At 70.2% G+C, this 56532-nt stretch carries 52 protein-coding genes (1 of these 52 only partly in view); 29 read left to right on the top strand and 23 right to left on the bottom strand.

Annotated features, from left to right (window positions below; translation table 11 throughout):
- The 3 genes from K4G64_RS04545 to K4G64_RS04535 all read right to left on the bottom strand — a co-directional run.
- Positions 1–145: the 5' portion of an amidase domain-containing protein gene (locus K4G64_RS04545; RefSeq protein ID WP_260460005.1), read on the bottom strand. The gene continues 1013 nt to the left of window position 1, outside the view; 145 of the gene's 1158 nt are visible here — the first part of the coding sequence; it begins with the start codon at positions 143–145; its stop codon lies off the left edge, out of view.
- A 122-nt stretch (positions 146–267) separates the two neighbouring features.
- Complete coding sequence (locus K4G64_RS04540) at positions 268–1566, bottom strand: hypothetical protein (protein WP_221754703.1); 1299 nt, start codon at positions 1564–1566, stop codon at positions 268–270.
- Between the two features lie 54 nt (positions 1567–1620).
- Entirely contained in the window at positions 1621–3777 is a 2157-nt protein-coding gene (locus tag K4G64_RS04535) for a transglycosylase domain-containing protein (RefSeq protein WP_221754744.1), read from the bottom strand.
- A 250-nt stretch (positions 3778–4027) separates the two neighbouring features.
- On the opposite strand from K4G64_RS04535, the gene K4G64_RS04530 reads away from it, so the two are divergent.
- On the top strand, positions 4028–4252 hold the full coding sequence (locus K4G64_RS04530; RefSeq protein WP_221754702.1) for a zinc ribbon domain-containing protein: 225 nt from the start codon (positions 4028–4030) through the stop codon (positions 4250–4252).
- Positions 4253–4309: 57 nt separating this feature from the next.
- Positions 4310–5092 (top strand): DedA family protein, encoded by a 783-nt coding sequence (locus K4G64_RS04525; RefSeq protein WP_221754701.1) that lies wholly within the window; start codon positions 4310–4312, stop codon positions 5090–5092.
- Here the strand turns inward: K4G64_RS04525 and K4G64_RS04520 are convergent.
- From K4G64_RS04520 to K4G64_RS04510, 3 genes are read right to left on the bottom strand one after another with little or no spacing between them, the layout of a single operon-like run.
- A complete protein-coding gene (locus tag K4G64_RS04520) occupies positions 5013–5822 on the bottom strand; it encodes an HAD family hydrolase (protein WP_221754700.1) in 810 nt (269 codons plus the stop codon). The genes K4G64_RS04525 and K4G64_RS04520 overlap by 80 nt on opposite strands.
- Positions 5822–8476, bottom strand: coding sequence for a phosphoribosyltransferase (locus K4G64_RS04515; protein ID WP_260460004.1), 2655 nt, complete (start codon positions 8474–8476; stop codon positions 5822–5824). Before K4G64_RS04515 ends, K4G64_RS04520 begins: the two co-directional genes overlap by 1 nt.
- Positions 8477–8496: 20 nt before the next feature.
- Positions 8497–9663: an HpcH/HpaI aldolase/citrate lyase family protein gene (locus K4G64_RS04510; RefSeq protein ID WP_221754699.1), complete on the bottom strand. Its 1167-nt coding sequence runs from the start codon at positions 9661–9663 to the stop codon at positions 8497–8499.
- A gap of 228 nt (positions 9664–9891) precedes the next feature.
- On the opposite strand from K4G64_RS04510, the gene K4G64_RS04505 reads away from it, so the two are divergent.
- Positions 9892–10797, top strand: a complete 906-nt coding sequence (locus tag K4G64_RS04505) for a TerD family protein (RefSeq protein WP_221754698.1) — start codon at positions 9892–9894, stop codon at positions 10795–10797.
- 28 nt (positions 10798–10825) lie between these two features.
- Here the strand turns inward: K4G64_RS04505 and K4G64_RS04500 are convergent, their stop codons facing one another.
- The 6 genes from K4G64_RS04500 to K4G64_RS04475 all read right to left on the bottom strand — a co-directional run bounded on the left by K4G64_RS04500 (position 10826) and on the right by K4G64_RS04475 (position 15398).
- Positions 10826–11560 (bottom strand): Tellurium resistance, encoded by a 735-nt coding sequence (locus K4G64_RS04500; RefSeq protein WP_221754697.1) that lies wholly within the window; start codon positions 11558–11560, stop codon positions 10826–10828.
- Positions 11561–11689: 129 nt separating this feature from the next.
- A complete protein-coding gene (locus K4G64_RS04495; protein ID WP_221754696.1) occupies positions 11690–12835 on the bottom strand; it encodes a DUF475 domain-containing protein in 1146 nt (381 codons plus the stop codon).
- A gap of 125 nt (positions 12836–12960) precedes the next feature.
- A complete protein-coding gene (locus K4G64_RS04490) occupies positions 12961–13536 on the bottom strand; it encodes a TerD family protein (RefSeq protein WP_184911790.1) in 576 nt (191 codons plus the stop codon).
- Positions 13537–13673: 137 nt separating this feature from the next.
- Positions 13674–14249, bottom strand: coding sequence for a TerD family protein (locus tag K4G64_RS04485; RefSeq protein ID WP_221754695.1), 576 nt, complete (start codon positions 14247–14249; stop codon positions 13674–13676).
- A gap of 146 nt (positions 14250–14395) precedes the next feature.
- Positions 14396–14854, bottom strand: a complete 459-nt coding sequence (locus K4G64_RS04480) for a peroxiredoxin (protein ID WP_221754694.1) — start codon at positions 14852–14854, stop codon at positions 14396–14398.
- 106 nt (positions 14855–14960) lie between these two features.
- Positions 14961–15398, bottom strand: a complete 438-nt coding sequence (locus K4G64_RS04475) for a DUF3052 domain-containing protein (RefSeq protein WP_031104104.1) — start codon at positions 15396–15398, stop codon at positions 14961–14963.
- A 417-nt stretch (positions 15399–15815) separates the two neighbouring features.
- Between K4G64_RS04475 and aceE the strand changes: the two genes are divergently transcribed.
- Entirely contained in the window at positions 15816–18563 is a 2748-nt protein-coding gene (aceE, locus tag K4G64_RS04470) for a pyruvate dehydrogenase (acetyl-transferring), homodimeric type (RefSeq protein ID WP_221754693.1), read from the top strand.
- A 70-nt stretch (positions 18564–18633) separates the two neighbouring features.
- The gene (locus tag K4G64_RS04465) at positions 18634–19383 is read left to right on the top strand and encodes a potassium channel family protein (RefSeq protein WP_260460003.1); all 750 of its coding nucleotides are present in this window, start codon (positions 18634–18636) and stop codon (positions 19381–19383) included.
- Positions 19384–19434: 51 nt separating this feature from the next.
- Here the strand turns inward: K4G64_RS04465 and K4G64_RS04460 are convergent, their stop codons facing one another.
- Positions 19435–19743, bottom strand: a complete 309-nt coding sequence (locus K4G64_RS04460; RefSeq protein ID WP_221754692.1) for a small hydrophobic protein — start codon at positions 19741–19743, stop codon at positions 19435–19437.
- A gap of 235 nt (positions 19744–19978) precedes the next feature.
- Positions 19979–21598: an MFS transporter gene (locus K4G64_RS04455; protein ID WP_221754691.1), complete on the bottom strand. Its 1620-nt coding sequence runs from the start codon at positions 21596–21598 to the stop codon at positions 19979–19981.
- A gap of 115 nt (positions 21599–21713) precedes the next feature.
- Between K4G64_RS04455 and K4G64_RS04450 the strand changes: the two genes are divergently transcribed.
- The 3 genes from K4G64_RS04450 to K4G64_RS04440 all read left to right on the top strand — a co-directional run bounded on the left by K4G64_RS04450 (position 21714) and on the right by K4G64_RS04440 (position 24549).
- On the top strand, positions 21714–22346 hold the full coding sequence (locus tag K4G64_RS04450; protein ID WP_260460002.1) for a TetR family transcriptional regulator: 633 nt from the start codon (positions 21714–21716) through the stop codon (positions 22344–22346).
- Positions 22347–22419: 73 nt separating this feature from the next.
- On the top strand, positions 22420–23628 hold the full coding sequence (locus K4G64_RS04445; protein WP_221754690.1) for an alpha/beta hydrolase family protein: 1209 nt from the start codon (positions 22420–22422) through the stop codon (positions 23626–23628).
- A 66-nt stretch (positions 23629–23694) separates the two neighbouring features.
- Complete coding sequence (locus K4G64_RS04440; RefSeq protein ID WP_221754740.1) at positions 23695–24549, top strand: DUF4429 domain-containing protein; 855 nt, start codon at positions 23695–23697, stop codon at positions 24547–24549.
- Positions 24550–24651: 102 nt separating this feature from the next.
- On the opposite strand, the gene K4G64_RS04435 is transcribed toward K4G64_RS04440, so the two are convergent.
- Positions 24652–25668, bottom strand: coding sequence for an aldo/keto reductase (locus K4G64_RS04435; RefSeq protein WP_221754689.1), 1017 nt, complete (start codon positions 25666–25668; stop codon positions 24652–24654).
- Positions 25665–26132: a MerR family transcriptional regulator gene (locus K4G64_RS04430; RefSeq protein ID WP_031104091.1), complete on the bottom strand. Its 468-nt coding sequence runs from the start codon at positions 26130–26132 to the stop codon at positions 25665–25667. Before K4G64_RS04430 ends, K4G64_RS04435 begins: the two co-directional genes overlap by 4 nt.
- 98 nt (positions 26133–26230) lie before the next feature.
- Between K4G64_RS04430 and K4G64_RS04425 the strand changes: the two genes are divergently transcribed.
- Positions 26231–26701, top strand: a complete 471-nt coding sequence (locus K4G64_RS04425) for a GNAT family N-acetyltransferase (RefSeq protein WP_221754688.1) — start codon at positions 26231–26233, stop codon at positions 26699–26701.
- Positions 26702–26719: 18 nt separating this feature from the next.
- The gene (locus K4G64_RS04420) at positions 26720–27535 is read left to right on the top strand and encodes a serine hydrolase (RefSeq protein ID WP_221754687.1); all 816 of its coding nucleotides are present in this window, start codon (positions 26720–26722) and stop codon (positions 27533–27535) included.
- A gap of 15 nt (positions 27536–27550) precedes the next feature.
- On the opposite strand, the gene K4G64_RS04415 is transcribed toward K4G64_RS04420, so the two are convergent.
- Complete coding sequence (locus K4G64_RS04415; protein ID WP_221754739.1) at positions 27551–28216, bottom strand: pirin family protein; 666 nt, start codon at positions 28214–28216, stop codon at positions 27551–27553.
- 62 nt (positions 28217–28278) lie between these two features.
- Between K4G64_RS04415 and fasR the strand changes: the two genes are divergently transcribed.
- From fasR to fabF, 5 genes are all read left to right on the top strand, one after another.
- Positions 28279–29484, top strand: a complete 1206-nt coding sequence (gene fasR, locus K4G64_RS04410) for a fatty acid biosynthesis transcriptional regulator FasR (protein WP_221754686.1) — start codon at positions 28279–28281, stop codon at positions 29482–29484.
- An 89-nt stretch (positions 29485–29573) separates the two neighbouring features.
- Positions 29574–30503 (top strand): ACP S-malonyltransferase, encoded by a 930-nt coding sequence (locus tag K4G64_RS04405; RefSeq protein ID WP_221754685.1) that lies wholly within the window; start codon positions 29574–29576, stop codon positions 30501–30503.
- A gap of 25 nt (positions 30504–30528) precedes the next feature.
- Positions 30529–31530 (top strand): ketoacyl-ACP synthase III, encoded by a 1002-nt coding sequence (locus K4G64_RS04400; RefSeq protein WP_221754684.1) that lies wholly within the window; start codon positions 30529–30531, stop codon positions 31528–31530.
- 81 nt (positions 31531–31611) lie between these two features.
- Positions 31612–31860 carry an acyl carrier protein gene (locus K4G64_RS04395; protein ID WP_003989952.1) on the top strand — a complete coding sequence of 83 codons (249 nt, stop codon included), beginning with the start codon at positions 31612–31614 and terminating at the stop codon, positions 31858–31860.
- A gap of 86 nt (positions 31861–31946) precedes the next feature.
- Positions 31947–33218 (top strand): beta-ketoacyl-ACP synthase II, encoded by a 1272-nt coding sequence (gene fabF, locus K4G64_RS04390; protein ID WP_221754683.1) that lies wholly within the window; start codon positions 31947–31949, stop codon positions 33216–33218.
- Between the two features lie 167 nt (positions 33219–33385).
- On the opposite strand, the gene K4G64_RS04385 is transcribed toward fabF, so the two are convergent.
- Positions 33386–33880 carry a DUF3145 domain-containing protein gene (locus K4G64_RS04385; RefSeq protein WP_031104082.1) on the bottom strand — a complete coding sequence of 165 codons (495 nt, stop codon included), beginning with the start codon at positions 33878–33880 and terminating at the stop codon, positions 33386–33388.
- Positions 33881–34139: 259 nt separating this feature from the next.
- Between K4G64_RS04385 and K4G64_RS04380 the strand changes: the two genes are divergently transcribed.
- Together K4G64_RS04380 and K4G64_RS04375 are read left to right on the top strand one after the other, a co-directional pair.
- On the top strand, positions 34140–35033 hold the full coding sequence (locus K4G64_RS04380) for an SGNH/GDSL hydrolase family protein (protein WP_221754682.1): 894 nt from the start codon (positions 34140–34142) through the stop codon (positions 35031–35033).
- 10 nt (positions 35034–35043) lie between these two features.
- Positions 35044–36015, top strand: a complete 972-nt coding sequence (locus K4G64_RS04375; RefSeq protein ID WP_221754681.1) for an aldose epimerase family protein — start codon at positions 35044–35046, stop codon at positions 36013–36015.
- 84 nt (positions 36016–36099) lie between these two features.
- Here the strand turns inward: K4G64_RS04375 and K4G64_RS04370 are convergent, their stop codons facing one another.
- The gene (locus tag K4G64_RS04370; RefSeq protein ID WP_374206359.1) at positions 36100–36375 is read right to left on the bottom strand and encodes a fibronectin type III-like domain-contianing protein; all 276 of its coding nucleotides are present in this window, start codon (positions 36373–36375) and stop codon (positions 36100–36102) included.
- Positions 36376–36453: 78 nt separating this feature from the next.
- On the opposite strand from K4G64_RS04370, the gene K4G64_RS04365 reads away from it, so the two are divergent.
- Positions 36454–37734, top strand: a complete 1281-nt coding sequence (locus tag K4G64_RS04365; protein WP_221754680.1) for a pyroglutamyl peptidase — start codon at positions 36454–36456, stop codon at positions 37732–37734.
- On the opposite strand, the gene K4G64_RS04360 is transcribed toward K4G64_RS04365, so the two are convergent.
- Positions 37685–38521: an EI24 domain-containing protein gene (locus K4G64_RS04360; protein ID WP_221754679.1), complete on the bottom strand. Its 837-nt coding sequence runs from the start codon at positions 38519–38521 to the stop codon at positions 37685–37687. The genes K4G64_RS04365 and K4G64_RS04360 overlap by 50 nt on opposite strands.
- A 143-nt stretch (positions 38522–38664) precedes the next feature.
- Between K4G64_RS04360 and K4G64_RS04355 the strand changes: the two genes are divergently transcribed.
- Positions 38665–41232, top strand: a complete 2568-nt coding sequence (locus K4G64_RS04355) for a M14 family zinc carboxypeptidase (protein ID WP_221754678.1) — start codon at positions 38665–38667, stop codon at positions 41230–41232.
- Positions 41229–42377 (top strand): serine hydrolase domain-containing protein, encoded by a 1149-nt coding sequence (locus K4G64_RS04350; protein WP_221754677.1) that lies wholly within the window; start codon positions 41229–41231, stop codon positions 42375–42377. Before K4G64_RS04355 ends, K4G64_RS04350 begins: the two co-directional genes overlap by 4 nt.
- 77 nt (positions 42378–42454) lie before the next feature.
- On the opposite strand, the gene K4G64_RS04345 is transcribed toward K4G64_RS04350, so the two are convergent.
- Together K4G64_RS04345 and K4G64_RS04340 are read right to left on the bottom strand one after the other, a co-directional pair.
- Entirely contained in the window at positions 42455–42874 is a 420-nt protein-coding gene (locus K4G64_RS04345; RefSeq protein ID WP_221754676.1) for an organic hydroperoxide resistance protein, read from the bottom strand.
- A 96-nt stretch (positions 42875–42970) separates the two neighbouring features.
- Positions 42971–43993: an NADP-dependent oxidoreductase gene (locus K4G64_RS04340; protein WP_221754675.1), complete on the bottom strand. Its 1023-nt coding sequence runs from the start codon at positions 43991–43993 to the stop codon at positions 42971–42973.
- A 102-nt stretch (positions 43994–44095) separates the two neighbouring features.
- Here K4G64_RS04340 and K4G64_RS04335 point away from each other — a divergent pair, with 102 nt between their 5' ends.
- Entirely contained in the window at positions 44096–44545 is a 450-nt protein-coding gene (locus K4G64_RS04335; RefSeq protein ID WP_221754674.1) for a MarR family winged helix-turn-helix transcriptional regulator, read from the top strand.
- Positions 44546–44872: 327 nt separating this feature from the next.
- Here K4G64_RS04335 and K4G64_RS04330 read toward each other — a convergent pair whose 3' ends face one another.
- Positions 44873–45787, bottom strand: a complete 915-nt coding sequence (locus tag K4G64_RS04330; protein ID WP_221754673.1) for a hypothetical protein — start codon at positions 45785–45787, stop codon at positions 44873–44875.
- A 266-nt stretch (positions 45788–46053) separates the two neighbouring features.
- On the opposite strand from K4G64_RS04330, the gene K4G64_RS04325 reads away from it, so the two are divergent.
- The 8 genes from K4G64_RS04325 to K4G64_RS04290 form a co-directional block, all read left to right on the top strand.
- Positions 46054–47217, top strand: coding sequence for a mandelate racemase/muconate lactonizing enzyme family protein (locus tag K4G64_RS04325; protein ID WP_221754672.1), 1164 nt, complete (start codon positions 46054–46056; stop codon positions 47215–47217).
- Complete coding sequence (locus tag K4G64_RS04320) at positions 47214–48218, top strand: zinc-binding dehydrogenase (protein ID WP_221754671.1); 1005 nt, start codon at positions 47214–47216, stop codon at positions 48216–48218. Before K4G64_RS04325 ends, K4G64_RS04320 begins: the two co-directional genes overlap by 4 nt.
- Positions 48219–48328: 110 nt before the next feature.
- Entirely contained in the window at positions 48329–49297 is a 969-nt protein-coding gene (locus K4G64_RS04315) for a hypothetical protein (RefSeq protein WP_221754670.1), read from the top strand.
- 139 nt (positions 49298–49436) lie between these two features.
- Complete coding sequence (gene chvE, locus K4G64_RS04310; RefSeq protein WP_374206358.1) at positions 49437–50549, top strand: multiple monosaccharide ABC transporter substrate-binding protein; 1113 nt, start codon at positions 49437–49439, stop codon at positions 50547–50549.
- Between the two features lie 46 nt (positions 50550–50595).
- Positions 50596–52146, top strand: a complete 1551-nt coding sequence (mmsA, locus tag K4G64_RS04305) for a multiple monosaccharide ABC transporter ATP-binding protein (RefSeq protein ID WP_221754668.1) — start codon at positions 50596–50598, stop codon at positions 52144–52146.
- Positions 52143–53387: a multiple monosaccharide ABC transporter permease gene (gene mmsB / locus K4G64_RS04300; protein WP_221754667.1), complete on the top strand. Its 1245-nt coding sequence runs from the start codon at positions 52143–52145 to the stop codon at positions 53385–53387. The genes mmsA and mmsB overlap by 4 nt, the downstream gene beginning before the upstream one ends.
- Before the next feature lie 58 nt (positions 53388–53445).
- A complete protein-coding gene (locus K4G64_RS04295) occupies positions 53446–54594 on the top strand; it encodes an aldose epimerase family protein (RefSeq protein WP_221754666.1) in 1149 nt (382 codons plus the stop codon).
- A gap of 162 nt (positions 54595–54756) precedes the next feature.
- A partial coding sequence (locus K4G64_RS04290; protein WP_221754665.1) for a histidinol-phosphate transaminase occupies positions 54757–56532 on the top strand: 1776 nt, incomplete at its 3' end.

Below are 56532 nucleotides of genomic sequence, written 5' to 3'. Positions count from 1 at the left end.
GGAAGGTGGCCTTGGTCCGCGCGTCCACCGTCGGGTCGTCGGTGACCGCCGCGCCGGCGCTCCAGTTGGGCAGCAGGGCGACTCCTGCAACGACGGAGGTCGCCGCGGCCCCGATTATCGTGACGCGACGTCGCGTCCCGCTCAATTTCCGTGATTTCACTGGTGTTTCCCCTCTTGCCCCGGCCAATCGGTTGCCGGGGTAGCAGATCTTTGCATGGAATATGCGACTGCTGTGAAGGGTGTTGCACCTGTTACTTTCGGACCTGATCACTTCACGACCGTGGACCAGTCGGGCGACTGTGCCGGGTCCAGGCCGCGCAGCCGCTGGAGGGTCCCGGGCTTCTGCACGTCGAGCCAGTCGGCCAGTTCCTTGAAGGACACGCACTTGACGTCCTTCTTCGTGCACATGTCCTTGACGACCTGGTCGACGGCCCGCATGTAGATGCCGCCGTTCCAGTCCTCGAAGTGGTTGCCGATGAACAGCGGGGCCCGGCTGCCGTAGTACACGCGGTTGAAGCCGGACATATAGGAGGCGACGGTCTCCTGCTCCCACTCGGGGTATTTCGCCGGGTCGCCCTCGGTCTCGCCCCCGGACTGGTTGTAGAGGAAGTTGAAGTCCATCGAGAGGCCCTGGTACTTACCGCCCTCGTACGGGAGCATCTGCAGCGGGAAGTCCCAGATGCCGTCCTTCTTGACGGGCCATATCTGGAAGTCGCCCGCGGAGCTGGCGTCGTAGCGCCACTTGTAGTCCTTCGCGGCCTTCAGCAGGTTCTTCTGGCCCTCCAGGCAGGGCGCGCGGCCGCCGGTGACCTCCTTCCGGATGTCGAACGGCAGCGGGTCGACGTCCTGGAAGCCGGTGTTGGTCTTCCACTTCTCGGTGAACGCGTAGAACTGGTCGATCTCGCTCTTCCACTCCGCGACGCTCCAGTCGCCGCCGCCCTTCTTGCCGCAGAAGTGGCCGTTGAAGTGGGTGCCGATCTCGTTGCCCCCCTGCCACGCCTTGCCGAGTTCCTCCACCGTGGTGCGGATGTGCTCGTCGGTGGCGAAGCTGATCGCCGCCGAGCCCTTGGCGTGCTGGGGCGGGGAGTAGAGGTCCTTCTTGCTCTTGGGCAGCAGGTAGATGCCCGTGAGGAAGAAGGTCATGTGGGCGTCGTACTGCGCGGCCAGTTCCCGGTAGTGCGAGAAGAGCGCGTCGTCGCCCTGCAGCGCGCCGTCCCAGGAGAAGACCACGAACTGGGGCGGCTTCTGCCCCGGCTTGAGCGGCACCGGCTTCAACTGCCCCTTCTGCGGGCCGGTGTAGGAGGTGGAGCCGTCCCCCAGGACCTTCGTCTTTCCGTCCCACCGCGGCTCCTGGTGCGGCTTCGGGGAGGTCCCCTTGCGGGCTCCGGAGGAGGCGGTCGGAGTGGTGGTGTCCGAGCCGGTCAGGGCCAGATAGCCCGCGACCAGGGAGGCGACGACGAGGAGCGCCGCAAGGGTCAGGACCCCCGGGGACGTGGTGCGGCGGGATGCGCGGGGTCGGCGGCGGGATGCGCGGGGTCGGCGGCGGCGGCCGGACGGTTGGTTCATGCGCGGCTCATTCTGCGAGGGGGGTGGGGGGCTGTGCGGTATCGGGCCCCGGGGTCAGCCGATGCCGCGGGCACCGGACCAGATGCGGTACGGGACGCTGTCGCCGGGGGAGCCCGCGATCCCGTCCAGAGGCAGGGGTTCGAGGCTCTTGCCGAGGTCGATGCGGTAGGCCACCACGGCCGTCGACACGGAGTTGGCCGTGCCGACGTACCAGGCGGCGGTGTCGTTCTGCGTGGTGCCGGCCTTGCCCGCCACCGTGGCGGTCGTGACCACCCCCGGGCGGGCGGTGCGGAAGGCGTCCGTGAGGGCGGACTGGACCGCCCCGGCCACACTCGCCTTCACCGCCCGGCGGGCCCCGGGCTTGGTGAGCGGGACCCTGGAGCCGTTGCGGGTGATCCGGGCCACCGAGTACGGCTCGACGTGCTTGCCCGCGGCGGCGAACGTGGCGTATCCGCTCGCCATGCGGATCGCGCTGGGCGTGGCGCTGCCCAGGGACATCGCGGGCACCTGCGGGCCGAAGCTGGAAGGGAGCAGACCCGCCCGCTGGGCGGTGTCCCGCACGGTGTCCAGACCGGTGTCCATGCCGAGCTGCATGAACGGTGTGTTCACCGACAGGGCGAGTGCCCGGCCCAGGGCGATCCGCCCGTAGGACTTCCCGCCGTCGTTGCGGGAGGTGACCTGTTTGCCACCGCGGTCCCAGTAGGGGCCCTCGGGTGTCCTGACGGCGATGCCGTCGTCCCCGTCGTACAGCGTCTGCGGGGTGACCTCGGTCGCGGCGCCGTCGCGGGTCGTGTGCACACCGTGCTCCAGGGCGGCGGCGTAGACGAACGGCAGGAAGGCCGAACCGGCGGGGACGGTGGTCGCGTTCGACTCGTTGTAGCCCTGCTCACGGTGGTCGGGGCCGCCGTGGACGGCGAGGATGCGCCCGTCGGTGGCCACCGAGGAGGCGCCGAAGTGCAGGGACTTCGCCTTGGCCGGGTCGTCCTTGCGCGCCTTCTTGCGGGCCTTGTCCACGGCGTCGGTGAGCGCGGTCTCCTGCTTGCGGTCGAAGGTCGTGTAGATCTGGTAGCCGCCGAGGTCGAACTCCTTGGCCGATATGTTCGCCGCCTTCTTTGCGTACCGGGCGGCCAGTTCCACGAGGTAGTCGCTCTGCTTGCCGGTGTCGAACCCCGGCGCCCGCTTCAGCGGCTCGGGGAACTTCTTGTATGCGGCCCGCTCCGCCTTCGGCAGGGTGCCTGTCTCGACCATGCGGTCGAGTATCCAGGACCAGCGCTCCACGGCCCGGGCGTGGTTGGCCTCGCTCAGCGTCGGGTCGTAAAGGCCCGCGCCCTTGAGGAGGGAGGCGAGGAAGGCGGCCTCGCTGACGTCGAGTTCGCTGACGTCCTTGCCGTAGTAGGCCTGGGCGGCGCGCTGGATGCCGTAGGTGCCGCGGCCGAACCAGCTCGTGTTGAGGTAGCCCTCGAGGATGTCGTCCTTGCTCATCTCGTTGTCGAGCTTGAGGGCGAGCATGGCCTCGGTGAACTTGCGTGAGACGGACTGGTCCTGGCTGAGGTAGACGTTCTTGACGTACTGCTGGGTGATGGTCGAGCCGCCCTGGGTGTTGCCCTGACCGACGGTGCGCCACAGGGCGCGGCCGATGCCGCTGACGGATATTCCGGGGTCGCTGTAGAAACTCGCGTTCTCCGCCGCCAGTACGGCCCCGCGGACGTCCTCGGGTATGTCCTTCAGGGGCATCGCCTGCCGCCGCACCCAGCCGGTGCGGGCCATGGGCGTCCCATCGGACCAGAAGTAGACGTTGTCCTGCTGGGTGGCGTACGTGTTGAGGTTCTCCGGTATGTCGGTGGCGGCGTAGGCGGAGCCCAGGAGGACGACGGTCAGGCCGGTGAACGTCAGGGCGGCACCGAGCCATTGCCGCCAGGAGGGCGCCCAGCGCCGCCAGCCGGTGCGGTCGGCGTGCGGGTAACGGGGCCGCAGGCGGCGGGCGTCGGAGGCGACGCGAGTGGCGAGCCGGGCCAGCCCCGGGGCCTTGGCGGTCAGACGGGTCAGGGGGGAGGGCCGGGGGGCCCTGCGCCGCCGGCGCGATCTGTCCGGTGCACTCCCGTCCTCCGCCGCGCCGGACGGCTTGTCCGCCTGGCCGGTCGAGGCCGCCCCGACGACGCGCAACATCATGGTCTCGTCCGCGTGCACGGAGTCGGGGACCTTCAACTGCATGGTCTCGTCCGGTTCCCGCCCAGCCTTCGACACGGCTGCGTCTCCCTCCCGCTCACGGTGGTGCTCGCGCGGAAGGGCTCGGCTGCAGTGGTCGACGGCAGCGATCCCTCGTCATCCCCCGCTTCGACGGCTTCTCGCGCGTTCGAAAGTTATCAGCGGCCTTTACAGGTCCTCCACACCGGTACGGCAACAATGGCCGGAGGGGTTCGCGAAAGGCGGCATCTACGTAGGCGCAGATTAATCTGTCCCCATGCCTCGCTACGAATACCGCTGCCGGACCTGCGGCGACACCTTCGAACTGAGCCGTCCCATGGCCGAGTCGTCCGACCCCGCGGCCTGCCCCTCGGGCCATGCCGACACGGTGAAACTCCTCTCCACGGTCGCGGTGGGCGGCTCCGCCTCCGCACCGGCGTCCGCGCCCCGCGCGAGCGGCGGCGGTGGGGGCGGCTGCTGCGGAGGCGGCTGCTGCGGCTGACGCCCTCCCCCGGGCTTCCTCAGGAACCCTTCAGCTTCGGTTTCCTAGCGTGGTGGCATGACAGCCATCGCAGCGGACGCCGGGCCGCAGTGGGTCAACGACCTGATGGACGCGCTGGGCGCGCCGGGAGCCGGTCTCGCCATCGCCCTGGAGAACCTGTTCCCGCCGCTGCCCAGCGAAGTGATCCTGCCGCTGGCCGGGTTCGCCGCTAGCAGCGGCCGGATGAGCCTGCTCGCCGTCCTGCTGTGGACGACGGCCGGCTCGGTGATCGGCGCGCTCGCGTTGTACGGGGTCGGCGCACTGCTCGGCCGTGACCGGACGGTGGCGATCGCGGCCCGGCTGCCGCTGGTGAAGGTCTCCGACATCGAGAAGACCGAGGCCTGGTTCCTGAAGCACGGCACCAAGGCCGTGTTCTTCGGACGGATGATCCCGATCTTCCGCAGCCTGATCTCGGTGCCCGCGGGCGTCGAGCGCATGCGCCTGCCCGTCTTCCTGGGACTGACCACCCTGGGCAGCGCCATCTGGAACACGGTGTTCGTCCTCGCGGGCTACTTCCTCGGCGCGAACTGGCATCAGGTCTCGGACATCGTCTCGACCTACTCGAAGGTGGTCCTGGCCGTGGCGGCGCTGGCGGTGACGGCGTTCGTCGCCGTACGACTGCTGCGACGCGCCAAGGAGACACGCCCTGAAGGGGCGCGGGGAACTGCGCGAACCGCCACGACGACGCCGCACCCGCACGACGACCAGGACACCCGAGTTCTCAGGCGCCCCGTACTGCCCCCAGAAGCTCCCGCAGGATCCGCTCCCCGGCGAGAACACCCCGGTCGGGAAGCACCCTGAGCGAGGGAGCCGTGAAGCCGGTGTCGGCCAGCTCCCCGTGCCCCGGTCGCCAGCCCCGGTCCGCCGCGAGGAGCAGGTCGGTATCGAGCAGGGAGTCACCCGCGGCGAGCGTGAGATCGGCACCGGTCCGCCGCGCGACCTCCCGCATCGCCGCGCTCTTGGTGAGCGGCTTGGGAACGGCGTAGATCTTGCGGCCCTGGAGGGACACGGTCCAGCCGCGGTTCTCCGCCCACACCGCGAGTTCCTTCACCCAGTCCTCGTCGAGCAGCTCGCGCTCGACTACGAGATAGGCGAAGAGGTCGTCGGCGACGCGGTGCTTGCGCACCCAGACCGGGTCGGCGGCTCTGAGCAGGTGCTCCTGCACCTCGGCCAGGGGCGCGCACTGGTCGGCCAGCCGTGCGGTCACCTGGGCATGCCAGTCGGGGTCGGAGACACCGTCGACCAGGAGATGGCCGCCGTTCGCGCAGATCGCGTACGTGGGCTCCGGGCCCGGCAGGTTGATGCGCTGGTACTGCTTGCGCGTCCGGGTCGTCGTGGGCACGAATACGGCCGCGTCGCCCAGGTCGGTGAGGAGCTGCGCCGCCGTCTCCGTCATGTAGGACAGCGGCTTGCTCTCGTGCACCTCCACGCACAGCAGCCGGGGCGCCCGCGCGTCCGGCATGGTGAGCGCCAGGGCTGCGGCGGAGTAGATCAGGGTGCGATCGAGGTCGCTCGCGACGAGGACGGGCATCAGAGCGACACCGCCTTGCCGTCGGCGCCGGTCGCGCCCCGGGTGTACTTGGGATGGATCAGGCCGACGCAGGTGTAGGGCAGTGCGTCGACCTCCTCCACGGGCACGCCGCGTTGCTCGGCCAGCAGGCGCACGTGGTCGAGGTCGCTGCCCGCGCCGGCGCGTGCCAGGACCTTCCAGGGCACGCGGCGCAGCATGACCCGGGTGGTCTCGCCGACGCCGGGCTTGACGAGGTTCACGTCGTGGATGGCGTACTCCTCGCTGATGCGCTCGACGGCGGCCCAGCCCTCCCAGGTGGGTGAGCGGTCGGTCGCGAGCAGTTCCTTGGCCTGGGCGCAGGCGGCGTCGGCGACCTCGGGGAAGCGGGCGGACACGGCGTCCAGGAAGGCCACCGAGACGTCGGTGCCGGCGAGTTCGCGGTAGAACTTCGCGCCGTGGAAGTCGTCGGGGCCGACCAGGTCCGCGCGCAGCACGGTCCGCGAGATCAGGCCGGAGACGGTGGAGTTGAGGCAGGCGGAGGGGATGAGGAAGTCCTCGCGGGTGCCGTAGGTCCGGACGCAGGAGCCCGGGTCGGCCAGGACGGCGATCTCGGGGTCGAAGCCGGTGATGCCGTCGGACTTCTCGAACTCCTCCAGGGCCTTGGCGAGTTCGCGGGTGATGGCGCCCTTGCCGGTCCAGCCGTCGACGAAGACGACGTCCCGGGGGTCGTGGTGCCGGGCGAGCCAGCGCAGCGCGTTGGCGTCGATGCCCCGTCCGCGGACGATCGACACGGCGTAGTGCGGCAGGTCGAGGCCGTGCCGGTGCTGGGCCCAGCGGCGCATGAGGATGCCGACGGGGGTGCCCGCGCGGGCCAGGGAGACCAGCACGGGGCGCGGGGACCGCTCGGCGAGGACCGTCTCGGTGACGACGCCGACCGCCTGGGCGATCCGGGCCGCCGAGTCCTCCAGCGCGGCGTGGAACAGCTCCTGGTACTGCTCGCTCGGCTGGTACTCCACGGGCAGCGACTCCGCGTAGTGGGCGCCGCCGCTCTGGATCGCCTCCTCGCGCTCCTCGGTCGGCGCCTCCAGCGTCACGTCCGAGAGGTCCTGGAGCAGCCAGCCGACCTCCTCGGGCGCGTACGAGGAGAAGGCGGGGCCGCGGAGGGGCTCGGGCAGCATGGAGGGCCTTTCGGGGGCGTACGACGGTATGACGGCGAGCAGGACCCGCGGCGTGTGCGCGGCGAGGCGGGCCAGCAGACCGTCGGGCGCGTGCAGCGCGGGGGTGTCCCCGGCCGAGTCGACCACCGCGACGACGGCGTCGAATGCGGCGCCGGCGACGTTGTAGGCGTATCGCTCGCCGGGGCCGTCGGCGGGGTCGTCGTGGGCGGGGAAGGCGAGGCGGGTGCGTATCGCGTAACCGGGGTCGTCGACGGCCAGGACGGGTGAGCGGGTGGTGGTGGAGTAGCGGACCTCGAGGTCCGTCACCCGTTCCAGCTCCCGGGCCAGCCTGAGCGGCGCGTACATCAGTTCTTCGAAGCCGAGGATGTGCACGCGGCGGGCCCCCTCGGGCAGTGCGTGCGCCAGGCGGCGGGCCATCGCGGGGAGGGCGTCTTCCAGGAGCTCCCGATGCGCGGGGGTGAATCCATGTCGGCCCCCGTCGGGGAGACCGGCGGGCCACTGCAGGTCGATGCGGGTGGCCTGGGGAGCGGTGCCGTTGTCGTCCGGGTGCGGGTCGGTGGGGGCTGGTCGCGCAGTTCCCCGCGCCCCTAGGGGGTCGGCCTCCTGGTCGGCTGCAAGGGCAACGGCGCTGTTCGGGGGCGCGGGGCTGTGTTGATTTGCGGCTCCGCCGCGGGGCGCGAGCGGCCACGACGGCGCCGCACCCGCCGACGAACTCTCCGCCGCACTCTCGGACGCGTACCGCGCCACCAGCTCCTGCCCCTTCTCCAGCACCCCCTCGGGCAGCCGAACAGTCCCTCGGGCAGCCGTCACCAGATCGACCCGGGCTCCGATCTCCTCGGCGAAATCCGCGAGGCGCCCCGCATCGGCAGCCGACCGCATGTCCACCAACGCCACCACGACATACCTCCGCCGCGGATACCGCGCATGAAGATCACGCACGGTGTTCAGCACCGTGTTCCCCGTGGAGAACTCGTCGTCGACCAGGACCAGCGGTCCGTCACCGCCGAGCAGCGCGGGGTCCTCCGGCAGGAGCAGGTGCGAGGTCGCGTGGGAGTGGGCCTCCTCGAAGCCGCCGGCCGTCGCGACACCGGCGACCGGGCGGCGGGTGGAGTGCAGGTAGGGGGCGAGGCCCAGCCCGTCGGCGACGGAGTGGCCGAGGCCCGTCGCGGTCTCCGCGTAGCCGAGGACGACGGCCCGGCCCGCCTCCCGCGCGCCCAGCAGCTCGCGCACCCGGCGGCCGAGCTCGACGCCGTAGCCGTAGACGACGGACGGCGACTGCGGCACATGCTTGCCGAGCACGTTCGACACCAGCAGATGGGCCCGCTTGGGGTTGCGGCGCAGCGCCAGCCCCAGCAGGCCGGTCAGCCGGTCGTCACCGACGAGCTCGACGCCGAGCCGCTCGGCGACCCAGCTGCCGGACCAGACGCGGTCGCCCTCGTCGCACACCTGATGCTCCCCCTCGTTCACTGCCGTCTCAGCCTTCTCAGCCTTCTTCATGGATCCCTTGCGTCGTGCCGTCAGTCCGGCAGACCCGCCGCCAGCAGTTCCACGAAGCCGATGTCCTGGTTCGCCACGCCGAAAACCTCGGCCCGCAGCAGGGTCCGCTCGGCCCAGGCCCGGTGCGGCTTCACCTCGTTCATCTTGTTCGTGTACGCCGATCTCAGCACACCGCCGCCACCGCGCTCCGGCCGCAGGATGTCCTGGGCGTCCGAGAACTCCTCGTGACTGACGACCGACAGGGCGTGCACCGGCAGCACGTGCGAGGGGTGGATGCAGGTCTTGCCCAGCAGGCCGTTGGCATGGTCCAGGGAGATCTCCCTCAGCAGGCCGTCCATGGCGTGCTCAATCAGCTTCTCGCGCAGTTCCGCGGCCTGCACCTCAAGGAAGGGGCTCTGCCGCAGCTGCGGCTTGAACATGCGCTCCTGGACCCTGAAGTACTCCCACACGGGCCCGGTCACGGTGAAGCCTGTGCCGTCGGCGCGGCCCAGCATGTTCACCACGTCGGCGATCACGGAGGCGACGATCTGGACGTCGTAGGCCGTCATGTCGGGGCCCCGGCGCAGCCCGTAGGAGGAGCAGAAGTCCGTCACACCGAGGCGCAGGGCGAGCACGCGGTCCCGGTACTTGTCGATCGCCCGGGAGATGCCCTCCAGGGTCTCCACGCGCGACTCCCGGTAGAGCAGCTCCGGGGACTCCAGCACGGGCATGGCGAAAAGGCGACGGCCGCTTTCGGCCTCGGCGACGGCCAGGGCCTCCAGGAAGGGGATGCCGCGTTCCTCGGTGAACTTGGGCAGGACGAATCCGGACAGCTGCCGGACGGCGGGGCCGAGGCGGCGCACCAGGTCGGGTATCTGCTCGGGGGTGCGGACCCGGACGAACAGCAGCGGCAGGTCGGCGTCCGGGAGCTCGTGCAGGGCGGTCAGCTGGCGGACCAGGTTCTCCTCGCCGGGGCCGACGTCCGCGTCGTCGATCGAGTCCTCCAGGCACAGCACCATCGACACCACACCGCGCCCGGCCTGCTTGAGGACGTCGTCGGCGAGGCGCGGCCTGGTGGCCGGGCTGTACAGCGTGGCGCCCAGGGCGGCCGCGAGCAGCCGGGCCGGGGAGTCCGGGGTGAACACTCCCGGCTCGCGGTGGAAGAGACGCTTCCGCACCTCAGGGGCGACGTGCCCGAAATGACGCATGAAACTCCCCCGTGGTGGTGGTGCGGCCTGCGAATCGACGAAAGGTGGCCGGTAATAGTACGTAGAAGTCCGTGTCACAGGTTCCCATCAGGCATGAATTTCAGGTAACGCGGGCAATCACAGCCAGTACCCGGTCATGACAAACGTAGTCCGCGACGGCGGTCGGCGCCGCTCGCGACCAGGGCCCCCGCGTTGTCGTGAGCAGGACCGAGCAGGCAGGATGACCGCATGACGCACGCGATGCTGAAGGGGTCGAACGTCCCGCTGGAAGCCACCACGGTGCGCGCCGTGCTGCGCTGGACGCCCGGGCAGGGGGTTCCGGACGTCGACGCCTCCGCGCTGCTCCTCGGCCCCGACGGCCGTGTGCGCTCCGACGAGGACTTCGTCTTCTACAACCAGCCCCGGCACCCGGCCGGAAAGGTGTGGCGGCTCGGCAAGAAGCGGGTCGCCGAGGGCCTGACCGACACGATCCAGACAGAGCTCACCGGTGTCGAGTCCGAGGTCGGCCGGATTCTGCTCGTCGCATCGGCGGACGGCGTGACGTTCGACCGGGTGCAGGCCCTGCGCATCCTGCTGTACGACGCCGCGGACACCGGCGCGGAGGCGCTGGCGTACTTCGACGTCAAGCCGGAGACGGGCGAGGAGACCGCGCTGATCTGCGGCGAGCTGTACCGGCGCGGGGAGGGCTGGAAGTTCCGGGCGCTCGGCGAGGGCTATTCGAACGGGCTGAAGGGGCTCGCGACGGACTTCGGCATCTCGGTCGACGAGTCGGAGGCGCTGGAGGAGGCGACCACGACGGTCCCCGCTCCTCCCACCACGAACACGCCCGCGCAGCCGACGACCGCCGGCCCGGCCCGGCAGTCCCCCGAGGTCTCCCTGCCGCTGCCCCCGGAGCAGCCGACCACGGCGCCCGCGCAGCCCGGGTACGGCTACCCGCAGCAGCCGCCGACGACGCAGCCGGCCTACGGCTACCCGCAGACCACGGGCCGGCCCGCGTACGGCTACCCCCAGGCACCGGCCGCGGCGGGCGCCGCGGGGGCGCAGCCCGGCTACGGCTACCCGCCGCCGGTCGCGGCGGTCCCCGACCCCGACTTCCGGCTGCCCCCGCAGGGCCCGCAGTTCATCGGGCGCTAGGAACCTTCGGGTCCGTCGCGGGCTCGGGTCAGCGGTCGATCTTGGACTTGTAGCCGCGCCCCCACTGCAGCCCCCACCCGTACAGACGGTCGAGCTCGGCCTGGAAGCCGTAGACGAACTTCGCCTCGCGGCGGACGACGATCTCGTCCTTGACCTTCTCGATCATGACGACGGCGCAGGAGCGGGCCTGCGGCTGGCGTTCGTCGAGGTGGACCTCGATGCGGGGGCCGCTGCTCGGGTAGAGGGTGACGCTGGCGTGCGTGCGGTCGAAGGCGGGTGTCTGGTCGTAGATGTAGACGAAGACCAGCAGCCGCTTGATGCTGTCGCGGTGGTCGAGGTTGATGTACATCGTCTCGCCGGACCCGGAGCCGAACCGGTCGTCGCCGCTGAGCTTGACGTACGGCGCCGCGTTGACGTCGCCGTAGTAGCCGCCGAGGGGCTGGACGACGCCCTTGCTGCCGTCCTGGAGTTCGTAGAGGCAGCCGAGGTCGAGGTCGACGTTGACCATGCTCTGGCTGTGGCCGACGACCTCGGGGGGCCTGAGTGCCCGGAAGGGATGGCGCAGCAGGCTCTCGCGCTGGGAGCCGCCGATGTCGGACGTGCGCATCCGCCAGCTGAGGTTGACGCGCAGATGGCCGCTGGCCGCGCCCTGCTTGGTGAGTGATATCTGCGCCCGCCGCTTGGTCAGTTCGATCGCGTTGGTCGACGCGTCGCCCGAGTCGAACTGCACATCGCCGCGCCGGAGTCCGTCGAACAGTCCCATTCCGCCCCCACGTTCACTTGGAGACCGCAGGTCATCGCCGTACCCACGGCCCATGACGACCGAACGGGGCGGCCGCCGAGGAGTCCTCGGTAACCGCCCCGCACAGAGCGTTCCTCACTGGGAGGGGTGTCACACCCCGGACGAGACCTCAGTCTTCTCGTCCGAGTCGGCCTTTCCCTCGGCCGCCGCGAGCGCCTTGTTGCGGCGGACGGAGGACCAGAAGGAGGCGGCGATCAGGACGACACCGATGAGGCCGGTGATGATCTCGTTGATCTCGTACTGGATGGTGACGAGCAGGATCATGGCGAGGGCACCGATGGCGTAGTGCGCGCCGTGCTCCAGGTAGACGTAGTCGTCCAGGGTGCCCTGGCGGACCAGGTAGACCGTCAGCGACCGGACGTACATGGCGCCGATGCCGAGGCCGAGGGCCATCAGGACGATGTCGTTGGTGATGGCGAAGGCGCCGATCACGCCGTCGAAGGAGAAGGACGCGTCGAGGACCTCGAGGTAGAGGAACATGAAGAACGCGGCCTTGCCGGCCAGCGCGACGGCGGAACGGGGCTTGCCGGTGCGCTCGGCCTCTTCCTCGGCCTCGTGCTCGCGCTCCTCCTCCTCTTCGAGCTTGTCCTCGAAGTAGCCGGAGAGACCGCCGACGATCATGTAGGTGATCAGACCGGCGATGCCGGAGAGCAGGACCGTCTCGGCCTTGTCGACATGTGCGCCGCCGTGCTGGTGGGCGTTGGCCGCGAAGGTCAGCGCCGAGATCAGCAGGACGATCAGCGCGATGCAGACCGACAGCATGTCGACCTTGCCGAGCTTGGCCAGCGGGCGCTCCAGCCAGCCGAGCCACTTGATGTCCCGGTCCTCGAAGATGAAGTCCAGGAAGATCATCAGCAGGAACATGCCACCGAAGGCGGCGATCGACGGGTGAGCGTCCGTCACCAGCTGCTGGTACTGGTCCTTGTCGTTCAGCGCGAGGTTGACGGCCTCGATCGGGCCGAGCTGGGCACTGACCGCGACGATCACGACGGGGAAGACCAGTCGCATGCCGAAGACGGCGATCAGGATGCCGATGGTGAGGAAGATCTTCTGCCAGAAGGCATTCATCTTCTTCAGGATCCCGGCGTTGACCACCGCGTTGTCGAAGGACAGCGAGATCTCGAGGACGGAGAGGATCGCGACGACGCCGAGCGCGGTCCACCCGCCGAACAGGACCGCCGCGACCAGGCCGAGCGCGGTGACCGCGAACGACCACCCGAAGGTTTTCAGAACCACTGGCTTCCCAATCGTGTGTGTACGGGGCTCCCCCGCGCCGTACCCGGCTTTACGAACTTTTGAAGCCGAAGTCTAGTCGTCCCCCCTCGGCACCCCACTGGGCCCCGGATTTTGCTCATAACGCGTTATGAGACGTTGACCCCGAAGTCCAGCGCGATGCCCCGTAGCCCCGACGCGTACCCCTGTCCCACCGCCCTGAACTTCCACTCGCCCTGGTAGCGATAGAGCTCGCCGAAGATCATCGCGGTCTCCGTGGAGGCGTCCTCACTGAGGTCGTAGCGGGCGAGTTCCTGGCCGTCGGCCTGGTTCACCACCCGGATGAAGGCGTTGCTGACCTGGCCGAACGTCTGGCCGCGCTCGTCGGCCATGTGGATCGAGACCGGGAAGACGATCTTGTCGCAGTGTGGCGGCACCTTGGGGAGGTCGATCAGCAGCGACTCGTCGTCGCCGTCGCCCTCGCCGGTGAGGTTGTCACCGGTGTGCTCGACCGAGCCGTCCGGGCTCTTGAGCTGGTTGTAGAAGACGAACCACTCGTCCCCGAGCACGCGCCCGCTGCTGCACATCAGGGCGCTGGCGTCGAGGTCGAAGGGCGCTCCGGTGGTGGAGCGCGCGTCCCAGCCGAGCCCGACCATCACCTGAGTGAGGTTCGGCGCGGCCTTGGACAGGGAGACATTGCCCCCCTTGGCGAGCGTGACGCCCATGATGCTGTCCCTCCCCTTGGGGCCACAGGCCCGGTGGTGTCACTGAGGTGGTCCTGCGCGTCCGGCGCCGCACGTAAACCGTGCGGCGCCGGACAAGAAGACCTTTCGGGCCCCGTCGCCGGGGCCCTCTCGGTGGTTCAGACGTTCACGCCGAAGTCCTGCGCGATGCCGCGCAGGCCCGAGGCGTAGCCCTGGCCGATGGCGCGGAACTTCCAGTCCGCGCCGTGCCGGTAGAGCTCACCGAAGACCATGGCGGTCTCGGTGGAGGCGTCCTCGCTCAGGTCGTAACGGGCGATCTCCGCCCCGCCGGCCTGGTTCACCACGCGGATGAAGGCGTTGCGGACCTGGCCGAAGGACTGCTGGCGGGTCTCGGCGTCGTAGATGGAGACCGGGAAGACGATCTTCTCGATCTCCGGCGGGACGGTCGCGAGATTCACCTTGATCTGCTCGTCGTCGCCCTCGCCCTCACCGGTGATGTTGTCACCGGTGTGCTCGACGGAGCCGTCCGGGCTCTTGAGGTTGTTGAAGAAGATGAAGTGCTGGTCGTTACCGACCTTGCCGGAGTTGTTCAGCAGCAGCGCGCTGGCGTCCAGGTCGAAGTCCGTGCCAGTCGTGGTGCGGACGTCCCACCCCAGACCGATGATGACCGCGGTCAGGCCCGGCGCCTCCTTGCTCAGCGATACGTTGCCGCCCTTGCTGAGGCTGACTCCCACGAGTCCTCCATTGGTGTCCAGGGGCGGATGCCCCGTTGTGCTCGGATGTCGGATCAACGAGTCGATCCTAGTGACGGGTTCCCGCCCCTCGCAGGCCCTGGAGCCCACATTTCGGCGGGTGTCGGGCGCATGCCGCCCGACCGGCGTCACAGGGAGTCGAGCGCCTTCACGTAGTCGTTCAGGTCGCGCGCGTCCGGCAGGCCGTTGACGACGGTCCACCGCACGACGCCCTCCTTGTCGATGACGAAGGTGCCGCGCACGGCGCAGCCCTTGTCCTCGTCGAAGACGCCGTAGGCACGCGAGACGTTGCCGTGCGGCCAGAAGTCGGACAGCAGCGGGTACTCCAGGCCCTCCTGCTCGCCGAAGACGCGCAGGGTGTGGATGGAGTCGTTGGAGACGGCGAGCAGCTCGGTGTCGCGGTCGGAGAACTGCGGCAGGTTGTCGCGCAGCTCGCACAGCTCGCCGGTGCACACGCCGGTGAAGGCGAAGGGGTAGAAGATCAGCACCACGTTCTTCCGGCCCCGGAAGTCGGACAGCCGCACGGCCCGGCCGTGGTTGTCCTTGAGTTCGAAGTCGGGGGCCTTCTCGCCGGCCTGGATCGCCATCGCTGTGGGTGTCCCTTCGTGCGGCTTTTCGGGTGAGACCACCCTACGCAGACACCGGCACAGGCCGACGGGCGGGCCGACGACGCCGGCCCGCCCCGCCGTACGACTAGCGCTTGGACTTGGCGGCCTTCGGCGTCGCCAGCCGGCTGCCACTCCAGTCCTTGCCGACGCTGACGCTCTTGGACGCCGTCAGACCCGCCGTGGTGGCGGCTTCCGAGATGTCACTCGGCTCCACGTACCCCGAACGGCCGGTCTTCGGCGTGAGGAGCAGGATCGCGCCGCCCTCTTCGATGTACGTGGTGGCATCGACCAGCGAGTCCGTCAGGTCGCCGTCGTCGTCACGGAACCACAGCACAACGGCATCGGCCACGTCGTCGTAGTCCTCGTCCACCAGGTCGGCCTCGATGATGCCCTCGATGGCCTTGCGGAGCTCCTGGTCCACGTCGTCGTCGTAGCCGATCTCCTGGACCACCTGCCCGGGCTGGAACCCCAGCCTGGCGGCAGGGTTCGTCCGCTCCTCCGCGTGGTCCGCGGTCGCGCTCACGGGTTGCCTCCTGATCATGTCTTGGGAATAACTCAGCCACGCGCGTGCGCGAAGCATTGGCCGTAGTCCACACGGGCGGGACGGATCGCGCAAGTACCCGGCCGTTCAGACCGCCGAAACGGTGACGATCCTGGCGGTGTCACCGCAACTTCAGGCACACCATCATGGCCCGAGGTGACGCACACCACACCTTTCTGCCCTGTTTGGGCGTTTGGGAATCGTCTGCGGGTACGAGACTCGAAGGTATTCGCCCCATACGTCACGGAGTCGATCTCGCGTCTGGGTTACCGCTGGGTAGAGATGACGTTTCCCGGCCCCGAGGTGGACCATGGGAGCGGCGCGCCCCCCAGCGACGACGCCCCGGCGACGACAGCGAAACAGCGGCCCTCGCAGGCCCTCTGACAGGTAAGGAACAGCGTGGCTTCCGCATCCGATCGCAACCCGATCATCATTGGCGGCCTTCCGAGTCAGGTTCCTGACTTCGATCCCGAAGAGACGCAGGAGTGGCTCGACTCCCTCGACGCCGCCGTCGACGAGCGCGGCCGGGAGCGAGCCCGCTATCTGATGCTGCGGCTGATCGAGCGGGCCCGTGAGAAGCGCGTGGCCGTGCCGGAGATGCGCAGCACGGACTACGTCAACACCATCCCCACCAAGAGCGAGCCGTTCTTCCCGGGCAACGAGGAGATCGAGCGCAAGGTCCTCAACGCCACCCGCTGGAACGCGGCGGTGATGGTCTCCCGGGCCCAGCGCCCCGGCATCGGCGTCGGCGGTCACATCGCCACGTTCGCGTCCTCCGCCTCCCTCTACGACGTCGGCTTCAACCACTTCTTCCGCGGCAAGGACGACGGCCTCGGCGGTGACCAGGTCTTCTTCCAGGGGCACGCCTCGCCGGGCATCTACGCCCGCGCGTTCCTGCTGGACCGGCTGAACGAGGGGAACCTGGACGGCTTCCGCCAGGAGAAGTCGAAGGCGCCGCACGGCCTGTCGTCGTACCCGCACCCGCGGCTGATGCCGGACTTCTGGGAGTTCCCGACGGTGTCGATGGGCCTCGGCCCGATCGGCGCGATCTACCAGGCGCGGATGAACCGCTACATGCACGCGCGCGGGATCGCCGACACCTCGAAGTCGCACGTCTGGGCCTTCCTCGGCGACGGCGAGATGGACGAGCCGGAGTCGCTGGGCCAGCTGTCCATCGCCGCGCGCGAGGGCCTGGACAACCTCACCTTCGTCGTCAACTGCAACCTGCAGCGCCTCGACGGGCCGGTGCGCGGCAACGGCAAGATCATCCAGGAGCTGGAGTCGATCTTCCGCGGGGCCGGCTGGAACGTGATCAAGCTGGTCTGGGACCGCAGCTGGGACCCGCTGCTCGCCCAGGACCGCGACGGCGTGCTGGTCAACAAGATGAACACCACGCCGGACGGACAGTTCCAGACGTACGCCACGGAGACCGGCGCGTACATCCGCGACCACTTCTTCGGCGACGACCACCGGCTGCGGGCGATGGTCGAGGGCATGACCGACGACCAGATCCTGCACCTGGGGCGCGGCGGTCACGACCACCGGAAGATCTTCGCGGCGTACAAGGCGGCCGTAGAGCACAAGGGCCAGCCGACGGTGATCCTCGCCAAGACGATCAAGGGCTGGACGCTGGGCCCGAACTTCGAGGGCCGCAACGCCACGCACCAGATGAAGAAGCTGACGGTCGACGACCTCAAGCGCTTCCGCGACCGTCTGCACCTGCCGATCCCGGACAAGGAGCTGGAGTCCGGCGCGCCGCCGTACTACCACCCGGGCCGGGACTCGGAGGAGATCCAGTACATGCACGACCGCCGCAAGGGTCTCGGCGGTTACGTCCCCACGCGCGTGGTCCGCTCCAAGCCTCTGGCGCTGCCCGAGGACAAGACGTACGCGACCGTGAAGAAGGGCTCGGGGCACCAGTCCATCGCGACGACCATGGCCTTCGTCCGGCTCCTGAAGGACCTCATGCGGGACAAGGAGATCGGCAAGCGGTTCGTGCTGATCGCGCCGGACGAGTACCGCACGTTCGGCATGGACTCGTTCTTCCCGAGTGCGAAGATCTACAACCCGCTCGGGCAGCAGTACGAGTCGGTCGACCGCGACCTGCTGCTCGCCTACAAGGAGGCGCCCAACGGCCAGATGCTGCACGACGGCATCTCGGAGGCGGGCTGCACGGCGTCGCTGATCGCGGCCGGCTCGGCGTACGCGACCCACGGCGAGCCGCTCATCCCGGTCTACGTGTTCTACTCGATGTTCGGTTTCCAGCGCACCGGCGACCAGTTCTGGCAGATGTCCGACCAGCTGGCGCGCGGCTTCGTCCTGGGTGCGACCGCCGGCCGTACGACGCTGACCGGTGAGGGCCTCCAGCACGCGGACGGCCACTCCCAGCTGCTGGCCTCCACGAACCCGGGCTGTGTCTCCTACGACCCGGCGTTCGGCTTCGAGATCGCGCACATCGTGCAGGACGGTCTGCGCCGGATGTACGGCGGCTCCGAGGAGCACCCGCACGGCGAGGACGTCTTCTACTACCTGACCGTCTACAACGAGCCGATCCAGCACCCGGCCGAGCCCGAGAACGTCGACGTCGACGGCATCCTCAAGGGCCTCCACCGCTTCAGCGAGGGCACGGCCGGCTCGATCCCGGCGCAGATCCTGGCGTCCGGTGTCGCGGTGCCCTGGGCGATCGAGGCGCAGAAGATCCTGGCCGAGGAGTGGGACGTCAGGGCGGACGTCTGGTCGGCGACCTCCTGGAACGAGCTGCGGCGCGAGGCCGTGGACTGCGAGGAGCACAACCTGCTGCACCCGGAGGAGGAGCAGCGGGTGCCGTACGTGACGCGGAAGCTGGCGGACGCGCAGGGGCCGGTCGTGGCCGTGTCCGACTGGATGCGGTCCGTCCCGGACCAGATCGCGCGCTGGGTGCCGCAGACGTACCAGTCGCTCGGCGCCGACGGTTTCGGCTTCGCGGACACGCGCGGCGCCGCCCGGCGGTTCTTCCACATCGACGCGCAGTCGATCGTGGTGGGCGTGCTGACCGAGCTGGCCCGTGAGGGCAAGGTCGACCGTTCCGTGCTCAAGCAGGCCATCGACCGGTACCAGCTGCTCGACGTGTCGGCAGCCGACCCGGGGGCGGCCGGCGGCGACGCGTAGGACACCGAGGGCGGTTTCCCTGGGGCGGCATCCGACCGGTGCCGCCCCTCGCGTTTCCTACCATGCATCCATGACGCTCCCGATGACCGCATCGACCACGCTCGCCCGTTGGGAGCGGCGCACCCAGGGCCCGCTGCTGGCGCTGGCCGTGCTGTTCGCGATCGCCTATGCCATACCGATCGTGGCCCCGCGGGCTCCGCAGGACGTGCTCACCACGTGTCATGTCACCAACTGGGTGGTGTGGGCCGCTTTCGCCGCCGACTATCTGGTCCGCCTGTGGCTGGCCGAGGACCGGATGCGGTTCGTACGGGGCAACCCGCTGGCGCTGCTGGCCGTGGTGCTCCCCCTGGCGCAGCCGCTGCGGCTGCTGAAGCTGGTGTCGATGCTGTTCCTCGCCGGGCAGCGGGCGCGGATGGCGTCGCAGGTAAGGGTCACCACGTACGTCGCGGGGTCGTGCCTGGGTTTGCTCGTCTTCGGGGCGCTGGCCGTGCTGGAGGTGGAACGGGACGAGCCCGGCGCCTCCATCCACACCCTGGGGGACGCGGTCTGGTGGGCGTTCACCACGATGACCACCGTGGGGTACGGGGACATGGCGCCGACCACCGGGCTGGGGCGGATGCTCGCGGTCGGGCTGATGCTCTCCGGGATCGCGCTGCTCGGTGTGGTGACGGCGAACATCGCGGCCTGGTTCATCGCCCGGTTCGAGAAGGACGACGTCGAGGAGCAGCGGCAGACCGAGGCGATTCGGGAGCTGACCGAGGAGGTGCGGGCGCTGCGCGGGGAGTTGGCTGAGCTCAAGGCGACCGCTGTGGAGAAATGAGAGGGCCCCCGGCCGGGCGGCCGGGGGCTCTTCCCACACTCTTCACCCGGGTCAGAACATGCCGATGCCCGGTGTGGCCGCTCCGGACAGCCAGATGATGGCCAGGAGCGTGTCGATGGCGCCCAGGACCAGGGCGACGACGGCCGCGGTGGGGCGGGAGCCCGACCACGCGCGGCCCATGGCGAGCCAGCCGCAGACCATCGCGGCGGGACCGAGCACGATCCCCAGCACGAAGAAGCCCGCAACGGCGCAGATGACTCCGATGAGTCCGAGTGTCGCGCGATCCGTCCCGGCCCGTGACCACGTCCGGCCACGTGAGCGGGGGTGCCTGCGCGTACCGTTTCCGAAGCTCGCCATCATCAACTCCCGTCAACCCTCGATCGGTTGGGGTTCTCTTCGGGTATGCCATGACGGGTACCCCGTCGGTACGCGTTAATCCCGCTGCCTGCGCGCCACCCCCCTCCGGCAGCGCGCCGCAGCGTCCACCCTCCATGCCCTGCGGAGGACTTGACCCACTGTGACCTGCGGCGGGTGCCGGAGGGGAGGGTTCGGCGGCTGCGTTCACCCTGATGAGGGAACGAGCCGCCCGGGACCGTCAGATGTGCGCCGCGCCCGCGCCGGCTTCGGCGTTCGCACCGCGCTTGGTGAGGAACGCGACGAACACGGCGACGGCCGCCACGCCCGCGGCGGTCAGGGAGGCCAGGCTCATACCGTCGATGAAGGTGGTGTGCGCGACTTCGGTGATCTTCGCGGCGATCTGCTCGGGCGTTCCGTCGGGCACCGGGGCGATGCCCTGCTGGACGACCAGCTTCGCCTGCTCGGACTGGGCCGGGGCGAGCGGCGGCAGCCCCGCACCCGCCCAGTTGCCGGCGAATTCGCTGTCGACCTTGGAGGCCATGACCGCGCCCAGCACGGCCGTGCCGAGGCTGCCGCCGATCTGCATGGCGGCCTGCTGGAGACCGCCCGCGACACCCGAGAGCTCCATCGGGGCGTTGCCGACGATGACTTCGGTGGCGCCGACCATGACCGGCGCGAGGCCGAGGCCGAGAAGGGCGAACCAGACGGACATGACGCCGCTGCCCGTGTGCGGGTCCAGGGTGGACATGCCGTACATGGCGATCGCGGTGCACGCCATGCCGCCCGCCAGCGGGATGCGCGGGCCGAGCTTGGTGATCATCACGCCGGCGAGCGGCGAGCCGACGATCATCATGCCGGTGAGCGGCAGCAGGTGCAGACCCGCGTCGATCGGGCTCATGCCGTGCACGTTCTGGAGGTAGAACGTCACGAAGAACAGACCGCCCATGAAGGCGATGGCCATCAGGACCATGAGGACCACACCCGCCGACAGCGGTACGGAGCGGAACAGTCCCAGCGGGATCAGCGGCTCCTTCACCTTCGTCTCCCAGACGGCGAAGAGCCCGAAGCCGACGAGCGAAGCGACGATGAACGCCCAGGTCTTCAGGTCGCCCCAGCCCCACTCGGGGGCCTTGATCAATGCCCAGACGAGGCAGAACATCGCGGCGGACAGCAGGGCGATGCCCAGGAGGTCGAAGGAGCGCGGGGCGTTCTCGGCGCGGTGGTCGAGCAGGATCAGCACACCGAGGACGATCGCGAGGACACCGACCGGCACGTTGATGAAGAACACCGACTGCCAGTTGACGTGCTCGACGAGCACACCGCCGAGGATCGGGCCGCCCGCGGTGGACGCGCCGATGACCATGCCCCAGATGCCGATGGCCATGTTCAGCTTCTCGGCCGGGAAGGTGGCCCGCAGCAGGCCGAGCGCGGCCGGCATCAGCAGCGCGCCGAACAGGCCCTGGAACACGCGGAAGACGATGACCGCCGTGATGCCCTTGGACAGCCCGATGGCGGCCGAGGAGGCGGCGAAGCCCGCCACGCCGATGAGGAAGGTCTGCCGATGGCCGAAACGGTCACCGAGCTTGCCGGCGGTGATCAGAGAGACGGCGAGGGCGAGGAAGTAGGCGTTGGTGATCCACTGGAGATCCGACCATGAGGCCCCCAGGTCCTTGCCGATCGCCGGGTTGGCGATGGCCACGATGGTGCCGTCGAGGGCCACCATCATGACCCCCACAGCGACGGTGATGAGGGTGAGCCAGGGGTGCCCTCGCAGCCCCTTGCCCGGCGTCGCGGCCGACGGATCCGCCGGTGCTCCGCCCCCCGACCCCGTCTTGTCGATGGTGGTCTGACTAGTCATACCGCGAGGCTAATGACAGCCACTGACAATTGACAAACCAATTCACTAGTCGGTAACTGACACGACATCCCCGTATAGCCTGAACTGCGAGAACACTTCGGACGAGAGGCATGTCTTGAACCTGCGCGAACGCAAGAAGCGGCGCACCCGGGACGCGCTGCTGCGGGCCGCGCTGGAGCTGTTCGTCACGCGCGGGTACGAGGAAACGACCGTCGACGACATCGCCGCCGCCGTGGACGTCTCACAGCGCACCTTCTTCCGCTACTTCGCCGGCAAGGAGGAGACGGCGTTCTTCGTGCCGCGCCTGGCGGAGAGTCTCGTCGTGGAGGCCCTGCGCACCCGCCCGCCGGACGAGACGCCGCTGGAGGCGCTGCGCCGGGCCGTGCTGGAGAGCTGGGACGCGATCAACGAGGCCGTCGAGGAGCTCGTGCCGATCGACCTCCACATGCGCGTCTACCGGGTGATCGAGTCCACGCCCGCACTGCTCGCCGCCCATCTGCGGCGGTCGGCGGAGCTGGAGGAGCAGCTCGCCGGCATCATCGCCGAGCGCGAGGGGCTCGACGTGGACGCGGACCCGCGGCCGAGGATCGTCGTGGCCCTCTTCGGCGGGGTGATTCGCGTCACCGAACGGTTGTGGTCCGCGGGGGACGACGTCACCCTCGACGGAATGCGCGAACTCACCACGACATACCTGGATCAGGTGGGTCCCGCACTGGCCGGGAACTGGCGTGCGAAGCAGTCCCCTTAGCCCCTCGACCGAAACGTGATCCCGGTCACTTGGTTAACGCGAGACCCTCTCGTTCTCCTAGTGTGTCCTTTCAGTGACTTCCTTCGACACCTCCCCGCAACTGAACGTCTGGCGCGCACTGCTCGCTCTGGCCGTGGTGTTCGTGATGCTGGCGACCACCGGCTGGACGGCCCTGCGCAACCAGCGGGGCGCCACGCCGCTCCAAGCCTCGCTCTCCGCCTGGGAGCACGGCCGGATCGGCGGGCACCGGCTGCCGGACCCGCAGTCCGAGCCGACGAAGCTGGCGCGCTTCTTCTCCTCGCTCACCGAGCAGGAGCGTTCGACCCTGATCCGCAAGTACTCGCTCGCGGTGGGCAACATGAACGGCGCGCCGGTCGAGGTGCGCTACCGCGCCAACCATCTCGCGCTCGCCAAGGCGCGCAAGGTCGAGCGGGAACGCATGCACGACGAGCGCCTCACCCGGGCCGGGCGGCACGAGGCCGGCCGCAGGATGCACCGCTTCGAGGACCTCATGGAGCCCGGCCGGCACATCCTGGCGTTCGACCCGGAGGGCTCGGGCCGGGTCGCGGAGGTGTTCGGCAACCTGCGCAGGGCCGAGCGGGTCTCGGTCGTCGTCCCCGGCGTCGACACCGACCTGCTCACCTTCCAGCGCACCGACCGCAAGTACTCCGCGCCCGTCGGCATGGCCAAGTCCCTGTACGCGGCCGAGCGGCAGGCGAGCCCCACGACCCGTACGGCCGTAATCGCCTGGGCCGACTACACGGCGCCCACCGGGCTGGGCATCGACTCGGCCACCGCGATGCGCGCCAGGGACGGTGCCGTACGGCTGAACGCGCTCGTGCGAGCCCTGCCGGGCGCCTCGCCCGTCTCGCTGTTCTGCCACAGCTACGGCTCCGTGGTCTGCGGGGTCGCCGCGCACCAGCTGCCGGGCCGGGTGTCCGACATCGCGGTGGCGGGCAGCCCCGGCATGCGGGTCGAGAAGGCCGCCCAGCTGCACACCGGTGCCCGGGTGTGGGCGATGCGGGACTCCGACGACTGGATCCAGGACGTGCCCTACCTGGAGGTCGGCGGACTGGGGCACGGCGCCGACCCGGTGTCCGCCGGGTTCGGTGCGCGGGTGCTGTCGGCCGCGGGCGCGAAGGGCCACGCGGGCTACTTCGAGCCGGGCACGGCAAGTCTGTTCAATTTCGCAGAGATCGGCGTTGGCGCATACCGCTCGGTGCACTGCGCGCACGAAGACGGCGTCTGCCGGACCGGTTTGTCCGGCACGGCGGCGGCCTGACGCGCGTAGAGGCGAAGAAATTGCGGTCTGCTCGGAAGGAGGACGGAGGAGCTCGTGCCGCATACGATGAGCCGCATGGGTGACGTACTGGCCGGATTTCATGCCGCCTGGGAGTTCGAGTCCGACTCCGTGCTCATCCGCTACGAACGGGGGATTCGAGCACCCAAGCTCTTCCAGGCCCTCGGGGAACGCCGTGTGCCCCTGGAGGCCATCGCCGGGGTGACGCTGACCCGCGGGAAACGCGGCACGGTCGTCCTGCGCGTGGAGCCGCGCCCCGGCGCGGACCCCTTGATGGAGGCGGCGGCCGGGCAGCTGAAGGAGAACGTCGACCCCTACCGGCTGGTGCTGCCCGCCGACCGGGAGGTCCTGGCGGAGTACTACGCCGACGAACTGCGGGGTCTGCTGACGGAGTCCGGGCCCGCCGACCACTTCCTCGTGAAGCCGCCCGAGGGGCCGCTGTCGTTCAAGGCGTACGACGGGAAGGCGACCTTCGACGGACGCACCGTGAACTTCCGGTGGTTCTGGACGGGGGCGTCGTCGGCGAAGTGGAAGGCCGGCGACCAGAGCTTCTCCGTCGGAGAGCTGAACGGCGTGGAGTGGCGGTCGCCGGAGGTCTTCGAGGGGCATTTGCGGCTTTTGCGCCGAGATACGGCGGTGGCGGCGCCGACCCAGGCCGATCTGGATCCCGCCGCGGTGGTGTTCGGTCTGGGCTACGGCCCCGTGCACGAGTCGCTGCCGTTCGCCGCCGCGGTGTTGGCGGCGGTGCGGACGTCGAGTCCGGTGGCCGCGGTGCCCGCGCCGCGGCGGGATCCTGCCGATATCGCCGAGCGCATTCGTCACCTGGGTGAGCTGCATCAGGCCGGGTTGGTGACGGATGAGGAGTTTTCGGTCAAAAAGGCCGAGTTGTTGGCGGAGCTTTAGCGTCTGCCGGTTCGGTAAGGGGGTCGGCGCGGGTTGTACGTGGTTGATCGCGCCCACGCGGCGGAGCCGCACATCGACACAGCCCCGCGCCCCTGAGAACCATTACTCCCGGCCCGCCGACGTGAACGCCATGTCCGCATACCGCGTGCCCGCCACCTGGGCCGCTATGCCGTCCAGCAGGTCCAGTTGTTCGTCGGTCAGGACGATCCTGGTCGCCGCCGTGTTCTCCTCGACCCTGGCGGGCTTGCGGGTGCCGGGGATCGGGACGACCGGGAGGTCGTGGATCGTCGCCTGCTGCTGGGCCCAGGCCAGGGCGATCTGACCGAGGGTCGCGTCATGGGCCTTGGCCACCGAGCGGATCAGCTCCAGCAGGGTCGCGTTCGCCGTGGCGTTGTCGCCGGTGAAGCGGGGCTGCCGGCGGCGGAAGTCACCGGCGCTCAGATCCTGGTCGGCGTCGGTGAAGGAGCCGGTGAGGAAGCCGCGGCCGAGGGGTGAGTACGCGACCAGGGCCACGCCCAGCTCGCGGGCCGCGGGGACGACGTGTGCCTCGATGTCCCGGCTGAACAGCGACCATTCCGACTGCACGGCGGCGATGGGGTGGACGGCGTGGGCGGCGCGCAGTTCGCCCGCCGTGACCTCGCTCAGGCCGAGGTGCTTGACCTTGCCCTCGCGGACCAGGTCGGCCATGGTGCCGACGCTCTCCTCGATCGGCACGTTCACATCGCGCCGGTGCATGTAGTAAAGGTCGATGGCGTCGACGTCCAGGCGCTTCAGGCTCGCCTCGACGGCCTGCCGGATGTAGGGCGGGTCGTTGCGGATGATCCGGCGGGTCGGATCGTCCGGGGGTATCGACAGGGCGAACTTGGTCGCGATGACGACCTCGTCGCGGTGGGCCTTGAGGAAGGGCGCCAGGAACCGCTCGTTCTCGCCGGCGCCGTACGCGTCGGCCGTGTCGTAGAAGGTGACGCCCAGTTCGAGCGCCCGCTCCAGCGTGGCCCGGGACGCGTCCGCGTCCGAGGGGCCGTAGCCGAAGCTCATGCCCATGCAGCCCAGGCCCTGGACGCTCACCTCGGGACCGTGGTCGCCGAGCTTCGCCGTCGTGATCCTGCCGTCCGTCATCGGGACCTCTCCGACGCCAGGGCCCGCCCGGCGTCCGCGTAGAAACTGATCTTCCGGTCGAGCACGGCGAGCGTGCCCCGGAGTTCGTCGATCCTGGCCAGGACGTCCTCGCGGGTCGTCTGAAGCAGTTCGAAGCGCTCGCCGTAGGTGTGGTCGCCCTCGCGCACGAGTTCCGCGTACCGGACCATGTCCGCGACCGGCATGCCCGTCAGGCGGAGCTTGCCGACGAGGTCGAGCCAGTCGAGGTCGCGGTTGGTGTAGCGGCGCTGGCCGGTGTGGGACCGGTCGATGTGCGGCATCAGGCCGATGCGCTCGTACCAGCGCAGGGTGTGTGCCGTCAGGCCGGTGAAGGCGACGACCTCGCTGATCGTGTAGTGGTCGTCACCGTCCGGACGCCGGTTCTGCTGCTGCGTCGGGCCGGCGCAGGTGTCGGTCCTGGTCCCCGTGGTCTCCATCACCGTCATGACCCCAACGCTAGAACCTTGGAGTGCGCTCGAAGCAAGCGCCGACGGTAAGAAATCGGCAGGACGTTTCCGGATCCGGCTGGTTAGCGTACGGACCCATGAGTGTTGTGCGTCGCGCCCTGCCCGGGGACGCCGAAGAAGTCCTGCGGCTGCGCCAGATCATGATCGACTCGGTGTTCACCTCCGGTCCGTATGTCGCCTGGCACGGCGAGTCCCTCCCCACGCTGCGGGTCAAACTTGGCGAGCCCGACGGGGACTTCGCGGCGTTCGTCGTGGACCACCCGGAGCGGCCGGGGGCGCTGGCCTGCCTGGTGGCCGGGACGGTCGACTACCGCATCGGCAAGGCGGCCGACCCGCGGGGCATGGTGGGCTTCGTGTTCAGCGTCGCCACCGACCCCGACGTCCGGCGCCGCGGTTACGCGCGTGCCTGCATGAACACCCTGCTGGAGTGGTTCCGCGAGCGCGGTGCCCGGCGGGTGCAGCTGACCGCCTCACCGGAGGCGGAGCCGCTGTACGTCTCCCTCGGTTTCCGTCCCAAGCCCAACCCTTTGCTGGAGCTCGCGCTCTGAGCGCATAGGCTCGAACGCATGTCGCTGAAGAGCCTCGCGTTGATCGATAACTGGCCGGTTCCCACCGCTGCGGCGGGTGTCGTACGGGCGGACGGCACCGCCCTCGGCACCCACGGTCCGGCCGGGCAGCGGTTCCGGCTCGCGTCGGTGACCAAGCCGCTGGCCGCCTACGCGGTGCTCGTCGCGTACGAGGAGGGGGCCGTCGAGCTCGACGAGCCGGCGGGTCCCACCGGGTCGACGGTCCGGCACCTGCTCGCGCACACCTCGGGCCTCGCCTTCGACGAGCACAAGGTCACGGCCCCGCCCGGAGAGCGGCGGCTGTACTCCAACGCCGGCTTCGAGCAGCTGGGCGACCATGTGGAGAAGGCCACCGACATCCCGTTCGGGGAGTACCTGCGGCAGGCCGTGCTGGAGCCGCTCGGCATGACCTCGACGACCCTGGAGGGCTCCCCGGCCAAGGACGGGGTGTCGACGGTGGAGGACCTGCTGCGGTTCGCGGCCGAGGTGCAGGCGCCGCGGCTGCTGGACCCCCGCACGGTCGCCTCGGCGATGACCGTCCACTACCCGGGCACCAAGGGCGTCCTGCCGGGGTACGGCCACCAGAATCCCAACGACTGGGGGCTCGGCTTCGAGATCCGCGACTCCAAGTCGCCGCACTGGACGGGCTCGTCGTCCTCACCGCGCACGTTCGGGCATTTCGGGCAGTCCGGAACGTTCCTGTGGATCGACCCGGACGCGGGCGCGGCCTGCGTGGCCCTGACGGACCGGGCGTTCGGGCCCTGGGCGACCGAGGCGTGGCCGGCGTTCACGGACGCGGTGCTGGCGGAGCTGTAGAGCAAGCCCCGGCCGCTAGGCCGTCGGCCTCTGGGCCATCTCCCAGAGCAGCAGCTCCGCCTCCGTCACGCCCTCGGCCTCCAGGCCCTTGGCGTCCGTGATCCGGGCTGCGTCACCGGCGCGCAGTTCCTCGCCGTCCAGGCGGATGTCACCGCGTACGACGTGTACGTAGGTGTACGGCCCGTCCGGTACCGCCGTCCGCTCCCCCGCCCCCAGGCGCCGCACGTGCAGCATCGCACCGGCCTCCGGGACGGCGTAGGGCGTGGAGTCGGCGATGCCCTGGACGACCTCGTAGAACGGGTCGCCGCCGGGCCGCAGGGGCGCCAGCCACATCTGGACGAAGGTCAGGGGCTCCGGGCCGTCGTTGCGCTCCACGTGCCGCACCCCGCCCGCCGAGCTGAGCCGCTGCACGTCCCCGTGGCGTACCAGCGACTCGTGCCCGGTGGAGTCCCGGTGGGTCAGCTCGCCCTCCACCACCCACGTCACGATCTCGGTGTGGCTGTGCGGATGCTCGTCGAAGCCGGCCCCGGGCGCCAGCCGCTCCTCGTTGCACGCGAGCACCGCGCCGAACCGGAGGTTGTCCGGGTCGTAGTGGGACCCGAAGGAGAAGGCGTGCCACGACTCGATTCCGGCCGCCGGATCGCCGCCCCGGTAGCGCTCGCCCGCGCGCCGAATGTCCATCACGCGGTCCACCGTAGACCCGGCGGCCCACCTTCCCGTCCGGATAAGGCAGTCTTGTCCCCGTGCCCGAACCCGAAACCGGCAAGAACGAAGCCGCAGCCCACGACGCCCATGCCCATGCCGCGACGCTGAAGCGGCTGGAGAAGTCGTCCGGATCGCTCGCCGCGCAGGCCATCGCGCGGATGGACGAGACGCTGCCCTGGTACCGGGCCATGCCCCCGGAGAACCGTTCCTGGATCGGTCTGGTCGCACAGGCGGGCATCGCCGCGTTCACCGAGTGGTTCCGGCATCCGGACGCCCCGCAGGCCATCTCCACCGACGTGTTCGGCACCGCACCGCGCGAGCTGACCCGGGCGATCACCCTGCGCCAGACCGTCGAGATGGTGCGCACCACCATCGAGGTCATGGAGAGCGCGATCGACGAGGTCGCGGCCCCGGGCGACGAGCGGGTGCTGCGCGAGGCGCTGCTCGTCTACGCCCGGGAGATCGCCTTCGCCACGGCCCAGGTGTACGCCCAGGCCGCCGAGGCACGCGGCGCCTGGGACGCCCGGCTGGAGTCCCTGGTGGTGAACGCCGTGCTCAGCGGCGAGGCCGACGAGGGAGCCGTGTCCCGGGCCGCCGCGCTCGGCTGGAACTCCCCGGAGCATGTGTGCGTGGTGCTCGGCACGGCGCCCGACGGCGACTCCGAACTGACCGTGGAGGCGATCCGGCGGGCCGCCCGGCACGCCAAGCTCCAGGTGCTCACCGGGGTGCTCGGCGCCCGCCTCGTGGTCATCGCGGGCGGCAGCGACAACCCGCTGGCCGTCGCCAAGTCGCTCATCGGCCCGTTCGCGGCCGGGCCGGTCGTGGCGGGCCCGGTGGTGCCGGACCTGCTGGCCGCGACCCGGTCCGCGCAGGCCGCCGCGGCGGGGCTGAAGGCGTGTTCCGCCTGGCAGGACGCCCCGCGGCCGGTCCTGGCGGACGATCTGCTCCCGGAGCGGGCGATGGCCGGCGACCCCTCGGCCCGCGAGCAGTTGGTGGAGGAGATCTACAGACCGCTGGAGGAGGCCGGAGCCGCGCTCCTGGAGACCCTCAGCGTCTACCTCGAACAGGCGAGCAGCCTCGAGGGGGCGGCCCGGATGCTGTTCGTCCATCCCAACACCGTCCGCTACCGGCTTCGACGTGTGACTGACGTCACCGGATGGTCACCCTCCGATGTACGCTCTGCGTTCACCCTGCGGATCGCGCTGATCCTGGGGCGTCTGGTCGATGGAGATCCTCAGTCCTAAGGTTTTGTCGAAGCTCGACAAAACCCCTCCGTGTTCTTCGTCCCTGTCCTCACGGGCGGTTGTGCCCGTCCCCAAGAGAGAGTGTGAGAGTGCTCGTACTCGTCGCTCCCGGCCAGGGCGCTCAGACGCCCGGCTTCCTGACCGAATGGCTCGACCTCCCCGGTGTTCGCGGTGCCCTCGAGGCCTGGTCCGACGCCGCGGGACTCGACCTGATCCGTTACGGCACCGAGGCCGACGCGGAGGAGATCCGCGACACCGCGGTGGCGCAGCCGCTGCTGGTCGCGGCCGGACTGGCGTCCGCCGCCCTGCTGTTCGACGACCCGGCCGAGCTGCCGCAGAAGGTCGGTGCGATCGCCGGGCACAGCGTCGGTGAGTTCACCGCCGCCTCGCTCGCCGGGGTGCTCCCCCACGAGGAGGCGCTCCGCCTGGTCCGCACCCGCGGGCTCGGCATGGCCGAGGCCGCCGCCGTCACCGAGACGGGCATGGCCGCGTTGCTGGGCGGCGACCCTGCGGTGACGGTTCCGCATCTGGAGAAGCTCGGTCTGACCCCGGCGAACATCAACGGGGCGGGCCAGATCGTCGCGGCCGGCACCAAGGAGCAGCTCGCCGCGCTGGAGGCGGACAAGCCCGAGGGCGTGCGCAAGGTCGTCGCGCTGAAGGTCGCCGGCGCGTTCCACACGCACCACATGGCACCGGCCGTCGACACGCTGGCCAAGGCCGCCGAGGCCCTGGCGCCCGGCGACCCGAAGGTCCGTTACGTCTCGAACAAGGACGGGCAGACCGTCGCCGGTGGCCCCGAGGTGCTGGAGCGCCTGGTCGGCCAGGTCGCCAACCCGGTCCGCTGGGACCTGTGCATGGAGACCTTCAAGGAGCTCGGCGTCACGGCCCTGATCGAGGTGTGCCCCGGCGGCACCCTCACCGGCCTCGCCAAGCGGGCCCTGCCCGGCGTGAAGACGCTGGCCCTGAAGTCCCCCGCCGACCTCGACGCGGCTCGCGAGCTCATCGCCGAGCACGCCTGACCGCCGCCCCCAAGGAGCCGACCGCATGGCGAAGATCAAGCCCAGCAAGGGCGCCCCGTACGCGCGCATCCTCGGCGTCGGCGGCTACCGCCCGACCCGGGTGGTGCCGAACGAGGTGATCCTCGAGACGATCGACTCGTCCGACGAGTGGATCCGCTCGCGCTCCGGCATCGAGACCCGGCATTGGGCGAACGACGCGGAGACGGTCGCCGCGATGTCGATCGAGGCGTCCGGCAAGGCGATCGCCGACGCGGGGATCTCCGCCGAGCAGATCGGCGGCGTGATCGTCTCGACCGTCTCGCACTTCAAGCAGACCCCGGCCGTCGCCACCGAGATCGCCGACAAGCTCGGCACGAACAAGGCCGCCGCGTTCGACATCTCGGCGGGCTGCGCGGGCTTCGGCTACGGTCTCACGCTCGCCAAGGGCATGATCGTCGAGGGCTCGGCGGAGTATGTCCTGGTGATCGGTGTCGAGCGGCTGAGTGACCTGACCGACCTGGAGGACCGCGCGACGGCCTTCCTGTTCGGCGACGGTGCCGGCGCGGTCGTGGTCGGCCCGGCCCAGGAGCCCGCGATCGGCCCCACGGTGTGGGGCTCCGAGGGCGACAAGTCCGAGACGATCAAGCAGACCGTGCCGTGGACGGACTACCGTTCCGGCGAGGTCGCGAAGTTCCCCGCCATCACGCAGGAGGGCCAGGCGGTGTTCCGCTGGGCCGTCTTCGAGATGGCGAAGGTCGCCAAGGAGGCGCTGGACGCCGCCGGCATCACCGCGGACGACCTGGACGTCTTCATTCCGCACCAGGCCAACGAGCGGATCATCGACTCGATGGTGAAGACACTCAAGCTGCCGGAGTCGGTCACGGTCGCCCGTGACGTACGCACTACCGGCAACACCTCGGCCGCCTCGATCCCGCTCGCGATGGAGCGGCTCCTGGCGACCGGCGAGGCGAAGAGCGGCGACACCGCGCTCGTCATCGGCTTCGGGGCGGGTCTCGTCTACGCCGCGACTGTCGTTACCCTCCCCTAGGCACTCCGTGCCGGATCATGCGATCCAGCACGGGAGGAAACACCTGCCACACCCTCTGGATATCTACGAAGGAGCGCCAACATGGCCGCCACTCAGGAAGAGATCGTCGCCGGTCTCGCCGAGATCGTGAACGAGATCGCCGGCATCCCGGTTGAGGACGTCCAGCTGGACAAGTCCTTCACCGACGACCTGGACGTCGACTCGCTGTCCATGGTCGAGGTCGTCGTCGCCGCCGAAGAGCGCTTCGACGTCAAGATCCCCGACGAGGACGTCAAGAACCTCAAGACCGTCGGCGACGCGACCGACTACATCCTCAAGCACCAGGGCTGATCAGCCGATCCGGCCTTCGGGCCGACTGCCCCGCCACCCGGCGGTGGCGCCGCTTAATCCTCGTAACCGTTGGAGAGAGAATTCCCGTGAGCCCGACCAATCGCACCGTGGTCGTCACCGGTATCGGCGCAACCACACCGCTGGGTGGCGACGCAGCCTCTACCTGGGAGGGCCTGATCGCCGGCAAGTCCGGCGTCAAGCCCCTTGAGCAGGACTGGGCGGCCAACCAGGCCGTCAAGATCGCGGCCCCGGTCGCCGTGGAGCCCACCGAGGTCATCCCGCGGCCGCAGGCCCGCCGACTGGACCGCTCGGCGCAGTTCGCGCTGGTCGCGGCCAAGGAGGCGTGGGCCGACGCCGGTTTTGAAGCGAAGGCCGGCGAGGACCCGAACATCGACCCCGACCGGCTCGGCGCGGTCATCGCCTCCGGTATCGGCGGCGTGACGACGCTGCTCGACCAGTACGACGTGCTGAAGGAGAAGGGCGTCCGCCGCGTCTCCCCGCACACCGTGCCCATGCTGATGCCCAACAGCCCCTCGGCCAACGTGGGCCTGGCCGTGGGCGCCCGCGCGGGCGTGCACACGCCGGTCTCCGCCTGCGCCTCGGGCGCCGAGGCCATCGGCTACGCCATCGAGATGATCCGCACCGGGCGCGCCGACGTCGTCGTCGCGGGTGGCACGGAGGCGGCGATCCACCCGCTGCCCATCGCCGCGTTCGGCAACATGATGGCGATGTCCAAGAACAACGACGACCCGCAGGGCGCGTCGCGCCCCTACGACACCGCCCGTGACGGCTTCGTCCTCGGTGAGGGCGCCGGTGTCGTGGTCCTGGAGTCCGCCGAGCACGCCGCGAAGCGCGGTGCCCGGGTGTACGCGGAGGCGGTCGGGCAGGGCATCTCCGCCGACGCGCACGACATCGTGCAGCCGGAGCCGGAGGGGCGCGGCATCTCGCACGCCCTGCAGAACCTGCTGGAGCGCACCGACCTGAACCCGGCGGAGATCGTGCACGTCAACGCGCACGCCACGTCCACGCCGGCGGGTGACATCGCCGAACTGAAGGCGCTGCGGAAGGTGTTCGGCGACGACGCCGACCACTTCGCGGTGTCCGCGACGAAGTCGATGACCGGGCATCTGCTGGGTGGTGCGGGTGGTGTCGAGACGGTGGCGACGGTGCTGGCGCTGTACCACCGGGTGGCTCCGCCGACGATCAACGTGGAGAACCTCGACCCCGAGGCCGAGGCGAATGCCGATGTCGTTCGGGGTGAGGCTCGGAAGCTGCCCGTCGAAGGTCGGATCGCCGCGCTGAACGACTCGTTCGGGTTCGGTGGGCACAACGTGGTGCTGGCGTTCCGGACGGTTTGATCGCTGAGCGATGAATGGCCCGAACTCCCTGGGTGGGGTTCGGGCCATTCGCCGTTTCGGTGAGGTGGTGTGCCGGGCGCGGGACGGTGGGGGCTGGTCGCGCCCACGCGGCGGAGCCGCACATCGAAAGAGCCCCGCGCCCCTGTGGGGCACGTCCCCTGAGGCGTTCACACCACCTGGTGAAGCCAGCGCACCGGGGCGCCTTCGCCTGCGTAGCGGAAGGGTTCCAGTTCGTCGTCCCAGGGCTTGCCGAGCAGCTTGTTGAGTTCGGCCTCCAGGTCGGTCTCCCCCTGCCGACTGCGCTGGAGGGCCGCTCTGAGACGGTCCTCGGGGATGAGGATGTCGCCGTGGATGCCGGTGACGGCGTGGTAGATGCCCAGGTCGGGGGTGCAGCTGTAGCGCTCGCCCTCGGCGGTGGCGCAGGGTTCGGCGGTGACCTCGAAGCGGAGGAGGTGCCAGCCGCGCAGTGCGGAGGCGAGTTTGGACGCCGTGCCGACCTGGCCCTGCCAGGAGAACTCCGAGCGCCAGGTGCCCGGGGCCGCCGGCTGACGGATCCAGTCCAGGCTGACGCGTGTGCCGAGCACCCCGGCGACGGCCCACTCGACGTGCGGGCACAGCGCGCGCGGCGCGGAGTGCACGTACAGAACTCCACGTGTCGTCACCGGAACCTCCGGGCAGAGCGGGACATGGTGCAAACGGGCGGAACGGCTGTGACCGGGCGGGTCACGTTGATGGCGAGGCTACCGTGCGGGGGCGCAAGGAGTGTGACGTACGGTCGGTCCAGGTGCCGGGAAACGCCCGCCATTCACCCAGGGGGACGCTTGTGCGGGTGTGAGCCGTTGCACCTGATCGGTCGGGAACCCTCGTGCGTTGTTATTGGTTGGGGAGACAGGCACGGCGTGGCGAGGGGATGGACCAGGGATGCGGAAGCGAGGCCGTCGCACACGGGGCGCTTTGGCCGTGGCCGCTGCGGCCGCGCTGGGGGTCGCGGGGTGTGATGCCGTGGGGGGTGATTCCGCCGCGCCCTCCGAGAGTGCGAAGCCGTCGCCGAAGCCCACTCCCCTGTGGGACCGCAGCCCGGCTTCCGTCGCGGCCGTCGGGGACTCCATCACGCGCGGGTTCGACGCCTGTGACGTGCTGTCGGACTGTCCGGAGGCGTCCTGGGCGACCGGCGCCAGCCCCGAGGTCGACTCGCTCGCGGTGCGGCTGCTGGGCAGGACGGGAGCCGCGCAGCGCAGCTGGAACTACGCCGTGACCGGGGCGCGGATGGCCGACCTGCCCGGGCAGATGGCGCAGGCGGTGCGGCGCAAGCCGCAGTTGGTTACGGTGATGGTGGGGGCGAACGACGCCTGCCGGCGTACGCTCTCGGCGATGACCCCGGTCTCCGCCTTCCGCGCCGACTTCGAGGATTCCCTGCGCTCTCTGCGCAAGGCCCTGCCCAAGGCACAGGTGTTCGTGGCGAGCGTGCCCAATCTGAAGCGGCTGTGGTCGGAGGGCCGGAGCAGCCCGATGGGCAAGCAGGTGTGGAAGCTGGGCATCTGCCCGTCGATGCTGGGCGACGCGGACGCCCTGGACTCGGCGGCGACCCTGCGGCGGGACACGGTGCAGAAGCGGGTGGAGGACTACAACAAGGTCCTGAAGGAGGTCTGCGCCGAGGACGAGCGGTGCCGCTACGACGGGGGCGCGGTGTACGACTACCGCTTCGGCACCGGCCAGTTGAGCCGCTGGGACTACTTCCACCCCAGCGTGAACGGACAGGCCCGGTTGGCGGAGATCGCGTACCGCACCGTCACCGCGAAAGAGCCCCTGACTTAGGGTTCCGCACATGAACGAACTCTTCGGAACACTTTCCGATGGGACCCCGGTGTACCGCTGGACCCTGGAGCGGGCGGGCGTGCGGGTGCGGGTCCTGTCGTACGGCGGGATCGTGCAGTCCGTGGAGGTGCCGGACCGGGAGGGGCGGGCCGGGGACGTGGTGCTGGGATTCCCGGATCTCGACGGGTATCTCGCCCATCCGAAGCCGTACCTGGGTGCCCTGGTCGGGCGGTACGCCAACCGGATCGCCGGCGGCCGGTTCACCCTGGACGGCCGGACGTACGCGCTGGAGCCGAACGACGGGGCGAACTCGCTGCACGGCGGGGCGTGCGGCTTCGACAAGCGCGTCTGGGACGCGGAGCCGGTCGGGCACGGGGTGCGGCTGACGCGGATCAGTGGCCACGGCGAGGAGGGGTTCCCCGGGCGGCTGGAGGTGTCGGCGACGTACACGCTCGACGGGTCCGGGGCGCTGCGGATCGCCTACGAGGCGGTGACGGACGCGCCGACCGTGGTGAACCTGACGAACCACAGCTACTTCAACCTGGCCGGCTCCGGTGACGCCGGCGGTCATGAACTGCGGCTGGCCGCCTCCCGGTACACGCCGGTCGACGCCGACCTGATCCCGGCCGGCGGCCCGCAGGACGTGACGGGCACGCGCTTCGACTTCCGCGAGGCCCGCAAGACCGGCTCCGGCTACGACCACAACTTCGTGCTCGACAAGGGCGTGACGGACACCGCGGTGGAGGTCGCCGAGCTGCACGATCCGGCGTCCGGGCGGGTGCTGACGGTGGCGACCACCGAGCCCGGCCTCCAGCTGTACACCGCCGACCACCTGTCCGGCCCCTTCGCGCCCGGCGACGGCATCGCGCTGGAGACCCAGCACTTCCCGGACTCGCCGAACCGTCCGGAGTTCCCGACGACCGTGCTGCGGCCGGGCGAGGAGTTCCGCTCGGAGACGGTGTACGGGTTCGGCGTCCGCTGACGGGCGGCCCCCTGACAGACCATGAGCCCCGGTCCGGAGGTCAGGTCCCGGACCGGGGCTGCTTGGTGGGGAACTTGTCCCGGATCAGACGTTAATCGTCGCGCTGATCCTGCGGTCCGTGATCGAGCGTCCGACCTGGATCTCGTACGAACCCTTCACATACGACCACGAGCCGGTCGCTTCATCCCAGATTTCGAAAGCTCGGCGTGGCAGTCCGACGGCTTCGGCGCTCTCGCCGGGGGCGGCCTCGACGCTCGCGGATCCTGCCGGCCAGAGGGCCACTGCTGCGGTCCTCGACGACGGCGCCGCGGGGCGGTGTACGCGGCGACCTCGCGCGGCCGGTCCCTGAGCCCCGCCCATGGCGTGGGCCACACCCGTCACGCGATACTTCGGCCGTCCGGCACCGACCCCCCACCGCGACGGAAGGCCTGAACACCCTTGAACTCCATACGCGTTCGCCTCGGCGTCCTCGGCCTCGCCCTGCTGACCGGTTTCACCACGCCGACAGCGGCGAACGCCGCCCAGGCGGCCCCCTCCCCCACCGTCGAGGAGCAGCGGCTCGGCAGAGCCGCCCCGCAGGAGATCCTGCGCCGCTCCGGATTCGACACCGCGGCCCCACGGCTGGCCCGGGCGCTGGAGGGGGCCCGCTCCTACGGGGAGGCCCGCCGGGCCGTGACGCGGGAGGGCGCGCGGCTGTGGCAGCGTGCGGTGGACCGGGCGCAGGGGCGCGGACCGGCCGAATATGAAGAGCGCGAAGCGCTTCCTTGGAAGGGTGGTGGTGGGCGACGGGAGGGCCTCAGCCGGGACGACGACCGGCCTCTGTACTGGGCGCGGCTCGGCATGACGCGTGACGTGCGCACCTGGGAGCCGGAGTTCGGCCTGACGGACGGGCAGCGGGCCGCGCTGCTGGACGAGCTGGAGCGCACCTCGCGCGGCCAGGACGCCATCCGGTATCCGCACGGCAAGGGAATGAAGCGGATCCTGCTCACCGGCTTCGACCCGTTCACCCTGGACCGGGACATCCGCATCTCCAACCCCTCCGGCGCCACCGCGCTGGCCCTCGACGGCACGGTGATCGAGACGGCGGACGGCCCGGCCCGGGTCGAGACGGCCGTGTTCCCGGTGCGCTGGCAGGACTTCACGGACGGATCGGTGGAGCGGACCCTGCGGCCGCACCTGCCGAAGGTCGACCTGTTCACGACGGTGAGCCAGGGCCGGGTCGGGCGGTTCGACATCGAGCGGACCAACGGGGCCTGGCGGGGCGGCTTCGGCGACAACGAGACCATCGGCCGCACCGGGACCGTGCCGGTGAGCGACCCGGCCTCGCAGCCGCAGTGGACGACGACCACACTGCCGTACGCGGCGATCACCGCCGCGCGGACCGGCCGCTTCCCGGTGTACGACAACACGAGCGTCACCGAGATCCCGGCCGGCGGCACCGAGTCCGTCGTGCGCCCCGACGGGCCGACGCCCGGCTCGACCGCCCGTGCGGGCGGAGGCGGCGACTACCTGTCCAACGAGATCGCCTACCGGGCCACGCTGCTGCGGGACCGGCTGGGGCTGCACGCGACGCTGCCGGGCGGGCATGTGCACACGCCCGTGCTGCAGTTCGCCGCCGGGAACACCAGCGAGGTCACCGACCCGGAGTTCGTGCGCAACCGGCTGGACATCATCGCCCAGGTGCGGGCGATCCTGACGGTGGCTGCGGAAACGGCGTAGCGGCCCGGTCGCCCGCCTCGCCGCCGTCGCCGTCCTCGTCGATCTCCTCGCCGAGCAGGTCACGCGCCATGAGGGTGGCGCCCGCGACCGCGCCCGGCATCAGGAACACCGCGACGAACGGCACCAGGAAGGACACGGCGAGCGGTGTGCCGAAGCCCCAGACGAGGGTCTTGCGGGAGCGCAGCAGGGCGAGGCGGGTGCGCAGTTCGACGCTGCGGCGCTGGAGGGCGACGGCGGTCAGTTCCTCGGTGAGGAAGAACCCGGTGACGAAGAACCCGATCACCGGGACGGCCGTCTGCCCGACCACCGGGATGAAGCCGCACCCGAACAGCAGCACACCCCACAGGGCGGCCCGCACCACGATCCGCAGGCTGTCCCGGGCGGAGATCCACAGCTCGCGCCAGAGCGGCAGCCCCGACTCGGGGGCGTGTCCGTCCGGGGACACGTCCCGGTCGACCTTCTCGGAGAGGTTCTCGTAGAAGGGCTGCCCGATCAGCAGGGTCACCGCGGTGAAGGTCACGACGGCGAGGAGCAGGGCGAGGGCGAACAGCACGGCGGTCAGGAAGCCGCGGAAGAGTCCGCGCCAGGGGCTGGTCCAGTCGTCGGCGAAGGGCGTCGCCCAGCCCACGGCGTCCTCGCCCCACAGCGCCAGCGCGACCAGCGCCGCCGCGTACAGGACGAGGGTGATCAGGCCCGGGAGCAGCCCGAAGCCGTACTGCCTGCCGTGCCGGGCCACCCATCGCTGGCCCTTCAGGAGGTACCGGAAACCCACCCCTAGATCGCGCATGGGGAAACCCTATCCGGGCAGGCCCGGTCACTCCCCGACAGGGCCGTCCGGGGCTCCGGTGACACCAAGGCGGCCTTGTTGCCGTTGAGTCGAAGCGGTACACCTCGCCGTACCGATCTCAGGAAGCCCCGGAGGAGGCACGCGTGCGCACCACGAGAAGCGTTCCCGCGAGACCTGCACTGATCGCCGCCCTGGCCCTGGCCACGGCGGGTTCCCCCTTGCTCACCCCCGGCGCGGCGGGCGCGGACCAGAAGCCCGTCACACGTGAGGGCCCCGCCGTGGACGACCGCGCGGCACAGGCTCCCGCGAGCGCGACGCGACGCGCGTTGACCGAGGACGTCCCCACCGGCACCACGACCCGCGCCTACCCCCGCCGCCTGGTCCTCTCCCCCGATCCGGAGAACCCCGGCGACAAGTCCCTGAAGCTGGGGCTCACGCCGTACCACGCCATCGCCCCCGAGCTGAACGCGTTACAGCGTCTGGGCGACCGGGTGAGCGTGGAGGTGACGGGCCGCTCGGCGGGCGGCCACCGCCTCTACCTCGTCACCGTCACCGCCCCGGAGACGACCCGGCAGGCCCGCGCCCAGGAGCGGATGCGCGAGCTGATCCGGGACGCGCCCGCGGCGGCGGCCAAGTCCCGTGAGATCAAGCGCGACTACAAGACGCCGGTCTTCGTCAACAACAACATCCACGGCAACGAGTGGGAGGGCACGGACGCCTCCCTGAGGACCATCGAGCGGCTCGCCACGGCGAAGGACGCGAAGACCAGGGACCTCCTCGCGCACAGCCGCCTGTATTTCAACATCACGGCCAACCCGGACGGCCGGATCGCCGGGGCCCGCGCCAACGCGAACGGGTTCGATCTGAACCGGGACTTCGTCACCGCCTCCCAGCCCGAGACGCGGGCGATGCGGCAGATCGAGCTCGGCACGCAGCCGGCCGTCCTGCTCGACCTGCACGGCTACGTCAACGGCACCTTGATCGAGCCCACCACTCCCCCGCACGGCGAGAACTACGAGTACGACCTCTTCCTGAAGAACACCTACGCCAACGCCCTCGGCATGGAGTCGGCGGTCAACGCCCTCGGCTACACGCCCGCGAAGGACGGTGTGGAGGCGGCCCAGATCCCGTTCCGCGACCAGGAAGAAGGCTGGGACGACTGGCCGCCGATCTTCACCCCGCAGTACGCGGCCTTCCACGGCACGGTGGCCGCCCACACGGTGGAGATCCCGCTCGCGGTGAACAACGAGGAGTACGACGAGCTGCCCGTCCCCGAGCTGCGCCGCCGCTCGGCGATCAACACGGCCGTGGCGGGCGCGGCGATCGGCGCGACCCTGGCCCATGTCCGCGAGCACCGCGGCACCCTGATCGCCGACCAGATCGAGGTCTTCCGCCGCGGCGCGACGGGCGCCGCGCAGGTGCCGGTATCGGCGCAGACGGTCCCCGGCGTCCCCGGCATCGGCCCGGAGGACGTCTACACGACCAGGTTCCCGCGCGCCTACGTCATCCCGGCCGGCGACGCCCGCACCCAGCGCTCGGGGCCCGCCGCCGCCCGTCTGGTCGACCACCTCATCGCCAACGACGTCCGCGTCACCCGCGCCACCCGCCCCTTCCGGCTCGCCGGACGGACCTACCCCCGGGGCTCGTACGTCGTCGACATGCACCAGCCCAAGCGCGGCATGGCGAACGTGCTGCTGGCCGACGGCCGGGACATCAGCGGCAAGGTCTCGGTGATGTACGACATCTCCGGCTGGAGCCTGGGCCGTCTGTGGGGCGCCACGGTCGAGCGGGTGCCGTCGGGCAGCCTGCGGGGTGCGCCGCTGCGCGCGATCGGCGAGGCCGCACCGGTCGCCCGGGTGCCCGCGCACGGCGATCTGCGGCTGCGCCTGACCGACCCGCGCGAGATCGCCGCCCTCAACTCCCTGCTCCGGCAGGGCGTGGCGGTCCGGCGGGCGGACGACGGCAGCGTCGTCGTCCCGGCGTCGGCCCGCCGCGCGGCGCGCACGGCCGCCCGCGACCACGACGTCTCCTTCACCGCCACGCGGCGGACCGGCACGGCACCGCTGCACCGCCTCCGCGTCGCCGCCGCCGTCACACCGGGTGAGCTGTTCGCCCTGCGGGAGATGGGCTTCGACGTCACACCGGTCTCGACGGCCGTCCTGAACGCGGGTTTCGACTGGTCCGGCACGGACGTGCTGTTCGTGTCCGCCGGGCTGGAACACGCGGACCTGACCGCCTCCGCCCGGCAGGCCCTGGACGCCTTCCTGGAAGGGCACGGCCTGGTCGGCAGGGGCGCGACGGGGGCCGCCCTGAACGCGGCGGCGGGCCGGCTGGCCGTCAAGCCGGTGGAGGGCAACGCGGACGCGAACGGCGTGGTGAAGGTGACCAACACGGGCGGCATCACGCGCGGCGCACCGGACCACGGCTTCGTCTACGCCCCGCTCTGGTTCACCGACCCGGGCCCGGGCGTCCGCGTGGAGCAGTCGTACGCGACCGGGAACCCGCTGGTCGCCGGGCACTGGCGGCCGCTGCCCGGCGGCACCGGCGGTCCCGCCGCTGCGGCCGGGCAGGCCTCGGTCGTCAGCGGGGACCACACGGTCCTCTTCGGCACCGAACCACTCTTCCGGGACCACCCCAAGGGGGAATTCCCGCAGGTGGCGAGGGCATTGTTCACAGTGGCACACAGCGCTTCAGTCAAGGAGAGCGGATGACGCAAGAGATCCACGGCACCGTGGCGGACGGCTTCGAGGCGGTGCGCGAGGAGTTCAGCGCGTTCGTCGCCGGGGAGCGCGCCGACTACGAGGGGCAGCTGTGCGCCTACGTCCACGGCCGGAAGGTCGTCGACCTGTGGGCGGGGACCGACGCGGACGCCCTCTACGGCGTGTTCTCGTCCACCAAGGGCGCCGCCTACCTGGTCGTGGCTCTGCTCGTCCAGGACGGCACGCTCGAACTGGACCGCAAAGTGACGTACTACTGGCCGGAGTTCGCGGCCGAGGGCAAGGGCGCGCTGACCCTGCGGGATCTGCTGGCGCACCGGGCGGGCGTGGTCGGCACGGACTCCGGGTTCACGGTCGCGGAGCTGGCCGACGACCGCCAGCTCGCCGAACGCCTCGCCGACCAGCGACCGTTCTGGCGACCGGGCACCGCGTTCGGCTATCACGCGCTGGTCGCCGGCGCCCTGGCCGGCGAGGTCGTACGCCGCGCGACGGGCCGCACGCTGCAGGAGGTCTACCAGGAGCGGATCAGGGCCCCCTACGGGCTGGACTTCCACCTGGGGCTGCCCGTGCCCGCGGAGCCGCGCTTCCGCACCACCCTGCCGATGGATCCGACGCCCGCGCAGCAGGCCGTCCTCGACGCCGCCGCACCCACGGGTCCGCACGCGTTGGAATCAATCGCGTTCAACCGCAACGCTGCGGAGCCGACCGACCTCGTCTCGCTCCCGAACATGCCGCTGATCCGCGCCAAGGGCCCCGCCTCGGTGGGCGGGGTGGCGTCCGCGCGGGGCCTGGCGGGGATGTACGCGGCGGCGATCAGCGAGGTGGGCGAGCAGCCGGCGCTGCTGAAGCCGGACACGGTGGCCGAGTTCGGCCAGTTCCACTCGGCCGGCCACGACCTGGTGGCCCGGGCCCACAAGTCGTTCGGGCTCGGCTTCCAGATGACCGCTGACACGTGGCACCCGTTCCTCGGTGCCGGGACGATCGGGCACAGCGGCGCGGGCGGCTCCCAGGCCTTCGCCGACCCGTGGAGCGGCCTCGCCTACGGCTACACGCGCCGCCGGTTCGCCTTCCCGGGCGGGGCGGCCCCGGAGAACGACCGGCTGGCGCGGGCGGTGCACGCGGCGGCGCTCGCGCTCTGAGGACCCTGGAGCCCGGACACGGCGGAGGCCGCACCCCACGTCCAAGGGTGCGGCCTCCGCGTACGCAACGACTGGGGTCAGACCAGCGTCACGGTGATGTTGCCGCGGGTCGCCTTCGAGTACGGGCACACCTCGTGCGCCTTCTCGATCAGCGACCGCGCGGTGCCCCGGTCGACCTTGGGGATGTCGGCCGAGATCTCGACGATGATCCCGAAGCCGTCCCCGTTCTTGCCGAGGCCGACCTTCGCCGTCACCGTCGAACCGGAGAGGTCGGCCCCCTCCTGACGGGCGACGACACCGAGAGCACCCTCAAAGCAGGCGCTGTACCCGGCGGCGAAGAGCTGCTCCGGGTTGGTGCCTGCGCCGCTCCCGCCCATCTCCTTCGGCGGGTTGACGACGAGGTCGAGCGTGCCGTCGTCGGTGGCGACGCGGCCGTCGCGCCCGTTCTCTGCGGTGGCGACGGCGGTGTACAGGACGTCGGACTGCTGGATCGGCATGCGGTTGTGTTCCTTAGGTCGTCCGCCGCGGCTCGCGCCCGGGCCGGGACGGATTCGGAAACAAGTTACCGCATGCCGGAATCCACAAGGAAGGCGTCAGAGCTTGACGATCATCTTCCCGGTGTTGTCGCCGCGCAGCACGCCGAGGAACGCCTCCAGGTTGTTCTCGATGCCCTCGACGACGGTCTCGCGGTACTTCAGCTCGCCGGAGGCGACCCAGGGGGCGACCTCCTGGACGAACTGGGGCTGCAGGTCGTAGTGGTCACCGACCAGGAAGCCCTCGATGCGGCCGCGGGTCGCGATCAGGCGGGCGAGGTTCTTGGGGCCCGGGGCGGGCTCGGTGTTGTTGTAGACGGAGATCATGCCGCAGACGGCGATCCGGCCGCCCTCGTTGAGGGAGCCGATGGCCGCCTCCAGGTGGTCACCGCCGACGTTGTCGAAGTAGACGTCGATGCCGTCGGGGGCGGCGGCGCGCAGCTGCTGGGCGACGGGCCCGTCCTTGTAGTTGAAGGCGGCGTCGAAGCCGTACTCGTCCTTGAGGAGCTTCACCTTCTCGTCCGACCCGGCGGAGCCGATGACGCGGGAGGCGCCCTTCAGCCGCGCGATCTGCCCGACCTGTCCGCCCACGGCTCCGGCGGCACCGGACACGAAGACGGTGTCGCCCTCCTTGAAGGCGGCGGTGCGCAGCAGGCCCGCGTAGGCGGTGAGGCCGGTCATGCCCAGCACGCCGAGGTACGTCGACAGCGGCGCGGCGTCCGGGTCCACCTTGACGGCGTTCTTCGCGCCGACGACCGCGTACTCGCGCCATCCGAAGAAGTGCAGCACGTGGTCCCCGACGGACAGCCCCTCGGCGTTCGAGGCCACGACCTCGCCGACGGCACCGCCCTGCATGACCTTGCCGAGCTCGAACGGGGCGACGTAGGACTTGGCGTCGCTCATGCGGCCACGCATGTACGGGTCCACGGAGAGGTACTTGTTCCGGACGAGGACCTGCCCCTCACCCGGCTGCGGGACCTCCACCTCGACGAAGGCGAAGTCCTCGGGCTTCGGCCAGCCGACGGGACGGCTCGCCAGGTGCCACTCGCGGCTGACGGCGGGGAGGGAGGGGGTGTCGGTCATGGTGCGCCTTACCTCACTGGCTCGATGCGGATGTTTCAGTACCTGAAACAACCATGCTCCTGAAAATTTCATGTTGTCAAATAACCGGGTACCCTCGATGGCATGGCCGCCACCACACCGACGCCCCAAGAGATGACCAACCGCCCGGATCCGCTGACCCTCGAGGTCGTCGAGCTGATCGGGCAGGTCGTGGCGCGGTTCCACGAGGACTACGAGTCGGGGGCGGCGGAGCACGCCCTGACCGGCGCGCAGGCGCGGCTGCTCAGCCTGCTGTGCCTCGAACCGCTGCCGATGCGCAGGCTGGCCCAGCAGCTGAAGTGCGAGCCGTCCAACGTGACGGGGATCGTGGACCGGCTGGAGGCGCGAGGGCTGGTCGAACGCCGCCCGGACCCCGCCGACCGCCGCGTGAAGGTGGCGGCGGCGACGGAGGAGGGACGACGGGTGGCCCGGAGTCTGAGGGAGTCCCTCCGATTCGCCCGCGAGCCCCTGGCCGGGCTCTCCGAGGGGGAGCGGGTGGCACTGCGGGACATGCTGCGGCGGATGCTGGGCTGATCGGCGCCGGTCTCCGGCAGGGGATTCGGCGCCCCTTCCCCCTGGATGCTGATCCAGGGGCGGCCGTCGGCCCTCGCGAGTGCAACGTGCGGGCGGTGTTCCCTTATCGACGGCCTCGCCCCGGTCGCCGTGGGATGAGGAAGGGTCCGCCCGGGCGCATCCGCGCGGACCAGGAAAGGTGTCCACGGCGCCCGCGCTTCGGAGAAGGGGCGCTCGGAACCCCGGCACGATCCAGGTCCCGCGAACTCGGCGTTCACAGAAGGGCTTTCAGGCGCGGGATACAGCCGTTCCGCCCCTACCGTGCCGACGAAGTCGGCCGAGCCGGCGCTACGTGCACCACCACAGGAACCGCTTGCACGGCTCGGACGCGGACGGTTCCGGTTCCGGGGCCTGCGTGGTCGGGTCCGAGGTCGGGGCCGGCTCCGGGGCGGGCGGGGCGGCCGTGGGGTCGGACGCCGGGCGGCTGGGGGCGCCTCCCGCCGTAGCCGACTCGGGGTCCTTCGTCGGTTCGTCGCCCTTCGGGGACTGCGACTTCTCGCCATCCGGGGACTTCGAAGCGGACAGCGAATCGGATGCGGAGGGCGAGGCGGATGCCGACGCGTCGTCGGCCCCGGCCGCCTTTCCGTCCTGACCACGGCCCGTCTTCCCGGCCTCCACCGAGGCGTCCCCGTCCGCCGACTCGCCTCCGGCCGCGGCCGGCTTCGGCGTCGAGCTGGGGGCGTCCATACCGAGTTCCGCGAGGCTCAGACCCCCGGCCGCCAGCACGAACCCGGCCGCCACGAACAGGGTCCGGCGCCGCCGCCGGCGGTGTGCCGCGGCCTTGCGGTCCCGCCGACTCGACCCGCTCGGGCCGTCGGGGGCCGGACCGTGCCCCCGCCCGCGCCGCCGGGCGGCGCGCCCGACGTGCTCGCCGTCGTCGTCGGTGTCGCCAGAGGCGTCGTCAGCGGCGTTGTCGGCGCCGTCGTCAGCGGTATGGGGGTCGTCGTATCCGTCGCGCCGGTCATATCCGTCGTGCTCGTCGTATCCGTCGGGCTCGTAGCCGGAGGCGCCCGGTGCGTCCGGCCCCTGCGGCCCGCCCGCCCCTGTCGGCCGTCCCGGCTCGACGACGGGGTACCCGGCCGCGGTTGCGCCGTACCCGCCGTACTCCTGCCCGCGCCCGCGCAGCGTTTCGGCCGAGGTGCCGCACCCCGGGCAGGCAAGGGCGCCGTTGAGGTGCCGTCGGCACGGGTCGCAGTAGTCCATGACGCGGGAAGATTAAGTTCCGCGCAGGTCACGTTCCTAGAGCCGGCTGTGAAGGTTCTGTAGGGACACGGTCCACCCAAGGTTTCGAAACTGTCGAAACCGTTATGCGCGCGACCCATTGACACCCCCACCGCCCGATCCTTACTGTCACGCCAGCATTTCGAACGTGTGACGAAATCTCGAACAGACAGAGTCGGAGCACGAGCGGGACGCTGACGGAACACACTGACGGAACTGAGCCGACGAAGCTGCGAGGGACAACCGCCGTGCGCATCACCGGAATCAGCACACACGTGGTCGGGACGCCTTGGCGCAACCTGACGTACGTCCAGGTGCACACCGACGAGGGGATCACCGGAGTCGGCGAGACCCGGATGCTGGGACACACCGACGCCCTTCTCGGATACCTGAGGGAGGCCGAGGCCAATCACATTCTCGGCTCCGACCCGTTCGCTGTCGAGGACCTCGTCAAGCGCATGAAGTACGGCGACTACGGCCGTGCGGGCGAGATCGTCATGTCCGGTATCGCCGTGATCGAGATGGCCTGCTGGGACATCAAGGGCAAGGCCCTGGGCGTCCCCGTCTGGCAGCTGCTGGGCGGCAAGGTCACCGACAAGGTCAAGGCGTACGCCAACGGCTGGTACACCACCGAGCGCACCCCGGAGGGCTACCACAAGGCCGCCCAGGGCGTGATGGAGCGCGGCTACCGGGCGCTCAAGATCGACCCCTTCGGCACCGGCCACTTCGAGCTGGACCACCAGCAGACCCTGTACGCCGTCTCCCTGATCGAGGCGGTCCGGGACGCCATCGGCCCCGAGGCCGAGCTGATGCTGGAGATGCACGGCCGCTTCTCCCCCGCCACGGCCGTACGCCTGGCCAAGGAGCTCGCGCCCTTCCAGCCGGCGTGGCTGGAGGAGCCGGTCCCGCCGGAGAACCTCAAGGCGCTGGAGAAGGTGGCCGCCAAGGTCGACATGCCGGTCGCCACCGGTGAGCGCATCCACGACCGGATCGAGTTCCGGGAGCTGTTCGAGAGCCAGGCCGTCGACATCATCCAGCCGGACGTCGGCCATATCGGTGGAATCTGGGAGACCAGGAAGCTCGCCGCGACCGCCGAGACGCACTACATGCTGGTGGCCCCGCACAACGTGGGCGGCTCGGTCCTGACCGCCGCGTCCCTCCAGGTCGGCTTCACCTCCCCGAACTTCAAGATCCTGGAGCACTTCAACGACTTCGCCGACGCGGAGATCAAGAAGGTGGTCAAGGGCGCCCCGCAGGTGAACCCGGAGGACGGCTGCTTCCACCTCTCCGACGCCCCGGGCCTCGGGGTGGAGCTGGACGTCGACGCCGCCGCCGAGTTCCCCCAGCAGCAGGCCCGTTTCGACCTCTGGGCGGAGGGCTGGGAACAGCGCAAGCCGAAGGGCGCGCAGTGAGCACCGCGGTCGTCGTCGACGCACCCGGCGAGCACCGTCTGGTGCCGCACGAGCCCCGGCGGCCCGAGGCCGGCGAGGCGCTGGTCCGGGTGCACGCCTCGGGGATCTGCGGCAGCGACCGCGAGGTCTACCAGGGCAACCGCCCCGAGGGCTACGTCCGATACCCGCTGACCCCGGGCCACGAGTGGTCCGGGACGGTTCAGGCCGTGGGCGCCGGTGTCCCGGAGTCCCTCGTGGGCCGCAAGGTCGTCGGTGAGGGCTTTCGAAACTGTCAGGTCTGCGACCGCTGCCACGCGGGCGACACGACGCTGTGCACGGCCGGTTACGAGGAGACCGGGTTCACCCAGCCGGGCGCGATGGCGGCCACGCTGACCCTCCCGGCCCGTCTCCTGCACGCCCTCCCGGACGACTGCGACCTCACGGCCGCGGCCCTCCTGGAGCCCGCCGCGTGCATCGCGGCCGCCGCGCTGAAGGGCAACGCCCGGCCCGGCGAGCGTGTCGCCGTGGTCGGCACCGGCACGCTCGGCATGTTCGCCGTGCAGTTCCTGAAGGCGAACTCGCCGTCCGAGCTGCTGGTCGTCGGCACCCGCCGGGACCGTGAGGCACTGTCGCGGAGTTACGGCGCGACGGACTTCCGGACGAAGGACCAGCAACTCCCGGACGACTTCGACGTGGTGATCGAGACGGCCGGGTCCGCGGACGCCGCCCGGATCTCGGCCGGCCTGCTCAGGCGGGGCGGCCGGCTGGTCCTGACCGGCATCCCGGCGCCGGGCGCCGAAGGCCTCGACCCGACGGACCTCGTGGTGAAGCAGCTGGAGGTGCACACCGTCTTCGGTGCGCCGCCGGACGCCTGGGCGCACACGGTGCGGGTGTTCGCCGCCGGACTGCTCGACCCGCTGCCGCTGGTGACGCACGAGCTGCCGCTCACCGAGTTCTCGCAGGCCATCGAACTGGTCGGGGCCGGCGATCCGAAGGTGGGCAAGGTCCTGCTGCGCCCCTAGACGTACGCCGGTACGGGGGCAACCTGACGGCTCCCGTACCGGCGTACCCCGGCCTCGCCCTGCTCAGAGCCGCGAACCTCGTCCGAAATATCGAACCAAAGGACATTCCTGTGACCGACGCTTCCACCACGGCAGCCCGCCGGCCCGGTGAGCCGGCCCTCGCCGCGCTGGGCCTGAGCGCACCCGACCCCGATCCCGCCGACACTTCCGCACACTCGTTCCCCGGGGGCGGCCGCTGGCGCACCGAGATCCCCTCCTGCGAGGGCCCCGAGGCGCTGGCGGTGGTGCTGAAGGAGGCCTCGCGGCTGGACGTGCCGATCCACCGGATCAGCCAGGGCAGCGGTGTGTGGATGCTGTCCGACGCCGAGATCACCGAGATGGTCGAGTCGACCGGTGAACGCGACATCGAGCTCTGCCTGTTCACCGGCCCGCGCGGCACCTGGGACATCGGCGGGTCCACGCGCACCGACTCGCGGGGGGCCGGACTGCGCGCTCGCGGCCACGACGCCGTCGCCGGCTGCGTCGAAGACGCCGTCAGAGCAACGGAGTTGGGCGTCAAGTGCCTGCTCGTCGCCGACGAGGGCGTGCTGTGGACGCTGCACCGGGCACGGGCCGCCGGGATCATCCCGGCCGACACCACGCTCAAGGTCTCCGCGCTCATCGGCCCGGTCAACCCGGCGGCGTACGCGGTCTACGAGCGCCTCGGCGCGGACTCGGTCAACGTGCCCAGCGACCTGACGCTCGATCACCTCACCGAGATCCGGCGGGTGTCGGGCGCTCCGATGGACATGTACATCGAGGCCCCGGACGACCTGGGCGGTTACGTGCGGATGTACGAAGTCGCCGAACTCATCCGTCGCGGCGCCCCGTTGTACCTGAAGTTCGGCCTCTCCAAGGCGCCCGGCATCTACCCGTACGGGCACCACATGCGGGAGCTGACCCTGGCCACCGCCAAGGAACGCGTGCGGCGCGGCCGGCTCGCCCTGGACCTCCTGGCCCGCCACGGGGCGGACGGCGACATGGCGCCGCTCGGCTCACGACTGCCGGGCGAACTGCAACGGTTCGAAATCTCGTCATAACGTTCCGGAAACTCGCCTTACAAAAGAAGACACAGCCGCGCACAATCCCACACATCTCTTCTCGGTCTTTCCGGCACGACCACCCGGAGCGACTTCGCGCCCTCAGACCGAGCCCTGCCACAGATCAAGGATGATGATCATGCGTAACCGCAGAGCCGCCCTCACCGCCATAGCCGGAGCCGCGTCCCTCGCCCTCACCCTGTCCGCCTGCGGCCAGAGCGGCGAGGGGGGCAGCAAGGAGAGCGAGGGCGACACCAAGGGCGCCACGATCGGCATCGCGATGCCGACCAAGTCCTCCGAGCGCTGGATCGCCGACGGCAAGAACGTCGTGACGGAGCTGGAGTCCAAGGGCTACAAGACCAAGCTGGTCTACGGCGAGGACGACCCCGACCAGCAGGTCTCTCAGGTCGAGAACCTGATCACGCAGGGCGTCAAGGCGCTGATCATCGCCGCGATCGACAACAAGTCGATGAACAACGTGCTCCAGCAGGCCAAGGACGCGAACATCCCGGTCATCTCCTACGACCGCCTGATGCTCGGCTCGCAGAACGTCGACTACTACGCCTCGTTCGACAACGAGAAGGTCGGCGAGCTCCAGGGCACCTACATCGCCGAGAAGCTCGGTCTGAAGGACGGCTCCAAGAAGGGCCCCTTCAACATCGAGCTGTTCGCCGGCTCCAACGACGACAACAACACCCGCTACTTCTTCGGCGGCGCGATGAAGGTCCTGCAGCCCTACATCGACAAGAAGCAACTCGTCGTCCGCTCCGGCCAGACCAAGCTCAACCAGGTCACGACCCTGCGCTGGGACGGCGGCACCGCTCAGAAGCGCATGGACGACATCCTGACGTCGGCCTACAAGAGCGAGCGCGTCGACGCGGTCCTCTCCCCCTACGACGGCATCTCCATCGGCATCCTGTCGGCGCTGAAGTCCGACGACTACGGCTCCAAGAGCAAGCCGCTGCCGGTCGTCACGGGCCAGGACGCCGAGGTCGCCTCGGTGAAGTCGATCATCGCCGGCCAGCAGTCGATGACCGTCTACAAGGACCTCCGCAAGCTCGCCAAGGTGTCCTCGAACATGGTCGACGCGCTGCTCAACAAGAAGAAGCCCGAGGTCAACGACACCAAGACCTACGACAACGGCGCGAAGGTCGTCCCGGCCTACCTGCTGGAGCCGGTCGCGGTGGACAAGGCGAACTACCAGAAGGAGCTCGTCGACTCCGGCTACCTCAAGGAGAGCGACCTCAAGTAGTCCCCGCCATCCACCGACGATTCACCACTGATTGGAAGGCACGACCATGGCGGGACCCGTCCTGGAAATGCGCTCGATCGTCAAGACCTTTCCCGGTGTCAAGGCGCTGTCGGACGTCACGCTGACCGTCCGGCAGGGCGAGGTCCACGCCATCTGCGGGGAGAACGGCGCCGGCAAGTCGACCCTGATGAAGGTCCTCTCCGGCGTCCACCCGCACGGCACGTACGAGGGCGACATCCTCTTCGAGGGAGAGGTCTGCCAGTTCAAGGACATCCGGGCCAGCGAAGAGCGCGGCATCGTGATAATCCACCAGGAACTGGCCCTGGTGCCCTACCTCTCCCTCGCCGAGAACATCTTCCTCGGCAACGAGCACGCCACCCGGGGGATCATCAGCTGGACCGAGACCCTCCGGCACGCCACCGAACTGCTGCGCCGGGTCGGCCTGTCCGACCACCCGGACACCCGCGTCGCCGACATCGGCGTGGGCAAGCAGCAGCTCGTGGAGATCGCGAAGGCCCTGTCGAAGAAGGTCAAGCTGCTCATCCTCGATGAGCCGACGGCCGCCCTGAACGACGAGGACAGCGGCAAACTCCTGGACCTCATCCTGGAGTTGAAGAAGCAGGGCATCACCTCGATCATCATCTCCCACAAGCTCAACGAGATCCGCAAGGTCGCCGACTCGGTGACGATCCTGCGCGACGGCAAGACCATCGAGACCCTCGACGTGAAGGCCGCGGAGACCACCGAGGACCGGATCATCAGCGGGATGGTCGGCCGCGACCTGGAGAACCGCTTCCCGGAACGCTCGCCGCACGAGCCCGAGGAGGGCGCGGCGCCCGCCCTGGAGATCCGGGGCTGGACCGTGCACCACCCGATCGACCAGCAGCGCAAGGTGTGCGACGACGTCTCGCTCCACGTGCGGCGCGGGGAGATCGTCGGCATCGCGGGCCTGATGGGCGCCGGCCGCACCGAACTCGCGATGAGCGTCTTCGGCCGGACCTACGGCCGGTACGCGGACGGCACGGTCCTCAAGGACGGCAAGGAGATCCGCACGAAGACCGTCCCGGAGGCGGTCAAGCACGGCATCGCCTATGTGACCGAGGACCGCAAGCACTACGGCCTCAACCTCATCGACACCATCAACCGGAACATCTCGCTGAGCGCCCTGGGCAAGGTCGCGAGGCGCGGTGTGGTCGACGAGCACGAGGAGCGGCAGGTCGCCGAGGGCTTCCGCACGTCCATGAACATCAAGGCACCGACGGTGTTCGAGCCGGTGGGCAAGCTGTCCGGCGGCAACCAGCAGAAGGTCGTCCTCAGCAAGTGGATCTTCTCGGGTCCGGACGTGCTGATCCTGGACGAGCCGACGCGTGGTATCGACGTCGGCGCCAAGTACGAGATCTACACGGTCATCGACCAGCTGGCCGCCCAGGGCAAGGCGGTCGTCTTCATCTCCTCCGAGCTGCCCGAGCTGCTCGGCATGTGCGACCGCATCTACACGATGGCCGCGGGGCGGCTGACGGGTGAGTTCTCGCGGGCCGAGGCCTCCCAGGAATCGCTGATGCGTCAGATGACGAAGGACAAAGAGGTATCCCGATGAGCACGGACGTGACCGCCAAGAGCCCGGCCCCCGCGCCGCCGGGCAGGAGCGGAAGGGCCGCGGGCGACGGCCTGTTGCAGCTGGTGCTGGACGGCATGCGCCGCAACATGCGGCAGTACGGCATGCTGATCGCGCTGGGCCTGATCGTGGTCCTGTTCGCCGTCTGGACCGACGGCGACCTGCTGCTGCCGCGCAACGTCTCCAACCTGGTGCTGCAGAACAGCTACATCCTGATCCTCGCGATCGGCATGATGCTGGTCATCATCGCCGGCCACATCGACCTCTCGGTCGGCTCGCTGACGGCGTTCGTCGGGTCGATGGCCGCCGTCTTCATGGTCAAACAGGACCTTCCCTGGCCCCTCGCCGTGGTCCTCTGCCTGGCCGTGGGCGCGGTCGCCGGTGCCGTACAGGGGTTCTTCATCGCGTACGGCGGGATACCGTCGTTCATCGTGACCCTGGCGGGCATGCTGATCTTCCGCGGTCTGACGGAGATCTTCCTGGAGGGCCAGACCCTCGGCCCGTTCCCGGACGGGCTGCAGAAGGTCGCCAACGGATTCCTGCCCGAGGTCGGACCCAACACGAACTACCACAACCTCACACTGCTGCTCGGCTTCGCGATGATCGCCTTCGTGATCTTCCAGGAGGTCCGTGACCGCAAGCGGCAGCAGGAGTTCGACCTGGACGTCCCGCCCGCCAAGCTGTTCATGCTGAAGCTGGTCGCGATCGGCGCCGCGGTGCTGACGCTCACCATGCTGCTGGCCAGCTACAAGGGCGCCCCGATCGTGCTGCTCATCCTGGGCGTGCTGCTCGTCGGCTTCGGCTACGTCATGCGCAACGCGATCATCGGCCGCCACATCTACGCCATCGGCGGCAACCTCCCGGCGGCCAAGCTGTCGGGTGTGAAGGACAAGAAGGTCACCTTCCTGGTCTTCCTGAACATGGGCATGCTCGCGGCCCTGGCGGGTCTGGTCTTCGCCGCCCGCTTCAACGCGGCCTCTCCCAAGGCCGGCCTCAACTTCGAGCTGGAGGCGATCGCGGCCTCGTTCATCGGCGGCGCGTCGATGAGCGGCGGTGTCGGCACCGTGCTCGGCGCGATCATCGGTGGCCTGGTCCTGGGCGTGCTGAACAACGGTATGAACCTCGTCGGCATCGGCACCGACTGGCAGCAGGTCATCAAGGGCATGGTGCTGCTGGCGGCGGTCGGGTTCGACGTGTGGAACAAGCGCAAGGTCGGTTCGTAAGTCAGATCGGGGCCCCGCCACAACGGCGGGGCCCTCTCCTTATACGGGAGCCGCACACATGGAACTGAACAGACGCACGGTCATCGCGGGAGCTGCGGCGGCGGGAATGGCCGCCACCACGCTCGGCGGCACGGCACACGCCACGGGAGGCAGGAAGCCGGTGAAGACGCTCTTCGGCGAACTGGCCGACGGCACGAAGGTCCACAGCTGGTCGCTGGAGAACGGCGGCACCCGCCTCAAGGTCCTCTCCTGGGGCGGAGTCGTCCAGTCCCTGGAGATCCCCGACCGCCGCGGCCGCTACGCCAACGTCTCCGCGGGCTTCGACAACCTCGCGGACTACGTCGCCAAGACCCCGTACTTCGGTGCCCTGATCGGCCGGTACGGCAACCGCATCGGCAAGGGCAAGTTCACCCTCGAGGGCAAGAACTACCAGCTGTCCGTGAACGACGGCGAGCAGAGCCTGCACGGCGGCTCCCAGGGCTTCGACAAGCGCGTGTGGGACGTCGAGCCGTTCACCAAGGGCTCCGACGTCGGCCTGCACCTGTACTACACGAGCGTCGACGGCGAGATGGGCTACCCGGGCACGCTCAGGACGAAGGTGACGTACACGCTCACCCGGCACGGCGACTGGCGCATCGACTACGAGGCCACCACCGACAAGGCCACCGTCGTCAACCTCACCAGCCACGTCTACTGGAACCTGGCCGGCGAGGGCAGCGGCACGATCGAGGACCACGAGCTGTACATCGCCGCGTCCCGCTACACGCCCACCGACGCGGGCCTGATCCCCACGGGCGAGCTGGCCAAGGTCGCGGGCACGCCGTTCGACTTCACCCGGGCCAAGCCGATAGGCCGGGACATCCGCACCTCGCACCCGCAGCTGGTCACCGCCAAGGGCTTCGACCACAACTGGGTGCTCGACAAGGGCATCACCACCCGGCCCGAGCACGTGGCGACCCTGCGCGACCCGGCCTCCGGCCGGTCCTTGAAGATCGCCACGAACGAGCCGGGCCTGCAGTTCTACTCCGGCAACTTCCTCGACGGCACCCTGACTGGCCCGTCCGGCCGCACCTACCGGCAGGGCGACGCGCTCTGCCTGGAGACGCAGCACTTCCCGGACTCGCCGAACAAGCCGAAGTTCCCCTCGACGGTGCTGCGACCGGGGCAGACGTACCGGACGACGACGATCCACACGTTCGGCTGCTGACAAGCCTTCACAGGTCCGACACATGTTCTGACCGGTTCGCCGACGGTTGAACGGTGTCACCCCGGCCTCCGTATGAAAGGGCGGCCCGCGCTCCCCCGCGCGGGCCGCCCTTAAACGTCGGGTCCGTCCGTCCCCAACGGACCCGCCCCATACGGAGGTTCCATGGCCGACAACGTCACGTCGCTGTTCCGCAGTACCGCGGCACACAGCCCGTCGATGGCGGCTCTGACACGTGAGGGCGGCGAGGGAGCCGGCCCCGTGGACTTCTGTATCCCCTGCAACCCGTACTTCCCGACCCCGGCCATGTTCGAGGACATGGCGAGCCGGCTGCGCGACATCATCACGTACTACCCGAGCGGCGCCGACACCATCACCGCCGAGCTGTGCAGCCTGCTTCAGCTGCCCCCGCAGTGCGTGGCCATGGGCAACGGCTCGACCGAGCTCATCACCTGGATCGACCACCTGCTGGTCCGCGAGTCCCTCGCCGTCCCCGTCCCCACCTTCGGCCGCTGGACCGACCAGCCCATGGAGACCGGCAAGCGGGTCGACATGTTCCCGCTCCAGGAGTCCAGCGGCTTCGCCCTCGACCTCGCGCAGTACGCCGAGTTCATCCGGTCCCGGGGCACCCGCGTCGCGGTGATCTGCAACCCGAACAACCCCGACGGCGGCTTCCTGCACAAGCACGCCATCGTGCAGTTCATGGACGCCATGGCCGACCTCGACCTGATCGTCATCGACGAGTCGTTCCTGGAGTTCGCCGACGCCGAGGCCGAGCCGTCGGTCGTCCAGGAGGCGATGCTGCGACCCAACGTCGTCGTGCTGCGCAGCCTCGGCAAGAACTTCGGCCTGCACGGCATCCGCTTCGGCTACCTCGTCGCCAACCCGGCGCTCGCGGGCCGGGTCCGCTCCATGCTGCCGAAGTGGAACCTCAACTCCTTCGCCGAGCACGTCGTCTTCATGCTGAAGGAGCACGGCGCCGAGTACGCGCAGAGCCTCCAGCAGGTGCGCCGGGACCGCCTCGACATGGCCGGCCAGCTCTCCTCCCTGCCCGGGCTCACGGTCTACCCGTCGCAGGGCAACTTCCTCTTCGTGCGCCTCCCCGTGGGCGCCGAGGGCACCGTGGTCCGGGACCGCATGCTCACCGAGCACCGGATCCTGGTCCGCGAGTGCGGCAACAAGATCGGTTCGTCCAGCCGCTTCCTGCGTCTCGTGGTGCGCCCCCAGGTGGACGTGCGTCGCCTGGTGTCCGGCCTGGAACAGGTGCTCTACGGGACGTCCAGGAGGGGAGCCGCCGTACCGGAGCTGGGCAATGGGACCAGCTACAGCTCGGGTACGGCGGCAGTGGACCGCTTGGTGAGCGAGACGAACGGGTCGGGCATGCGGGGGCTCGCGGCGCAGGCGGTGGGAATGGCCGCCGCGCCGGCCCCCGCCGCGGCCACGGGGGCCGGGGGGCCGGGACTCGCCCCGGCGGCCGCGAGCACGGGTGGGGCGGGGTTCGCTCCCGCCGCGGCGGCCGCCGCCCCGGCTCCCGCTCCGGCCACCGGCATCGGCATGCCGCTCCCCGCCGCCGCGTCCGCCGTGCCGGCGGGTACGAGCGGCGGGATGCCGATGCCGGCTGCGGCGCAGATGCCGCAGCCGCAGCCGCAGCCGCAGATGCCCCAGCCGCAGATGCCGCAGGCGGTACCGCAGTCCGCGCCCCAGCCGGTGGCCGTACCGGCGCCGCCCCTGGCGCCCGTGGCCCAGGCCCCGGTTCCCGCTCCGGCGCCGGCTCCCGCGCCCGCGCCCATGGCCGCTCCGTTCACCGGGCCCACGCCGCCCGGCGTTCCGGCCCGTGGGGGTCTGACGGCGGCGCAGGTGCGGGGGACGAACGGTCTGACTCCGGCACCGGCCACGGGGTGGCCTGCGGCGCAGAGCTGGCCGAACGCGGCGGGGATGGGG

It is taken from the genome of Streptomyces sp. WAC04114 (assembly GCF_019733245.1).
In the GTDB taxonomy this organism is placed as follows: domain Bacteria; phylum Actinomycetota; class Actinomycetes; order Streptomycetales; family Streptomycetaceae; genus Streptomyces; species Streptomyces massasporeus_A.
The sequence above is the reverse complement of the archived record's forward strand: the minus strand, read 5'-3'. Positions and strand labels throughout refer to the sequence as shown.

Excerpts from the sequence above, each read along its gene's own strand:
- K4G64_RS04360 (WP_221754679.1), bottom strand. The coding sequence starts at position 38,521 with ATGCGCGATCTAGGGGTGGGTTTCCGGTACCTCCTGAAGGGCCAGCGA.
- K4G64_RS04440 (WP_221754740.1), top strand. The coding sequence starts at position 23,695 with ATGAGCCGCATGGGTGACGTACTGGCCGGATTTCATGCCGCCTGGGAG.
- K4G64_RS04400 (WP_221754684.1), top strand. The coding sequence starts at position 30,529 with ATGGCGAAGATCAAGCCCAGCAAGGGCGCCCCGTACGCGCGCATCCTC.
- K4G64_RS04375 (WP_221754681.1), top strand. The coding sequence starts at position 35,044 with ATGAACGAACTCTTCGGAACACTTTCCGATGGGACCCCGGTGTACCGC.
- K4G64_RS04520 (WP_221754700.1), bottom strand. The coding sequence starts at position 5,822 with ATGCCCGTCCTCGTCGCGAGCGACCTCGATCGCACCCTGATCTACTCC.
- K4G64_RS04335 (WP_221754674.1), top strand. The coding sequence starts at position 44,096 with ATGGCCGCCACCACACCGACGCCCCAAGAGATGACCAACCGCCCGGAT.
- K4G64_RS04420 (WP_221754687.1), top strand. The coding sequence starts at position 26,720 with ATGTCGCTGAAGAGCCTCGCGTTGATCGATAACTGGCCGGTTCCCACC.
- K4G64_RS04525 (WP_221754701.1), top strand. The coding sequence starts at position 4,310 with ATGACAGCCATCGCAGCGGACGCCGGGCCGCAGTGGGTCAACGACCTG.
- K4G64_RS04530 (WP_221754702.1), top strand. The coding sequence starts at position 4,028 with ATGCCTCGCTACGAATACCGCTGCCGGACCTGCGGCGACACCTTCGAA.
- K4G64_RS04540 (WP_221754703.1), bottom strand. The coding sequence starts at position 1,566 with ATGAACCAACCGTCCGGCCGCCGCCGCCGACCCCGCGCATCCCGCCGC.
- chvE (WP_374206358.1), top strand. The coding sequence starts at position 49,437 with ATGCGTAACCGCAGAGCCGCCCTCACCGCCATAGCCGGAGCCGCGTCC.
- K4G64_RS04465 (WP_260460003.1), top strand. The coding sequence starts at position 18,634 with ATGACGCTCCCGATGACCGCATCGACCACGCTCGCCCGTTGGGAGCGG.
- K4G64_RS04460 (WP_221754692.1), bottom strand. The coding sequence starts at position 19,743 with ATGATGGCGAGCTTCGGAAACGGTACGCGCAGGCACCCCCGCTCACGT.
- mmsA (WP_221754668.1), top strand. The coding sequence starts at position 50,596 with ATGGCGGGACCCGTCCTGGAAATGCGCTCGATCGTCAAGACCTTTCCC.
- K4G64_RS04330 (WP_221754673.1), bottom strand. The coding sequence starts at position 45,787 with ATGGACTACTGCGACCCGTGCCGACGGCACCTCAACGGCGCCCTTGCC.
- K4G64_RS04425 (WP_221754688.1), top strand. The coding sequence starts at position 26,231 with ATGAGTGTTGTGCGTCGCGCCCTGCCCGGGGACGCCGAAGAAGTCCTG.
- K4G64_RS04510 (WP_221754699.1), bottom strand. The coding sequence starts at position 9,663 with ATGCGTCATTTCGGGCACGTCGCCCCTGAGGTGCGGAAGCGTCTCTTC.
- K4G64_RS04370 (WP_374206359.1), bottom strand. The coding sequence starts at position 36,375 with ATGGGCGGGGCTCAGGGACCGGCCGCGCGAGGTCGCCGCGTACACCGC.
- mmsB (WP_221754667.1), top strand. The coding sequence starts at position 52,143 with ATGAGCACGGACGTGACCGCCAAGAGCCCGGCCCCCGCGCCGCCGGGC.
- K4G64_RS04345 (WP_221754676.1), bottom strand. The coding sequence starts at position 42,874 with ATGCCGATCCAGCAGTCCGACGTCCTGTACACCGCCGTCGCCACCGCA.
- K4G64_RS04350 (WP_221754677.1), top strand. The coding sequence starts at position 41,229 with ATGACGCAAGAGATCCACGGCACCGTGGCGGACGGCTTCGAGGCGGTG.
- K4G64_RS04500 (WP_221754697.1), bottom strand. The coding sequence starts at position 11,560 with ATGGGACTGTTCGACGGACTCCGGCGCGGCGATGTGCAGTTCGACTCG.
- K4G64_RS04515 (WP_260460004.1), bottom strand. The coding sequence starts at position 8,476 with ATGAAGAAGGCTGAGAAGGCTGAGACGGCAGTGAACGAGGGGGAGCAT.
- K4G64_RS04535 (WP_221754744.1), bottom strand. The coding sequence starts at position 3,777 with ATGCAGTTGAAGGTCCCCGACTCCGTGCACGCGGACGAGACCATGATG.
- K4G64_RS04395 (WP_003989952.1), top strand. The coding sequence starts at position 31,612 with ATGGCCGCCACTCAGGAAGAGATCGTCGCCGGTCTCGCCGAGATCGTG.
- K4G64_RS04380 (WP_221754682.1), top strand. The coding sequence starts at position 34,140 with ATGCGGAAGCGAGGCCGTCGCACACGGGGCGCTTTGGCCGTGGCCGCT.
- K4G64_RS04435 (WP_221754689.1), bottom strand. The coding sequence starts at position 25,668 with ATGACGGACGGCAGGATCACGACGGCGAAGCTCGGCGACCACGGTCCC.
- K4G64_RS04480 (WP_221754694.1), bottom strand. The coding sequence starts at position 14,854 with ATGGCGATCCAGGCCGGCGAGAAGGCCCCCGACTTCGAACTCAAGGAC.
- K4G64_RS04340 (WP_221754675.1), bottom strand. The coding sequence starts at position 43,993 with ATGACCGACACCCCCTCCCTCCCCGCCGTCAGCCGCGAGTGGCACCTG.
- K4G64_RS04430 (WP_031104091.1), bottom strand. The coding sequence starts at position 26,132 with ATGACGGTGATGGAGACCACGGGGACCAGGACCGACACCTGCGCCGGC.
- K4G64_RS04455 (WP_221754691.1), bottom strand. The coding sequence starts at position 21,598 with ATGACTAGTCAGACCACCATCGACAAGACGGGGTCGGGGGGCGGAGCA.
- K4G64_RS04505 (WP_221754698.1), top strand. The coding sequence starts at position 9,892 with ATGACGCACGCGATGCTGAAGGGGTCGAACGTCCCGCTGGAAGCCACC.
- K4G64_RS04415 (WP_221754739.1), bottom strand. The coding sequence starts at position 28,216 with ATGGACATTCGGCGCGCGGGCGAGCGCTACCGGGGCGGCGATCCGGCG.
- K4G64_RS04295 (WP_221754666.1), top strand. The coding sequence starts at position 53,446 with ATGGAACTGAACAGACGCACGGTCATCGCGGGAGCTGCGGCGGCGGGA.
- K4G64_RS04490 (WP_184911790.1), bottom strand. The coding sequence starts at position 13,536 with ATGGGCGTCACGCTCGCCAAGGGGGGCAATGTCTCCCTGTCCAAGGCC.